Here is a 57,671-nt window from a genome sequence, read left to right on the forward strand (position 1 = left end):
GCCTTTTGTTGACCTTTGCTGATCAGGGCTGTCAAATAACTCTCATCTTTTTCGCTTAGTTTTATATGTTCTTTTTTCATGATAAAACTAAATGACTAAAAGACGTAAAAACTTAGAAAACGGTGTATTAGGTACACGATTAAAATCCTTTAAGTTTCTTGAAAGCAGCGTCGCATTATTGACCAGCACGATAGCTGCAATTTTTAAATCCATTGTGCCAATCCTTATGCGAGATTTTTGTAGCCGTTGAAATTCCTCAGCCGCTTTGTTGTCAAACTCTAAAACCGGTATGGTTCGGTAATTTTCGATGTGACGATTGAGACGGTGATAGGCTTCGACCTCGTGATTAAGTGAACGAGCCTTGGCGAGATACACCATCCATCCCCGCATTTGTTCTTCAAAGGTAATAATGGTTGTCACCACTTCGTCAAAGTTAATTTCGCTGAGACGGTGTTGCAAACGGTGAGATTCAGAGGAACTGCCACGTTCTAATAAACTGATATGGTCTGTATCTAAGATAATCATCTTAGTCTTTTCGCAACTTTGTGGATTTGGGTTTTTGTGATTTTCGATATTGACGTCCCATTTTCATCGCTTCGTCATAGATCGGGTCATCAGCAAAGGTTCCGGCTATTTTTTCCCACCAGGGCTGAGCAGGTCTTTCAATCGTTTCGATTTTATTTTTTAAACGGGTCAATTCGGCTTCCAAAATAGCGACTCTGCTTTCTAATTTTGAACTAGCCATGCAGCTTTATCCTTTCGTACCTATTTCCTACTGATGCTCCCAATATATCTCTTGATACTTACTGTGGCAACGCCAAGAAAATCTACAGCACTTGCTTCGATGAGGTTATTTAGCAACACATTTAATCGCTTGGCAGAATCCGTAACGTCGCTTTAGCTCAAACGAAGTTCATTTAAAAATTTTCACCCGTTAAATTTTTTGTGATTCATTTTTTCAAGTTTCCTCGCGTTAAGGGACAGATGAAAAATTTGGGCGCAAAACAAACCGAGTTTTTCATCCTGAGTTTATTCATACGAGGGAGAAAATGACAACGGCAAATCAGCAAGCATCAACACCGGAAATCCCGGCGGAAGCTTATCTCGTACAAGTCGCATTCAGCGCACTGATGACGCAGGCGCTCTACGTTGCGGCAAAACTTGGAATCGCCGACCTGCTCGCGGAAAAGCCACAAACCGTGAGCCAACTGGCAGAAGCGACGAAAACCCACGAGCGCGCGCTTTATCGCGTGTTACGCTCGCTTGCGGGCATCGGCGTTTTTCAAGAAACCGACCCGAAAGTTTTTGCGCTTACGCCTTATGCCGAACCGCTTCGTTCAGACGCGCCGACCTCATTTCGTAACGGCGCCATTTTTATGGGCGAAAACTGGCACTGGCAGGTTTGGGGTGAATTGTTGCAAAGCGTCAAGACCGGTAAAACCGCGTGGGGATATGTTCACGGCGCGGAAGTGTTTGATTATTTTGCGACCCACACAACCCAATCGGAAATTTTCAATAGCGCCATGACCGATATGTCCGTCGGCACAGCCCCCGTGGTTGTCGGGTCATATGATTTTTCGGGCTTCAATACTTTGGTTGATATTGCCGGCGGGCACGGTTATTTGCTCGCGCAAATTTTAAAAGCCAACCCTGAACTGCAAGGCGTGCTTTTTGACGTGCCGTCGGTGATTGCCGGAGCGCCCGCATTACTTGAACGCGAAGGCGTCGGTGAGCGCGTTGAAACCGTAGCGGGCAATTTCTTTGAATCGGTTCCGGCAAATGCTGATGCTTATATTATGAAACACATCATTCACGATTGGGATGATGAGCAGGCTATTGCGATTTTGCGAAACATTCGCAAAGGCATTCGGCGCGACGGCAAAATCTTAGTCGTTGAAACTGTGGTTCCCGCAGGTAACGACCCGCATTACAGCAAACTCCTTGACCTTGAAATGCTGGTTTCACCGGGCGGCGTCGAACGCGCCGCCGAAGCGTATCGTGAACTGTTTGCCGCCGCGGGTTTCCGCCTGACGCGCATTGTTGAAACCCCGTCGCCTTACAGCATCATTGAAGGCGCGCCGGAATAGGCGCGAAAGCTGCGTTCAGTAAATTTTTATAGTCCCCGTGTAGCCGGCGCTTTGCGATTGAGAAATTCTCAGGAAAAGGAAAACTTGCGACTTGCCTTAAATCGTTTCTGAGCCTTTCGCTTGCAAAGCGCCGCATTTTTACTGAAGCGATGATGAATTATCGCTGATAATTTCTTTGACTCGACCGATAGCGCCGCTCTCCAGCCGCACCTTGATGCCGTGCGGGTGAAAAGCCGATTTGGTGAGAATGTCTTTGACAATCCCGCGTGTGGTTTTGCCGCTTCGTTGATCTTGTTTGAGCACAATATCAACTTCGATTCCCGCTTTGATGTGCTTTTTATCTTTTCCACTCATTACAGCTTTGTGTCTCTCTTTAGCAAATGAATTATTTTACTTCTTTAAATCGCTCGACCAGCCAGAGCCATTCGGGCTTTTCATTTGTGGCAGTCTCACCCATACGAAGCAGGTAGAGTTCAACCGCTTCGCCTTGCTTAACGCTTTCCTGAAATTTCGGCAGCAGGTTTTTGTTGATCACCAACCAATGCTCCGTACTGCCTTCAACAAATAACATTTCTGTATCATAAGGCACGATGTAATGGTCTGGGCTACCGGCATGTAAATTCGCCCAACGGCGAATCAATTCTCTGGCGGATGGCGCGATGGGGCGCGTCGAACCGGTGAAATTCACTTTGACTTTGAAAGGCAATAGACTGGCTTTGGGTTCAATCGTGTTGATTTCTTTTAATGTCGAAAGGCGATAATCAGCGTCGGTTCGCGGGCGTTTAACCTGAGTTTCGGAATTTGCAAAACCAGCGATTGGATGGTTACTCAACAAACCGGCAATGAGCAAAAATAAAAGAGAAATTTTGTATTTCAAACTTTTGCCTCCTCTAAAACCCGATGGTCAAACTACTGTTCAGATTGAACCCATCGCCATTATTTCATAGCCGGACTGATGCGGCAAAGCAGGGTTCTTGGATTGATGAGATGAATGAAACACCCTGCATTACAATCACCGGAATTCAACAAGCAACGCCTGCTTGCTGCGGTCAATCTCAGAGTGGGATAATCGAAAACAATGTTTAATCAAGAGGTCAGCATGTTTCGTTTTTGCGTTTTGTTTTTGCTGCTAACGTTTGGCGGTTTTGCATTGCAAGCCAATGCCCAGAATATTCAAACCAAAGCCCGGGAAATTCGCGCGGCAATGGAGGCGCGGGATTTTGACCGCGCTGAATCTTTAACCAGAGAGCTTCGTGCCGCGAACCCGCAAGCTTTCGCGGCAAATAATTACGATTATCTGCTCGGCAGGCTCGCCGAACGCAAAGGCAGTTATGCAGAAGCCCAAGCGCACTACATGGCGGTTTTAAATCGCGGGTCGATTCTTGCGCCCTACGCGCTCTGGCATCTGGCGACACTGGCGCGCGCGACGGGAGATTTTGCCACCGAACGCCAACACCTGACGCGCCTGACGGTCTCTTTTCCATCAAGCGTCGCGGCGCGCAAAGCCCGTGACCGCATGGTCAATAGCCTGCGCGACAGCGGCGAGTTTCGCGCCACGATTCCGCTTTTGCGTCCGCTTGCCTCAACCAGTGGGGTTGCCGGTCGCAAAGCTTTGGCACAACTCGGCGAAGCCTATTTGAAAACCGGTGATGCTCAAACGGCGCGAACCTATTTCGACCAACTGACCAACACCCGCGACGATTATGCGCTGGCGGCTTGCGAAGGGCTTGACCAGATTGACGCCAATGCGCCCAATGAATTTGAGGCGCTCAGACGGGCGCGAATATATCTCACCAATCGTCACTGGGCGGAAGCGCGAAAACATTTGCTCTATATCGTCAATAATTTCCCGCAAAGCCAGAATCGCGCCGAGGCGCTTTATCAAATCGGGTTCGCTTTTTATCGCGAAGACAATTATCCCGATGCCATCAAATGGTTCGAGCAAGCCTACCAAGAATTCCCGCAAAAGAAGGAAGGTTCCGAGGGCTACTATTTTGTCGCCACCGCTTTGCAGAAAGCCCAACGTTACGATGAAGCGGCGCGGCGCTACATTGACTTTATTTCAGCCTATCCCGACAGCGACCGCATCGAAGGCGCGTATCGCAACATCGTCGATAGTTTCCGCTACGCGGGCAAATACGAAGAAGCGATTCAATGGACGCGCAAGATGGGCGAAGTTTATGCCAATAAACCGCTGCAAACCGTTGCCGTGTACAACGAAGCGCGCATTGAAATGGCGCGCGGGCGTTGGGAGGTGGCGCTCACCCTGCTCACCAGATTGCAAGCCCTGCCTGCCGTGCCGAAAGTTGCCGGAGGTAATATTTCAGGCGAAACCAATTTTCTTCGCGTTCTGGCAATCGAACAACTGGGAAGGCTCGCGGAAGCCGCGCGGTTGTATTTAGCGATTCCTGACGACCGCGATAACTATTTCGGGCAACGCGCAACGGCGAGACTCAAAATGCTTGCTGCCACGAAAGAAGGTCGTTCAATCATTGGGGCGTTATTAAATGATTACCGCGCGCAAGCGAAATCGGCGCTTGCCGCCGGTCGTTACCTCGAAGCGAAAAACGCCGCGTCGCAGGCGCTTCGTCTCACGGGTGATGAAAACACGGTGCGCGATTTGTTGACCGTGTTGCGCGCCAGTTATAACAATCTCGCTTCATACAATTCGGTTTGGAAATATCGCTTGATTCCGGTCGGTCGAAGCATTTTGAGTGCAGGCGAGCGCGGCGACGCCACCAACGCCGGACTTGCAGCCGAGCTTTTGTTTTTCGGTTTGTATGATGAGGGCGTGACGGAACTCAGGCTCGGCGGCTTCAGCGCCATGCAAAAGAGCGCAATGACCGATGCCAGTTCAACCTTAGCCGATGCCAACGCGCCGCTTGCGCCGCCGGTGAACGGGGCAATGAAATCGGTTGTGGCGGCATCGTCAACTGCGTCACAAGTGAGCGGCGATTATTCCTTTTCGATGGCGGTCTACAGCAATCGCGGCGACCAGTCGAATTACGCCATCGGTTACGCCGAGCCGCTTTTCGGTTCGGTTCCCAAAGATTATCGCGTTGAACTCATGCCGCGGGATTTGATTGAATTGATGTACCCCGCGCCCTACAAAGATGCCTTCAATGCTTATGCGCCGAAATTGAATGTTGACCCGCGCTTGATTCTGGGACTTGCAAGACAAGAGAGCCGATTCAATCCGGCGGTAAAAAGCCATGCGGCGGCGCGCGGTCTGTTGCAGTTTATCGCCGAGACTGCCGAGAAACTCGCAAACGAAGAAAAGCTGAACGGGTTTGAACTTGATGATGTGTATGAACCGGAAATCGCTGTGCGACTCGCAGCGCGGTACGTTTACGATTTGCAAACCCTCTTTCCGAATAATTCGCAGGCGATTGCCGCTTCGTATAACTCCGGCGAACAAGGCGTTGAGCGTTGGATTTTCCGCGCCAAAAGCAGTGATGTTGACCGTTTGTTTGCCGAAATCGCTTTGCCGGAAACCAAAGATTATGTCGCCAAAGTTTTGTGTAACTACCGCGCTTATGAACAACTCTTCACTAAAGAACTAAAACCGAGAAAATAGTGATGAGTAATGAGTAGCGAAAGCATCAAGCATAGTCAATTGTGTTGCGATACTTTCATCACTTACTTCTCACGTAACAAGACCTCCTCACTATTCTACCCATCACTCATCACTCATCACTAAAAAAGACCTGCCTGAAAAATATTTCCTCATAATTTTTCCCGAACTCTAACTTTTTCGATGTTGTATGACTCTATAAAAGTATAAGGCTTTTGCAGGCGCAAAAGTTTTATGGAGAGATGAATGGCAAAGGCAGTCACAGAACCGCCTGATGAAATGCTCGTGGTTGCAGCGATTTTAGGTGACCTCGATGCATTCGATGAACTGGTGCTCAGGTATCGTGCAGCTACGGTGCGCGTCGCACAAGCCATCGTCGGACGCGAATATGCCGAAGATGTCGCGCAGGATGCGCTACTTTTAGCGTTTAAAGCTTTGCCTTCGATTGAAGACCCGACGAAATTTGCCGCCTGGCTTTCGGCAATTACCAGGCATCGGGCGCTGCGAATGGGCAAACGCGAAAGCGCCCATCAAAAGGGGCGTGTGGTTATTGACGAAGTGCTGCTTGAAGAGGTCGAAGCCCTGTCGCGCCCGTTCGTGCAGGAGGGGTCTACGGAACTGGCGCGGGCGCTTGAACAGGTTGCCGACGATTATGCGCTGGTGTTGCGTATGCGGTTTCTGGATGAGATGCCGCTCAAACGCATCGCCGCTTTTTTAGGGGTGGCGGTTTCGACTGTGAAATGGCGCGTTCATCAGGGAAAAAAACTTTTGCGTGAAGAGCTACAAAAATTAAGAGGTGACCAATGGAAAGAGAAAAAGAAATCGCAAAATTGACTCAGGTGCTGAGACGCATTGCGCGCTCATCGCAATACGCCGCCTGGAATCGCAACGACGAAGCGACGCGCTTTTGCGTCAAACAATATAACGCAGTGCTCACCAGACTCACGGAACTTGAACCGCAGGTCGCTTATGCGTTTACCCGGCTTGCGGAAGGCGCGTCGGCAGAAGTTGTGCGTATCGCCGCGCGCGAACTGTCGGCGTATTTTGAAGCGGAAAGCGAACCACAGCAAAGCGAATGGGCTTATCAAGGTTGCTGGCGTCCGCGTGGGGCGACAACCAGAATGCACCGTCGCTGTTAGGGTTTTTGATTGGTTGTTGACCGCGAAAAATTCGACCCTGAAAAATATGGTTAAGAAGCGGTCTGAAAAACCGCGATAGATTTTAAACGGAAATCAGCAGCCGGAAGTCAGGATGCAGAAAATTGAACGGGACGCAAAACGAAGACGGATGCTTGTCGCCGCAAAGCTTCACAAGTGTCAATCATCGTTCGCAAATCAATTCATTCTGCTCGCCTGACTTCTGACTCCTGATTTCCAAAACAGAGGTGAAAAAATGGAAAGAGAACAAGAAATTATTAAACTGGTCAATGTCTTGCGCAGAACCTCGCGCATGGCTTTGCAGTCGGAATGGACGGGCAGTGCCGCCGACACGGCAGCGTTTTGCGTTGAGCAATATAACCGTGTGCTGGCGCGCCTCAAAGAACTCGATGGCAGCAACACGGTCATCTTTGAACCGCTTCCGGTGGGAAGCTCTTTAACGGTAGCGGCGATGGCTTGCCGACAACTGGCGGCTTACTACGAAGACGAAGTGCCACGCGGGAATTGGGAAGCCAAATGGGCGAAAGATTTCACCTTCTTTGACCCCAGACCCTTCAAAGAATTCTGGGAAAAGTCTGCGCGTGAAATCGAAGATTTCGGTGAATACATTCGCGAAAGCTTTGACGAATGGGCACGCCAGCGCAAAGCCAAACAGGGCGAAAAACCGCAGGAGTGAAATAGTAAGCAGTAGGCAGTAAGCAGTAGGCAGTTCAGACAACAAATCTTTTGTTTGAATAAGCTCTTTATAGAACCTAAAAATAACGGTGCGCTTTAAATGCGAGTAAGCAACTGCCTACTGCCTACTGCCTACTGCCTACTATCTTTGACAATCCCCGCCTCCCGCCAGCATACTTCTCCTTAACTTTCAATCCCTTCTTTAGAGGCTTAACCAATGTCAGCAAATATTTTGGATGGCACAAGCGTCGCCAAAGCAATTAAACAAGAGGTCGCAGATGAAGTCGCTCAATACGCCGCAAAAGGCTTGCGACCGGGGCTTGCGGTGGTGATTGTGGGCAACGACCCGGCTTCGCAGATTTACGTTTCCACTAAAGCCAAGACCTGTGAGCAACTCGGCATTTATTCCGAAAAAATTGAATTGCCGGAAGCGACAACCACCGAAGAACTGCTTGGACTGGTTAATGAATTGAATGCGCGTGATGAAATTGACGGCATCCTCGTGCAGACCCCGTTGCCAAAACAGATTGATAGCAATTTCATTTTGAATTCTATTGATCCGGCAAAAGATGTTGATGGCTTTCATCCGGTCAATGTCGGCAGGCTGGCGCTCAACGAAGAGGGGTTCAGAGCTTGTACGCCTGCCGGAATCATCGAAATGTTAGACCGCTACCAAATCAATTTAAGCGGCGCGCGGTGCGTGGTGTTGGGTCGCAGCCGCACCGTCGGACTTCCCATGTCGCTGCTGTTGTTGCACAGAAACGCGACGGTGACGATTTGCCATTCGCGCACCAAAGATTTGGCTGGTGTAGCGCGTCAGGCAGACATTTTGATTGCCGCCATCGGACGCATGGCGATGGTGGATGCGACATTTATTAAACCCGGTGCTGTCGTCGTTGATGTCGGCACGAACCAGGTCACGACCAGCGAAGACTTTGAACGATTATATGGCGATAATCCGAAAAAACGCGCCGCATTCGAGAAGAACGGTTCGGTTCTGGTTGGCGATGTCAATCCGCGTGATGCAATGGAAGCGGCAAGTTATTTTACTCCTGTGCCCGGCGGCGTCGGTCCTTTGACGATTGCCATGCTGATGAAAAACACCTTGAAAGCCCTGCAACTCCGACGCGGTAAGTAAATTTTTTGAGTGCGCAATTTCGTTTGCAATAACCGACATTCATAGTATGATTGGCAGCACATTTTGGGCTTAACAAATATTTTTGAGGAAAAAATAATTTTGGAAATCCGATTTTCGATTTAATCCGTACTATCGTGGAAGCCTGTGTATGGTTACAAATCTGCAAACAAGTCAGCAGCCAGTGGAAGCGAAAGAACCGGACTGGGTGGCTGTAATTTCGCGAATCGCCCACGGCGACCAGCAAGCGATGACCGCGCTCTATAACGGTACGAGCAAACTTGTCTTTGGACTGGTCTTGCGCATCCTGAACGATAGAGGCATGGCGGAAGAGGTTTTGCTGGATGTTTACGCGCAAGTCTGGCGGCAAGCCAATCGCTATGACACATCGCGTGGCGCGCCGCTGGGGTGGATAACCACGATTGCGCGAAGCCGTGCCATTGATCGCCTGCGTTCCGAGCGTCACAACCTGGCGGAATTTGAGTTGAACGAAGCGACAACTCGCGAACCCTCGGTTCATGCAAGTCCTGACCTGGCGAGCGAAGCCTCCGAAAAACGTCGGTTTGTTCGCCGGGCGCTTGATGCCTTGCCGATTGAGCAAAGGGAAGTCATCGAGCTTTCTTATTTCGCAGGGCTGACGCAGAGCGAAATTGCCATAAAATTAAACCAGCCGCTCGGTACGGTAAAAACAAGAACCAGGCTTGGGATGATTAAGTTGAGAGAAGTGCTCAAGCCATTGATGGAAACAACATGAAGCATAACGTAGATGAAGAACTTGAGCTGAAGGCGGCGCTCCATGCACTCGGCACCATGACGCAAAACGAAGCCAAGGCTTATGAAGAGGCGGTGTCCCAACTAGCGTCCGAAGAAACTGCCGGCATTGACTCTCTTGCAGAGTTTGATTCAGTGGTTCACCTGCTTGGTTTTGCAGCCGAGGAAGCCGAACCTTCGCCTGTAGTCTGGGATAAATTGTCAGCGATGATGACCGAAGAGCCAAAAGTTTCGGAAACCCTCGCTGATGAGCCGATAAGTAATATGCTGGCGAATTCGGAAGTCGCGCTTGATGAGATTAAACATGCCGCTGCATCGCCCGCATTACTCACCATTCGCAAAGATGAAGGGGAATGGTTGACGGTTTCCGAAGGCGTATTCGTCAAACCGATTTTTCAAAATCCCGACAGAGGAACTTCAACCTATCTCATCAAAATGTCGCCCGGCACCAATATCGAACGCCATCGCCATAGCGGCTTTGAAGAATGCATGATGATTGAAGGCGATTTTCATGTGGATGGCAAAGTTCTAGGACCCGGCGATTATCATTGCGCCAGCCCCGGAAGCATTCACGATAGACCCTATACGGAAACCGGCACGCTTTTCCTGGTCGTCGCCAGCGCCCGCTATGAATCGTTGGAAAATTAAATTTGTGGGCGTGGACTGAATTCCCTTGTACGCCGCGCCCAATGCAACACGCATTCACGCAATTCAACTGCACTCATTAATCATCAATCATCCCGCCTTCACCTTGACGCCGAACACTTGCGCTATAGAATTAAAACCACACCCCGTTTTCGACAAGCAATCGTTTCAGGAGTTCTAAGATGGAAGAATACCTTGATCGTTTTGAACAGCATTTAAAATACGAACGCAATGTCTCGGCGCATACCTTGCGAAATTATATGAGCGATATGCAGCAGTTTTATGAATACCTCTGCCCGATTCAAAAAGATGGTCGGCGCAGAGAAGTGCCGATTCAAGAGATTGACCACATCACCATACGCGAATATCTGGCGACCTTTTATAAAGACAATCATAAAAAAACCTCGATTGCGCGAAAGCTCGCCACGCTTCGCACCTTTTTCAAATTTCTTTGTCGCGAACAAATTCTCGAAATGAATCCCGCCAAACTGGTGTCGAGTCCGCGACTCGAAAAGAAAATTCCCAAGGTGCTTTCCATCGAAGAGATGATTCGTTTCATCGAATCGCCCGATACCGAAACCGTTCTGGGCAAACGCGACCGCGCCATTTTGGAATTGCTTTACGGCGCAGGCATTCGCGTGTCGGAACTTTGTGGACTCAATATCGAAGATGTGGATTTCAAAAATCAATCCATACGGGTGCGCGGCAAAGGGCGCAAAGAACGCATCGTGCCGTTCGGTTCAAAAGCCAAAGAAGCGTTGGAAATTTATATGGAAGTGCGCGGCGAGTTACTGCTCGAAGCGCCCGTCGATAATCGCGACCCGGAGATTTTGTTTTATAACTATCAAGGCACACGCATCACCACGCGCTCGGTCGGGCGCATGCTCGATAAGTATTTAAAAGAATGCGCTATGTCGCTGGAAATCAGCCCGCATTCGCTCAGGCATTCATTCGCTACGCATTTATTATCAGCGGGCGCAGACCTGCGCGCGATTCAGGAACTTCTGGGACATGCGCGACTTTCGACGACACAGATTTATACACAGGTTTCGATGGAAAAACTGATGCAGGAATATGACAAGGCACATCCAAAAGCGTGAAGCAGGTTTTTATCTTGATGTAATTTGAATGATTTTAACGAAGGCGATTGAGTTTTATTTCAAGGTTGGTTTCCCGGCGGATATAGCGGATTGAGCGGATGAGGACGGATAATTTGCCGGCAGGTCGTCACTTTCTATCAAACTTTTACGAACCCATCATTGCCTTGAAGCTTCACAGATACCGGCAATTAGTCGCGCCATCATTTGCACTTTGTCAAAACACGCATCGCAGGCGAAATAATGCTCCTGAAAGGCGCGGCGTTCTTCAGGTGAGAGTTGATGGCGCGCGTACCGCTCGATTATTTCGTTGTCGTCTATTTCCCGATGATTCATGCTTGTAACATAGTGTCGGTTGCTGCCGGTTTGTATCAACTGCCGGTCAATTTTTTGTAAATCTCAGTAAATTTTTTGAGCGTCCGCGATTTGATTAAGCGCAGGCGGTCTTCCTGGATGCCCAGGGCGCGCGCGATTTCTGCTTTCGACTTTTCTTCAAAATAATACATTCGCAAAAACTGGCGCTCGCGCGGTTTCAAAGCTTTCGTGGCTTCTTCTACTGAACGGCGCACATCGCGATCAACAAAAGCCGATTCCAGTGACCCGGCATCGGGGATTTCGTATTCGGCGTCGGTCAGCGCCTGAGTTTTTGCGCCGACGCGATTTTGTTCACGAATAATGTTTAACGCGATGCCGATGATGAATGAGGCGAGGGATTCGGGTTTGCGAAGTTTGCCTTCGCGTAGTGCCTGAATGACCCGCAGAAAAGTTTCGGCGCGAATGTCTTCGGCATCATCGCGGGAATGCAACTCGCTGAGCGCCAGAAAATAGATGCGTGAGGAATATTTTTCGTAAAGCGCCGTTTCCGCCGCCGTATCGCGCTCAAGAATGCGCAACACCAGTTCGGCATCCGTTGTAATGGCAACTTCCCCTTGCCTGGACTCAGAGCGTTTACGTCGGGGAATATCAGCGGGCAACGAACCCGCATAGTTGGGAAAAAGAAAATTTTTTTGATACATTTCGCATCCGCCTCGCACTATGTTTACAAAGTCAGGTTGTTTGACTGACTTGAGTGCCTGGAAGATTGAATTTTTTTTGAGTTTGATTAGGAGGCTAAATGAAACGGTTTTTTATAGTGACAATGATGTTGGTATTGCTGGCTGAGGTTTGTCCGCTTTTCGCTCAGGATAAAGATAAGGATGGCGGTTCACCGCCGGAAGCCGCAGTCGGTTTGAATCTGGTCGCCTTTGGTGAATTATTCAAAGGCGCGGAAAATCTCCAGGCTTTTGAAAAAGCCGTGAATGACCCTGCGGTCGGCGTCAACAATTTGGATTTGGATGAAAACGGCGAAGTCGATTTTTTAAGAGTGCAGGAAGAGGTCGCAGACGATACCCATGTCGTGGTCGTGCAGGCGACCCTTGGAAAAGATGAAGTGCAGGATGTGGCAGCGATTGAAGTGGAAAAGGTCAGCGACAACCAGTACAACTTTCAAATCCACGGCGACGAAGAACTTTATGGAGAGGATTATTATATTGTGCCGGTCGAGGTCGAGGTTTACCGCTGGCCGATTATCAATGTGATGTACAGACCGGCTTATCGCCCCTATCGCTCGACCTTCTATTTCGGTGTTTACCCGACCTGGTACAGACCGTTTCGCCCCGTAACCTTTGGAGTTTATCGCACACGCACGGTGCGATTCACCGTAAGACCAACCTTTTCGCTGACCCGAACCACCAGAGTGCGAACCGTCAGTAAAGTGCGTTATACGCCCGCTCGTTCGACGAAGGTGAAAAGAAAAACGACCATCACCCATACGCGAGGCAAGACGACCGTCACGCGCAGCACCACAGTCAAAACCCGAAAACGTAAACCCTAATCTCAAGCGTGAAAAACCTGCCTTGGAATAAGCCCTTGGTGATATAAGTCTGTTTGTCCATTTGGCAACAGACTTATATCACCGAATCCCATAACCAATTTTTAGCAATCACTGTTTAGTTAATCTGAAAAATAAAAACGGAGGGAGAATAAATGTTCAAGAAAATAGCTGTCTGTTTATTGATGGGACTCGCGCTGGCTTTTGCCGGCTGCAAGAAGGATGCCGAAATTAACGCCACCTTAACGGAACTCGATTCTTTTACCAAAGAACTGGTTCAGAAAGTTGAAACTGCGCAGGGCGCACCGGAAGGCATCGATGCGGCGCAACAATTTCTGGATTCCAAAAAGAGTGACCTCAAGAAAAGACTTGATGAACTGAAAAGTCTGCGCGGTTTTCAAATGAGCGACGCGACTAAAAAGACTTTAACCGAAAGCTTCACCAAAAACGCCACACAGGTGATGTCTTTGCAAATCAAATATGTGAGCCGCAGCGTCAAAGACTCGAATTACAAAGCCAAACTCGAAAAATTAATCAACGATTATCGCACCCTGCTGACGGCTTGAGGTTATTGAAAGATTGAGGAGCGGTCACCTGCCGCTCCTCAATCTTTCATCCTCATGGGGCAACTAATAAATCACTGCCTACGGTTTCGGCGTGAGCGTGAATTTCATACCTGCCTGTTCAAGTATCATGCTCTTGGGCTTTGCGCCATCCATTTCAAACTGCGCGTAAATTTCAACTGGCGCGCCGTCAACCACAACTTTGAAGCGGTTGGCGGCAACCGGCACAAAGGTCGCAATCGGTTGACCGGGAATGATGCCTTTGAGTTTCCCGCCAACCATCTCAAGGCTGATTTCCAGAGGCGGCGCTTTCAGTGCATATTTGCCGACATACTTTTGCAAATCGGCTTCGCTTAAATTGAGGCTTGCGACATCTTCGGCTTTTTCGGTGCGTTTGAACTCGGCAAGGTTTTCGATGCTCAAGGATTCGACTTTACCTGCGGCATTCAGTTTAAACGTCACCAGACTCTTGCCGATGGATTTGTCGCGCCAGATTGAACGGAATGTATCATAGTGCCAGTGTTCGAGGTCGCCTTTAAATGCCGCGCCGTAGGTTGCCACCAACTTGCCGTTTTCCTCCGTCACTTTGGCTTCGCCGTACATCTCATCAGTGTAGGTGCCGACGTAATTTTTCAACGCCAATGAAGGTTGGGTATTTTTAACGCGGGCTTCCTCTTTTTTCTTCTCGGCGGTTTCGCTCTGCGCCAGTACGGCTTTGATGGATTTCAAAATCTCTGCGCTGTGGTCATGTTTGGCGCCAATCTGCGGTAAAAAATAATCGAAAATCGTATAAGCGAGCGCCGCCGTTATCATCGTGCCGTTCATATTGGTGAGGATGACGACGCCGAGTTTTTCTTCGGGAACCATCGCCACGAAGGCGCTCATGCCGTCGATGTTGCCGCCGTGATGAACGATTTTACGGGCTTTGTAATCGTTCATAAACCACCCTAATCCATAAGCCGTAAAATGCGCTTCGGGAGAAATGATTTCCCAGACGCCTTCGCGACGAATGAGGGTTTGCGGCATGTGCAACTCTTTGAGATTGCCGGAAGTGATAACCGTTTGACCGCTCGCTTTGCCTTCGTTGAGATGCAGGCGCACCCACTGCGCCATATCAGCCACATTGGAATTGATCGAACCCGCAGGCGCGATGTTATCAATGTTGCGCCAGGGGATGGCTGTCACTTTACCGTCAATTTTCGTGTGCGGCGTGGAAACATCACTCATCTCAGCCAAATCTCTGATGCTGGTGTTTGACGAAGTCATGCCGAGCGGCTTGAAAATTCTCTGTTTGATGACCTCATCCCAACTCATTTTGGTGACGCCGGCGACCGCTTGCCCGGCGGCGAGATACATGATGTTTTGATAGCCGAATTGACTGCGAAAACTCCATGAAGGTTTGAGATGGCGAACTCTTTGCAAAATTTCGTCGCGACTATAGGCGCTGCCGTACCACATCAAATCGCCGCGCTCTAACCCAGAGCGATGACAGAGCAAATCGCGCATGGTGATTTCGCGTGAGGCATAGGGGTCGAAGAGTTGAAAGCCCGGCAGATATTTGGTCGCGCCATCATCCCATTTCATTTTGCCTTCGTCCACCAGCATCGCGACTGCCGCGGCGGTAAACGCTTTCGATGCGGAACCGATGGCAAACATGGTCTTTTCAGTTACCGGTGCCGGTTCACCGATTTTTTTTACCCCATAGCCTTTGGCGAAAATCACTTTGTCATCTTTGACGACGGCAATCGCCACGCCGGGCACTTCCCAATCCACCAAAGCCTTTTTGACATAATCATCAAAACTTGCGGGAATGGCATTCTGCTGCCCGTAAACCAACTGCGCGCTCAACAATATGAGCAGTAAAATAAAGCTAGCCGCTTTTCGTGTCCTCATCCTAAACCTCCCCTTGTGGAAAATAGAATCGCTTGCCTCAGTCGCTTCTCCTCTACGACCGAGCGCCGCAGAGTGTTGCATCAATTGTTGCGTGTTGTCAAGAAAGTTGCACCGTTCGTTGCAGGGAGCGCGAAATCGGCTTGCCAGTTCGCTACCTCAACCTTTACTTTGTTCAGGCAAAAAATATTGAAAAGAGATGGGGAAACCTTATGAAAGCGGCTTTCGGTTTGTCGCCTGTAATGAATGAACTCGCGGTTGACGATTATCGCATCGCGGAAATTGACCGGGTGCTCACGCCTGCGCTTGCCATCTATCCTGAAATCGTTGATGCCAATATCGCTGCAACCATTCGTTTGCTTGGCGGCGATGCGTCGCGCTGGCGTCCGCATGTGAAAACCGCAAAACTGCAATTTGTCATGCAGCGGTTTGTCGCCGCAGGGGTAATGAATTTCAAATGCGCCACGGCGCTTGAACTCGCAACCGTTTGTGAAATCGGCGCTGCGGATGTCTTGCTCGCTTACCCCGTGGTGGGCGCAAATGCGCGCCGGGTGCGCGAAATTGCCGAACGATTTTCTGCAACGCGCATCGCCGCGCTCATTGAAACGGCGGCGCAGATCGAGGTGTGGAAAGCCGGTTCTATCGGACTGTTTATCGATGTCAACGGCGGCATGAATCGCACAGGGATCGAACAAGACCGGGTTGATGAAATTGTAAACCTGGCAAAAGCGATTCAAGACGCGGGTTGCGAATTTCGCGGGCTGCATTATTACGATGGGCACATGGCGGGTAAGGTTGATTTACGGGAACGCGAAGGCGCGGCGCACGCAGGTTATGACCGGTTGATGAATCTGGTAGCGGCGCTTGAAGCGATGAATATTCAAGTCAGTGAAGTGATCACCGCAGGCACCCCTGCGTTTCCTTGTTCGCTATCTTATGCGCCGTTTAGAGAAGCCCGATTCACTCATCGCATTTCGCCGGGAACCGTGGTCTATAACGACACCACGAGTCTCGCGCAATTGCCTGCGGATTACGGTTATCGCCCGGCGGCTATTGTGGTTTCAACCGTTGTGTCGCATCCGACAGCCACGCGATTAACCTGCGATGCCGGGCATAAAACCGTTTCGGCGGACGCAGGCATTCCCAATTGTTTTGTCATCGGTCACGCGGATTTAATCCCGCAACACCCAAGCGAAGAACATCTGCCGATTGAATGCGCGTCAAATAAACCGGAAATCGGCGAAACGCTTTACCTGGTTCCGAAACATGTCTGCCCGACAGTGAATAATTTCGACCACGCCTTGATTATTGAAAAAGGCAAGATTGTCGGCGTTGAGCGCGTCACGGCGCGCGGTCGCGAAGCGCCTTTTGCCATTTGATTGCGGGTTTGAAGGTGGCAGCTAAAGCGCAAGCAAACATCAATTGCTTGCGCTTTAGTTTTTGAGCAGATTCAAAACTACTGGTTAGAGGCTTTCGGCTTACCTTCGATTTTCGCTTTCAACCGTTCTTTTGCTTCGGGCGGTGACGGCATGGATTCGGCGGTTTGCCATCTTGATTTTGCCAGGTCAAGCTTGCCCTGTTTTTCGTAGAGGTCGCCGAGGTGTTCCTGAATGGCATAGGAATCCGGGCGAATGGCTATTGCGCGGCGCAAATATTTTTCCGCTTCATCGAGTTTTCCCAGTTTAAAATAAGCCCAGCCCAGGCTATCGAGATAAGAACCGTTATTGGGTTCTGCATCGACGGCGCGTTGAATCATTTTCAAAGCTTCATCAAGATTTTTGCTTTGTTCAACCATTCGATAGCCGACATTATTGAGAACCAGTGAATTATTCGGCTCCAGTGCCAGCGCCATTTTGTCGTAGGTTTCGGCATCTGCAAATTTGCCGCGCGCCCCGAAAAAGCTGCTGACCGCAAGCAGCAGCCGAAGGTTTTTGGGAGCAAGCGAAGCGGCTTTGCGATACGCTGTCTCAGCCTCTTCGATTTTTTTATTGTTAAACAAAAACCCGCCCAAATTCATGTAGAGGTCGGGTTGATTGGGATTTTTTTGAATCGCTTCTCTAAGCGTCTTTTCGGCATCGTCCGGGCGTCCCATTTGTGAGTAAGCAAGAGCCAGCAATGCCGGCGCACAGACTAAATCGGGTTTTAATTGAATAGCTTTGTTTAACGATTCGATAGCCTCATCAAAACGTTGGGATTCGATATAGGCTCTGCCCATTGGACAATAGACCTCGACATAAGAAGGATTCAATTCTCCAGCCTTTTTGAAGGCTTCAATGGCTTGGGGAAACTGGCGCGAGTTGAAATGGCAGGTTCCTTTTCCATAATAAACTTGATAGAGAAAAGCGTAAGGAAGTTTGCTCTCGATAATTTTATCGTAAGCCGCTATGGCTTCCGCAAAACGTCCTTGCCCGGCATAAGAAGCCGCAATATATTGTTGCGCTTTCAAATCGTTCGGGTTGAGTTTCACCAGGCGGAAAAGCGTTTCTCGCGCCTCATTATGACGTTGCAAACGCAGATAGACCCACCCCAGATGAAGCAAGGCTTCAGCATCTTCCGGTGTTTTATCTAAAATTTGTTTGAAGGCATCAGCGCTCTCTGCATATCGCTGTTTGCTCTCAAGGGCGATGCCAAGAGGCTTCAGCATCGTCAACGAACCGGGAACCGCTTCGAGACCTCGCTTATAAGTGGCTATTTCCAAATCGTAATTTCGCCCCTTTCGATAAATTGAACCCAGACTGAGATACGTGGCTTCATGGTCGGGCTTGAGTTCGATGGTTTTATGATAAGCGGCTATCGCCTTGTCGTACTCCGCTTCACTTCTGTACGCCTCGCCCAAGGCAAAATGCGCTTCGTATGAATTGGGATTGGCTTGCGCCAGACGCTCGGCTTTTTCAATCTCATCGCCGCTGGTGTCGGGAGCAGGATCGGGCAAATTAAAATTAAAGGTGATGGTGCCGATGACTTTGACGGCTTCGCCTGATAGTTGAGTTGGCGTAAATTCCCAACCTCGCGCGGCAGCGACCGCCGCATCTTTCAAAAGCGGATGCCCGGAAAGGGCGCGCGCGGCGATGACTTTGCCTGCTTCATCCAATGTGACTTCGACAACCACCGCGCCTGCAACCCGCGCCGCTTTTGCGAGCGGCGGATAGGTTGGTTCGATCCGTTTGGTTGCTGACCCCACGAGCACGCCGCCGGATTTACGGATAATTTTCGGCGGTTGTGCGCTATCTTGCCTGGCAGATGTAGTGATTAAAAATAGTGAGCAGATAAGTGAAAATACGAAAAGCAATTTTGCGGCTGAGTTCATAGATTTCATGTTTACGCCTCCAAAACAAAAGCGGGTTGGTTAATGATGCTGTACTCGATTTCGGCACGAGCCGGACGATGCGACTCAATCAATTTTACTGAACTGACTGGGCGCGATTATACGCTATGTGGGTTTTTAATTGCGAACAAATTTTTTAGCGGTTGGCGAATATAATCGGTAAGAATATTACATCAGGATGTTGAGCGGATGCTTTCGGTTAAGGCTTGCTGATTGAGTGAAAAAACTCGTCGGTAAAATTGTCAAAACCTTTTATCACGAGCCCCTGACCCGATGTTTAAGAGTTTCTTACCGGTTTATTTCATACCTAACTTTTCTTTCAGACGTTTTTTCTGGCTTTCCCCCGAAGAACGCATCAATGCCTGATGCCAAGAGCGATTGGCTAATTCCATTTTGCCTTGTTGATAATAGAGATCGCCAAGCGATTCCGATGCGTCTGGCAAAACCGCATTTAGCTTTACGGCTTCAAGTAAATGAGGTTCGGCTTCTTCCAGCTTGCCAACCTTCATATAAGCCTGACCGAGAAGCAGATTTGCGCGAAAATCATTGCCATCCTTGAGCGCCACTGACAGATTGGCAATACACTCTTCATAACGTTCAAGATGAAAATAGCACTCGCCGATTTCCACCAGTCCGACAAAGTGATTGGTATCCATCTCCAGAAATTTTTTATAAGCCTCGGTGGCCGCATCGTACTTTTTCTGATCCATCAAGGTTTTCGCGAGTTTATGGGCAATCTCCGTAGAATTGGGAAGCATTTCAAATGCTTTTTGGTAAGTGGTAAGTTCCTGGTCATCGAGTTTCAATCCGGCGAATAAAGAAGCTAGCTTCAGATATGCCGCTTCATTCGCTGGGTCAAGTTCTATCACTTTTTTATAAGCTTCAATGGCTTCATCAGGCAAAGCATTGGCTTCATAAGCCTTGCCTAAGTCGCTATAGGCTTCGCCTGAATCAGGATTTTCCAAAACCGTCTGCCTGGCTTTGGCTAAATCTGCTGCCGCACCCGGCAAGTTAAATTTGAAGGTGATAGTGCCGATGACTTTGCTGATTTCGCCGGATATCACAGTTGGTTTGAATTGCCATTGTTGCGCGGCAGCGACCGCCGCATCTTTCAACATTGGATGCCCCGATAGGGCGCGCGCGGCGATGACTTTGCCTGCTTCATCGATTGTCACTTCGACAACCACTGCGCCTGAAACCCGCGCCGCTTTTGCAAGCGGCGGGTAAGCGGGTTCGACCCGTTTGATTGGCATAGGATTGACGATGCCGCCGGAGCCTACGATTTTCGGTGCTTGCGCAGGGTCTTGTTGTGCGCGGGCGATGGTCGAAAATACCAAACTAAAAACCGCCAATATAAAAAACCATTTTGTCGCTGGATTTACAGATTCCATGTTCACAACTCCAAATTGAAAGCAGACCGGCTTAACGATACGGTAAGCGATTGGCACAAAGCGCATAACCAAAGCTCAGGGCGTGCCTGTTTTCCTGAATTGACAGAGCGCGATTATACGCTATGCGAGTTTTGCATAGCGAATCAAATGTTTTATGGATGGCGAAAATGATTGATGGGAATAGTTTGAGGAAATCGTAAAGTCCAAACCACGCTGATTTATTAACTGATGTTACGCAGTGAAAATCTTAGCTTTTAATTTGACAACCGAAAAACTTCTGTAAAATGGCTGTTAATACCGCATAAAACTTGCTGCAAGGCTGCCCAAATAGCTTTCTTGCTGCAATTTGAGCGAGTTTTGCAGAATTATTCAAAACCGCCATTTTATTGGCTTTTTCTGCGTCAAGCGAAACTCAACATTTTTTGCTGCGTAACATCAGTTATTAATGAGTGAGCGATTGGAGCGACCATCAATGGTGAGCCAACGCAATTACAAATTCAGAAAGGCTGCTACAGGCGAAGCTTGTTCTGGGTCAATGACAAGACTTCGCCTGAGCAGGTTTGAACCTGAAATAAAATTTTCGGTTTTTTCTCAAGGTTTTTCGCTATTTCGAGAGAATTTCTTTGAAGAGTTCGAGCGCGCGTTCGTCATCAACCTGACCGAGCCAAAACAATGCCTGTTTGCGGACTTCGGGTTTCGGATGGGTCTTCGCGAGTTTGACGAGCATCGGCACCGATTCATCTTTTTTGCGCTGGCTGATGGCAAAAACTGCCTGTTTTTGCACCTCTGTATCTTCGTCTGTGCGTTCAACCGTTTGTCCTAAAACTTCGAGCGAGCGTTGCCCGGCTTTTTGTCCAAGCCAAAAGATTGCCTGTTTGCGGGTTTCGCGGTCGGTCTCTTTTTCGGCAATCTGAATCAGGAAATCGACAGCCGCATCGCTGTTTTTATTATTGACGAATGCCCCGAAAATCACCTGTTTTTTCACTTCGCGGTTGCTGACTTGTGAATAGAGATTTTGCAAAGCGGTGAGCGCCTGCGCGTCCTGACTGACGCCGATAGCAAAAGCCGCCTGTTTGCGAATCTCTGTGCTCTCCTGGTCATTGCGCACCAGTTCGCTGAGAAACATGGTTTCGCCTTCGGTTTGTCCGAGCCAGAAGACCGCCGATTTGCGTATGCGTTCGGCTGTGGAATTGCGCACGATGCTTTCAAGCATCTGTCCGATACGGCTGTCATCGTGAATCGCCAACGCCATTGTGGCGCGTTCGCCGACCTTTTCGGTCGCGTCGCGGTCAATCAATTCTTTCAGCCGAGCGAAACTTTCATCATTGGTGGCGCGTCCGAGCCAATAAACCGGGTAGCCATTAAAGTCGTGCTGGCGTTCAAGGTTATAGACCTCGACGCGGGTAATCTTGTCGCTTTCGTCTTCGCGCAGGAAAAAGATGCCGAGGTTGCGCGTCTCATATTTTTCCGTAGATGAACGTTCGCCTTTTTTGCCTTGCCACTCCACATCAACCGTAATGCCCGGTTTGACGTTGAATTGATAACCTGTCCAATATTTTCCGCTGCGGGCGCTGGCGCGTCCGAGCCTCACTGCCGCATCCATTTTCGCTTTCAAACTGCCGCCTTCGACCGGAATGAAATTTTGATTGGCGACCTGCGCCGCAGCCGGTTCAGCGGGCATTTCCATAGGCGTGCTCACAGCAAAATCGAAAATCAGCAGTGCCATCAGCATGAAAGAAGTAATCATCATATCTTGAGGTGTCCTTTCTGAATTTATTTGAGAATGTCTTCGATAAACTTGCGGGCTTCGGGGTCGCGACTTTGACCTAGCCACATCACCGCGCGTTTTCGCAGTTCAACCGAAGGGCTGGTTTTGGCAATTTCAATTAGTTTTTGAACGGCGCGTTTGTTCTGTGATTGCGACAGCGCAAAAAGAATTTGCTCTTTCACTTCATCGCTTTTTTCCGTGTCATACAGTTGAATGATGCTATCGACTGCCCCGTCGCCGCCGCGTTGCAGAAACCAGAAGACCGCCATTTTGCGAATTTCGGTGTTGGTTTCGTTGCGGACAATCTCCTGCAATTTCGCCTGACTGCGCGCCCCGCCATGCATCGCAAAAGCGGTGAGGATTTGTTTCTTGATTTCAACATCGGCTTCCGCATTGTAGAGCGTCAATAACTCATCAAAAGCCGCATCACCGCCGCCTATGCCGAGATGCACAATCGCGGTTTTGCGAATTTCGGGCGAGGTGTTGGAGCGCGCAATCTCTAACAGCAAAGCGCGGGCTTTCGGGTTGCGACTTTGCGACACCGCAACGATTGCCGCATTCATCAACTCGTTGTCTGTACCTTGCGTGAGGGTTTCTTTAAGAAAATCAAAGGCGCGGTCATCGCCGGTCATCCCCAACCACATAATCGCCGTGCTGCGTAACTCTTTATCCTGCTGGTTGCGAATCACATTCAGCAGCAGGTCTGTAGCGCGCGCGCCGCCGCGTTGCGCCAGCAGAGTGAGCGCCATGCGTTTTAAATTCTTGCTGGCTTTTGAATCCGGTTTGAGCAACTCTTCGATAGTCGGCATGGCGCGCTCAGGGTTAGACATAATCAGGCTTTGCAGCGCAATGATTTTCAATTCTTCGTCCTGCTGGTCATTAATGGCGCGATCAATGGTCGTTTGATTGCCAAGTTGCGGAGCGATTTCCAGGCGCAGGGCTTCGGCATCATCTTTCCAGTTGGATTTTGGGTGCTCTTTAATCAAGCGTTCAAGGGTGCGGTCGGCATCGGCGAATCTGCCCTGTTTTTTCAAAGCGAAGGCTTGCCAGTAGAGCGCCGCATCGACGCTTTTATGTCGCGGGTAGGCGTTGACGAAGGCAATAAAATTTTCGGCGGCTTCTTCCCACTTTTCGTCTTCAATCAATTCGCGTCCCACGCGCAAAGATTTCGCCGCAGGGTCGCTCGCGTTGCCATCCTGCTCGGCGGAAAATTTATTGAGCAGGTTGTTGGTAAAGCGTTCAGGTGAACGATTGTTTTGGGCAGTGGTTATCAAGGTCGAACCGATTAATACAGTGAGCACAACAGCGAAAACGATGCTCGCTGAGGTGACCGTAAGTTTTGAATGGTTTTGTAAACGAACTCGAAAAATCATTTTGCGTTTCCTTTTCTTGAAACTTCAATTGAAGTCGGCTTTTGCCATTACCGTGCGCGTTGAATAAAGCTGCAACGTGGGGATGATCTCTTTCTTTTGCATGCGTTCACGAATGGCGCGAAGGTCACTGGCGACAGGCGAATCGGAGAGATTGGCTATATCAATCAGCACCGGCTCCAGGTCATCGAGCACCTGTCGAACGGGGAGATTCCCCCGCGCTTCGGCTTCGCGTCTGAGCAAGACATTTTGATAGAGCAGGGCGCGCGAACGCTCGGTTTCATCGGCAAGCATCGCCTTTGAATCGCTATCTGCGAGATTGAGATTGCGAAACGCGCGCAATAACAGTTGCGCTTTTTCAAAATGTCTGGCGGTCTCTTCATCGGCTAGAGAAATCACCGGCAAAGTCGGCAAGGCATTTACATTTGCAGCGATAAATTCGTCCTGAACCGGTTTTTCGATTTTGGGTGCCGATTGGGTATTGTGCTGAGCAACCTGTGGCGCATTTGGTTGATGAATCGCTGGCTTTTTCGGCTGCTGATTTTGCGCCAGTTTTTGTTCACGCCGGTCTTGGTTTTTAGAGGATGAACCGGGGTTGTCTTTTGGATTAGGGTTTTCCTGCGGTAGCGTCAGGGTCTGTGCGCTAACTGCGATTTGCAGTGTGGATGGCTGCAACGGTTGTTTGAGATACGCCCACAACAACAGGGTTATCACAATTAATGCGGCGACGGACATCGCCCACGCAGGTCGTAAAACGCTCACGCGCATCGCTTCAACCAGGCGTTGCCATAATCGCGGCTTCTCATCTGTTGCAAGTCGTGCCTGCAAACGCGCTTCATAACCCGACCAATACGTTTCATCGGGCAACATTAAATCTGCGGCTTGGTCGAAAACCGCGAGCGCCGCTTTGAATGAAAGATATTGTGCGTGGCAAGCCTCGCAGCTTTCGATTTCAGACAGCGCCTGAAGTTTTGCCGGTTCGTTTAACTCAGCAAAAATTAAATCGGTTAAACAGGCTTCGATTTTTTGACAATCGTGCATCACGTTTTTCCTATGTCGTTTTACTGGCGACAAGTGTCGTCGCCTCTTTGGCTTCGATTTGAATGCCTAATCGCTCACGAATTTTCTGCACGGCGCGAAACAGCGATTTTTTCACCGTGCCGGTTGAAACATTGCAGACCTGGGCAATCTCTTCGCCCGACATGCCTTCGCGGTGTTTCAGCAAAAAGATGAGCCGTTGTTGTGCGGTGAGTTCTCCAAGCGCCGCGCTCACGCGCTCAACCATCTGGCGTTGCATCAACACCGCTTCAACATCGGGCGTTTGTGCATCCGCCAATCGCTCGATTTCATCTGTGGTCAACGGTTGGTTATCGGTTAAGCCGTTTTCAACTGTCATGGTTTTTGCTTCCCGTTGATGATTCAAAAAGGTGTTGACGGCAATGCGCCGCAACCAGGTATAAAAACTCGCATCGCCGCGAAAGTTACCGATAGCGCGAAAGGCTTTCAACCAGACTTCCTGCGACAAATCTTCGGCATCGTGAGCGTCGCGCGCGTAGTAAAGCGCCAAGGCGTACAACCGGCGCTCATAATGTCGCGCCAATTCGCAAAAGGCTTCCCGGTCGCCGGTCTTGGCGCGCTTTATCAATGCCGCTTCGCTCAAATCCTTTTTACCTTTTCCTTTGGTCACAACTATAGACACGCTTAACGAAATTCGGTTGGCAGTAAGTGAGAAAAAATTTGTTTTTGTTGCAAAAGCGTGCAAATCAGAAGCGTTCGATGTTTACCGGCAAAGTCAATCGCTCACCAACAAAAGGTCAATCTTAACCCCGGATGAAACGGATGAAGCGAATTGGTTGAACAAATTTTAATCCGGCAAATCCACTTTATCGGTTCAATCCGAGGTTAAACTTTTGCCTTCATGAGCATACATTTGATCATTTTGGTGAAAACTGTATGGCAGTGCATTCGCAGAGGTTTTGACTGCGAATCGGCAGGTCGAAAATCCCGCTTGAATAGCAGAAGAGAGAGGTTCACCTCCCCCTTCTGCATGATTTTATTCAACCATCAGGGTAACGGTTGCCGTGCGGGTTCTGCCCGATTCATCTTTACCGGTAAATGTCAGGCTATGCGGGCCGAGTTCCGCCCAGCCTTTAATTTTGAATTTCCAGGCTACTGTCGGGTCGGTCCCGGTAATCGGTTCCGGAAATTTCGGCACGATGCCTTCTGCAACAAGGTCAGGCGGCGTCACCGTCACATTTCCGCTGAAACCGCCTGTGCGGTTGATATTAACTCTGATTTTAACCTTGGTGCCGCGCACCCCGGTTACCGTGGGCGAGTCAAAAGCGAGAGAAAAATCAATGCCGGGGACGATGGTCAGCGTGACGTTAACGGTCTTGACCATCTCGCCTTCGATGCCTTTGATGGTGATGACATAATCGCCCGGCGGCGTGTCTGTCGTGGTGTTGACCATCAACGTTGAACTCGCGCCTGCGCCAATGCTGGCAGGCGTAAAGCTTGTGGTGATGCCAACGCCCGGCGGACTAATCGTAGCACTCAGGTTGACTGCTGTTGCCGGAGGGTTGGTGAGGGCTGCGACGTTGACGTTGAAATTAGCCGATGAACCTGCGGTAACCGTTTGTTGAGTGGTATCGGCAAGCATCGAAAAATCTCCTTCGATAGCGCCGCGCGTGTAGCACGCCAGCATAAACGCATCCGTGTAGTCGCGGTCTGTACAATATCCCGTGGCGATGATGTTGCCATCGGGGTTGAACGTTGCGCCGAACGCTGCCGACGGATAGCCTGAATAATAGGTAGTGGTGGTTTTGCCGCCAGCGCCAAATCCTGTATCCAAACTGCCATTCGGATTGAAACGCGCGACAGCAAAATATTTGGTGAAAAGCGATACGCGCGCGCTTCCCAGGGCAATGGCTTTGCCATCGGGTTGCAGCAATAAGGCATAAGCCAAATCGGCGCGATAGGCGAAATCGGCAGTTGCTTTACCATTGATTCCGAAACTGTTATCCAGACTGCCATCCGGGTTATAGCGAATGAGCGCAAAGTCCGCACTGTCGCGGTCGCTATTCCTTAGCGCGGTGCCTGCGGCGACAATCTTGCCGCTTGGCAGAATATCTGCGGCGAAAGCGCCATCCACATTGCCGAAGAAATCCGTCACCACCAATCCTGAATTGCCAAAAGTGGTATCCAGGCTGCCATCGGCGTTGAATCTTGCGAGAGCAAAATCCATACTCGGATCATCGGGTTGATAAAAATCCTGCCAGAGCACAGGGTTGCTGCCGACTGCGCCGGAAACAATGATTTTTTCATCCGCTTGCAGGCGAAAGGCGCGCGCCGCCGCATTGATGTAAGAAAAATCTGTCGCGGTTTTTCCATTGGTGCCAAAGCTGGTGTCAAGACTGCCATCGGCATTGAAACGGGCAAGACCAATCGCTTCATTGCCGTCCGGTTTGCTGATGGTTCCACCGGCTACGATTTTGCCATTCGCGAGTAGCAATGCAGTGAATGCTGAACCCGTTGCCTCGCCTAATGGAACGCCGCCAAAATCAATCAGCGACTTGCCATCAGAACCAAAGCCTGAATCAATGCTGCCATCGCTGTTAAACCGCGCCAGAGCGAAATGAGAGACCGCTCCCATCGCATTACTGAGTCCTGCAAGGACGAGTTTGCCATCCGGTTGAATGGCAATACCAAAAGCGATGAAGTGTTCATCAATGACGATTCCATTGTTGCCAAAATCCAAATCCGGACTTCCATTGGCAAGATAGCGCGCAAGCACCAGTGTGGAGGGACTTGTCATATCGCTGGTATCAATAAATCCGGCAATCACGATTTTGCCATCCGGCTGAATGGCGACGGTCTGTGCGAGCAGGTCTTGATTGGCAACATAGGTAACTGCTATTCCACCGCTTCCGAATCCCTGATCGAGATCACCCGGAGCCGATGCCAGAACGCGCGTCGGGTAAGGACGATTGCAAAATAAAAATAGCGCGACAACGGCGATACTCAAAATGAATCTGCGGTTGTAGGTGTGTCGGGCAAGAAAGCGGGTTAAATGTATTTTCTGTTTCATCATACACCTCCTTTTCCCAAGCCTTTTTCCGGTCTTATAGGTGGCTTGGGCATCGCATGGGTTAAGGGCGCTTTTACTGCTTTGCTTCTGTTTGAATCCATTAGTGATTGAGCAGGGTAGGAAACCGACCTTAACGAATGCGGGTTCTCATTGATTAATTGAATGCGGAACGTCACCCCCTTGCGGGCTTCAAATCAAATGAACCGATACAGGCGATTTGAAGAAATTGGGTTTCACTATGTGGAGACTGACTTGGTGATGGATACAACTTTCCTGATGCTTATAACGATAGACGCAATGAACGTGCCACTTGAAAACCGCTACGAAAATGGCAAAAACTCGAAATTACTGAATAAACTCATCGGAAATTGCCAGGCGTTGGACAGGATGGGGGAAATCACTCTGGCGCAGTGGGCAAATTCCGCAAGCTAATCCGGTGAAAACCTCATACCCGATTTAATTTCTGTTGTGGGCAAAGGTGCTGGCAAGCTTTTCAACAACCGTCGAATCATCTTGTACAACCGCTTGTCCCTTCAAAATCTGAACGCCATTTGACTTGCGCTTTCGCAGTGAATGGCGCGCAAATTATGCAAACGGTAAAAACGAAAAGCGCGAGAAGGGCACCTCTCGCGCTTTCTACTTTTACCCCGAAAAAATGATTTGGCTTATTTTGGGTTGCCGGTTGTGGCTGAATGTCCGACGGCGTTTTGCTGTTCTTTATGCGAGTAGTAATTGTACACATAATCTTTCAAATCACCGTGTCCGAAGCCGTAACCGAAATCGAATTGCTTCATTTCTTCATATGCCTGGTCAGCCGTCCAGCCATCGTGTTCGATGCGATAGACAGCCGTGACCAGCCCTGTGCGATGACGCCCCCCTTTGCAATGCACATAAATCGGTTGATTGGCAGGGTCGTTGGCAAGGCTCAGAAATTTTTGCACATCAGCATCATTGGGTGAATCACTGTCGCTCATCCCGATGCGGATAAATTTTAATCCGGCGGCTTCGGCTTTCTGTTGCGCCTCCTGGTCGCCTTTACGTTCCAGATTGATGATGGTTTTCACACCCATCGCTGCCAATGATTGGTAATCTTGGTCAGCCGGGCGAGCGCCGCGAAAATAGTTGTTATTGATTTGTCCGAAATTTTTGAGCTTGAGCGTTGGTTTGAACTCAACGGATTTAGGTAATGAAGTGGATTTATCATTTTGTGCAATGGCGCTCACGACCAGAGCCAAAACAGAAATCACAGTAATTGTCGATACCTTTACAGTTCTTCTAAACACGCGCATGAAACTTTTATCTCCCTTAGAATCTCTTATTTTTTCGGGGGTGACGCTCAAGTATGATAACTGTCTTTTGAAAATCGATGCAATAAAAATTTTTTGCGGCTGTTACAAAGGATGAATTTCTGCCGGATGACTGGACAGCTTTGGTTGTTCGCCGCGCAAACCTGAGGGTGCCGTTTGAGTGGCGAATTGTCCGCACCGCTCAAGCGCATTTTGCAGTTGGTCAATTTTTACGGGCTTATTGATGTAATCGTCCATCCCGGCGCGCAAACAAACCTCTTTATCATCTTCCATCGCATCGGCGGTCAAAGCAATGATGCGGGGCTGTTGTTCTTTCATCCATTGTTCGCGAATCTGTTTGGTGGCTTCCAAGCCATCCATCTCCGGCATATGCACATCCATCAACACCACATCATAGGGCTGGCGGCGCAAGGCTTCTATCACCTCTTTGCCGGTGCTGACGGCATCCGCCCGATAGCCTAATCTTTCCAGCATGCGGATGGCAACCTTTTGATTCACCATATTATCTTCGGCAAGCAGAATGCGCAGCGGAATTCTTTCACCCAGGGTGCGATCAATGGTTGGCGATTCGATGACTTTCGCTGTCCGGGTAAATTGTTTCGCAAGCGTATCGACTAAAATATCGTAGAGTTGTGAAGGTTTGATGGGTTTGGTTAACAGTGCGGAAAACAGTGTGTGACCGGCTTTGTCGGACTTTCGCGGGTAATAACCGGAAGACAGCAAGACCAGTGGAAATGTCTGCGAACTGAATTGCTTGCGAATTTCCCAAGCCAGCGTCTCGCCATCCATTTCAGGCATATGCATATCGAGAATAGCGAGGTCGAAAGTTGCGCCCGAAGCGAGCAACTGTAATGCCTCTTTTGCAGACGCAACCGCCGTGGGATTCATGCCCCAGGATTGCGATTGTTGCAGTAATATTTTGCGATTGGTGAAATTGTCATCTACGACCAACAACCGTTTGCCGTCAAGCTGCGCCAGCATTCCCGGCGGATGAATGTGACGATGGCGTCTGGCAGCTTCGGCTTTAATCGTAAAGTAAAACGTTGAACCCCTGCCGACCGCGCTTTCGACCCACATTCTGCCGCCCATGATTTCGCAGAGTCGTTTACTGATGGCAAGCCCCAACCCTGTACCGCCATATTGGCGCGTGGTTGAAGCATCCACCTGACTGAACGAACGGAATAACTTATCCATTTTATCGTGGGGAATGCCGATGCCTGTGTCTTTAATCATCACAATAATTTCATAACGGTTTTCGGCAGTTTTTTCGGCGGAAATGGTCGCCACAATTTCGCCTGAATGGGTAAATTTCACGGCGTTATTCAATAGATTGACGAAAATTTGTCTAAGTCTGGTGACATCGCCGATGATGGCTTCGGGAACTTGTGGTTCAAGCACATAGGCGAGGTCTAACTCTTTTTCCGCAGCTTTTTGACTAATCAGGTCGAAAGCCTCTTCAATGCAATCGCTCAAAAAGAAAGGTTGGTTTTCGAGTTCGAGTTGTCCCGCTTCGATTTTTGAAAAGCTGAGGATGTCGTTAATGACCGTCATTAAGGAATCGCCGCCCGTGCGGATGGTTTCAACAAATTCGCGTTGTTCACTGGTCAAGGGGGTATCCAGCAACAATCCGGTCATACCAATTACCGCATTCATTGGGGTGCGGATTTCGTGACTCATATTGGCAAGAAATTCGCTCTTGGCGCGGGTCGCGGCTTCGGCAGCCTCTTTGGCTTTCTGCATCTCTTCCTGAGCGTGGATGCGTTCGGCTACCTCTTTTTCAAGTTCAAAATTAATATCTATCAGTTGGACAGTGCGTTCCGACACCCGATATTCGAGATTGATATTGAGATTTTCAATTTCCGCATTTCGCCGGGAAATATCCCACATCTCGCTGACACTTTTTTTAATTGCAATAAACAGAAAAATATCTTCAAACAGCACCCATCCGGCGTGCTCCATCCAACGCCATTCATGGGTGCCGGTCACGCCGTAAACCGATTGCGGGAAATAATGACCGCGTAAAATATGGTCAAAAGCAATCACCATGGTTGCCGGAATCAACACCCGCCAGTCCCTGTAAAAAGATAAAAATGCCAGCGAACCGAAAATGTGGAAATGGGTTTCGATGCGTCCGCCTGAGATATATATGAGTAACGCCGCCATCAACATTTGGGTAATCGCAATGACATAGCGCGTCAATCCTTTGCCGGGTTGGAAAATTGCCAGCGCAATAGGCACGAGACTGAGCAGCCCGCCGCCAATCACTGCTGCCCAGATGCTCAGTTGAATCTGACCCAGCGCAGCTATCCAGGTTTTCGGCGAAATAAGGCAAGCGGCAATGATTGCCGCAACCCACTGAAGCGCCATCAATACAGCAAACATTCGATCCGTACGTTTGAATATTGCCTGCTGAGCTTCATTAAATATTTCAGTCGCTCGCGTAGTAATGGTGAGGTTATTTAAATGTTGTTCTATTGATCGCATGATTTCCCTTTTTACTTGGTTCGATAAAGCACAACCAAAACCCAGCGTCCTGTCGTATCCCGTTTTTTCATTGGTAATGAGCGAGACCCGCGCTTGATACCTGATAGGATTGCCAACCTTGCCACGCGAACCGGTAGGGCAAGCAGGCAATTCTGTAATCCAACAACCTGCGATTAGCCATTGAATTTTTCAAACGAGAATGTTGCAAAGGAAGCGTAAAGCCGGAGGGAATTAATTACAGTTCATCCTCTCACAAGGTTTTAGACTTAACAATAGTTTTAACAAATGGGGTGGAATGACTTCACTTTTATTTTTTCGCGACTTCCTGCGATGTGCTACCTTTGCTTGTCTGGCGTAAGGTTTATAGATGACCAGAGGAACTAAAATGGAAAATCAACAACCCCTTAAAGAACGCGCGCAAAATTTTTTCTCTAACTTGCAGGATGAAATTTGCCAGGCGCTTGAAAGTTTGGACGGCAAAGCCGGGTTTCGTGAAGACCTGTGGCAACGCGAAGGCGGCGGCGGTGGACGCACACGGGTACTGGAACAGGGCGCAGTATTTGAAAAAGCCGGAGTGAATTTTTCCGCCGTGCACGGCAATTTTCCCGAAGCCTTCGCGGCGACGATGCCGGTCGGCAGCGGGACGCAGTTTTTTGCCACCGGCATATCGTTGGTTTTGCATCCTTACAATCCATTCGCGCCGACGGTTCACGCAAACTTCCGTTACCTTGAACGAGGCTCTGGTGGCTGGTTTGGCGGCGGCGCGGATTTAACGCCCGCCTATCCTTACCGCGAAGACGTCATCCATTTTCACCAGACCTTGAAAGCTGCCTGCGACCCGTTTGACGCGACTTATTACCCGCGATTTAAAAAATGGTGCGACGATTATTTCACCATTAAATACCGTCAGGAGATGCGCGGCGTCGGCGGCATCTTTTTCGATTACCTGACGCCCGAACAGGAAAACCGCGACCGTGAATTTTTATTCGCCTTTCAACAAGCCGTGGGTCGCGCTTTTTTGCCCGCCTACTTGCCCATCGTCGAACGGCGCAAAGATGAAGCCTACAGCGAACGCGAACGCCACTTTCAACTGATTCGGCGCGGGCGTTATGTGGAGTTCAATCTGGTTTATGACCGGGGCACGAAATTCGGACTGGAGACCGGCGGGCGCATCGAATCGATTTTAATGTCGCTTCCGGCAGAAGCGCGCTGGGTTTACGATTACCAACCCGAACCCGCGAGCCGCGAAGCCGAAGCCTTAAAATATTTTCAACCGCACGATTGGCTGACCACCTGACCTTTAAAGGGTTTTAACTGCAATCTAAGAAAAACAACGGAACAAACGAAAAAATAAAATCCGGTTTCCGTTTGTTCCGTCATTTCAAGCAACTTTAAGTTGTTGTTAGATTGCTTGCGAAGGGCGACACACGTCATTTGCCCTGACTTGGGGTTTTGCGATTTTTTTCATCATTGGCGCGTTTGATGATGTATGCCTGAATCCATTTGATTTGCTCGATGCTTAATTCATCCCGGTAATCGGGCATGCCTCGCGTCGCCAAACCGTTTTGCACAATGCCGACGAATGATTGATGACGCGATTTGCTGAGATAACGCAAATCGCGAATCGCGCCGCCGCCGACTGCCGCAAGCCCGTGACAGAAAACGCAATAGGTGTGATAGAGGTCGCGCCCTTTTTGCACCGCTTCTACGGAAGCGGTCGCCGCCGGAATATCGGGCATCGGCTCTTCATCGGCAAGCGGCGGAAGCGTGGCTTTGCCGCCAACCTTAAACACCAACACACGCGCAATCGAACGGGTCTTCGCGGCTCTGGCTATGTCGCCGCCTACGAGTCCCAACGCCCCGCCCCATCCCACGGAAATCGCCAGGTATTGTTCGCCATCAACCATATAGGTCATAGGCGGGGCAATCACGCCGGTTTGCGCCGCCGCTTGCCACAACGCTTCGCCCTTGTCCGCCGAATAAGCGACAACGCGACCATCAGCAGTGCCGGTGAAGACGAGATTCCCGGCGGTCGTCAGCACGCCGCCGTTCCAGGGGTTGTCGAAATCAACCTTCCAAACCTCTTTCTGTTTTACAGGGTCCCAGGCGGAAAGCTTGCCACTGGTCGAAGCTAAAATCGCGCTCACCGAAAAACCGTCTTCGGGAATGCCCAGCGCAATCAATCCCAACCCGTTATTGAAACCGCGTTTGCGCGCTTTGAAATTCGGGTCGTTGACATAAACGAACGGCACTTCCTGCGCCGGGATGTAAACCAATCCGGTCTGCGGGCTGTAAGCCATCGGTTGCCAGTTGTGCCCACCGTAAGGACTCGGAAACGTCAGTTGCGGTTGCTTTACATAATCGGCGCTATCTGAAAGAATCGGACGACCGGTAGTCTTATCAATGCCTGTCGCCCAGGTTACTTTCACATACGCTTCGGCAGATATGAGTTTGCCGGTGGCGCGGTCAAGCACGTAAAAGAAACCGTTTTTCGGCGCTTGCATCAACACTTTTCGAGTCGCGCCATTGATATTCAAATCGGCAAGAATCAGGTGTTGAGTTGCGGTGTAATCCCATTTGTCGCCCGGCGTGGTTTGATAATGCCAGACGTATTCGCCGGTATCTGCATTCAATGCGACGATGGATGAAAGGAATAAATTATCGCCACCTTCGGGGCTGCGATAATGTTGATTCCAGGGTGCGCCGTTGCCAACACCTATGTAGAGCAGATTCAAATCCGGGTCATAAGCCATCGAATCCCAAACCGTGCCGCCGCCGCCATATTCCCAATACTTGTTGCCCGTCCAGGTTTTCGCAGCCATCTCCAGGGTCTTCGATTCGTAAGATTTTTTCGGGTCGCCCGGCACTGTGAAAAATCGCCAAGCCTGTTTTCCGGTCTTCGCGTCGTAAGCCGTCACATAACCGCGCACGCCGAATTCCGCGCCGCCGTTGCCGATAAAGATTTTGCCGTGGGCGATGCGTGGCGCGCCGGTGATGGTGTATTTGCGCGAACGGTCAATCACCGTATCAACTTTCCAAGCGACTTTGCCGGTTGCGGCATCAAGCGCGACCAGGTAACCGTCAAGGGTTGCGACATAAACTTTACCTTCGAGCACCGCGACGCCGCGATTGACCGCATCACAACAAGCGCGTTCGGCATAATCGCGCGCCACTTGCGGGTCGTATTTCCACAGCAGTTTCCCGCTTTTGGCATCGAGCGCATAAACGAAGCTATACGCGCCGGTGGTGTACATCACGCCGTCAACGACAATCGGTGTGGCTTCCGTGCCGCGGTCAACATCGAGTTTAAAAGCCCAGGCGAGATTGAGGTCTTTGACATTTTTATCGTTGATTTGTTTGAGCGGGCTGAAACGTTGTTCGTTAAATGTCCGTCCGTGCGCCAGCCAGTTGCCCTCTTCGCCAGCGCCTTTTTCGGCGGCAAGAATGCGTTTTTCGCTGTTTGCCCCTTTGCGCGATTTCGCCGTCACGGGTCTGGTTTTTTGGGTGACCGCAAACACCGATTGCAGGTCAAGGTTTTGCCCAACAATCCAGACAGACATTAATGTCAATGCGACAAATCTTTTGAGACTGAGATGGCTCATCATCGGTTTACCCTTCTTTCGCCTGGTCTTTTCGAGGAATTTTATTGAAAGCGCGGTCATTCTAGCACTCGCATTTTCACCGCTCAACTACGTCGTAATAAAAATCTGAATCCTTTTCAATTTTCGTACTTGACTTTGTGCGAACAAACAAAATACTCTCGCACATGGAAAAGCTCTCGTTTCCTTCAATCTCATTTTCAAATTAAGGAGTCATTGCCTGATGAGTACAAGAATGTACACGCTCCCTGTCGAGCAGACGCAGTGGCAAGTTGAGACCAACGGTGTTGAAACGGTCTTCAACTGGGAATATGACGAAGGTCGTGACCGTTTGCTCAACCTTTACGAAAAAGGCAAAACCAGACAGTGGAATGCCAATGAACGAATCGATTGGTCGCACGAAATTGATTTGGAAAATCCGCTGGGATTTCCTGATTATTTCGTTTCGATTTATGGTTCGCCGACCTGGAACAAACTTGATGACAAAGGCAAAGCCGAAGTCCGTCATCATCTGGAAGCCTGGCGCTTCTCGCAATTCTTGCATGGCGAACAGGGCGCGTTGATTTGCACAGCAAAAATTGTGCAGACGGTTCCCGACATTGACGCGAAATTTTATGCGGCGACGCAAGTGATTGATGAAGCCCGTCACGTTGAAGTCTATTCGCGTTTCCTGCGCGAAAAAATTCAACTGGCGTATCCCATCAATGTGCATTTGAAAACCCTCATCGAACAAGGCATCACCGACACGCGCTGGGATTTCACTTATCTTGCCATGCAGGTCATCATCGAAGGCTTGGCGCTTGCCGCCTTCGGCACGATTCGCGACCTGGCAACCGACCCGCTCGGCAAAGCGATTAACGCTTACGTGATGGAAGACGAAGCGCGTCACGTCGCCTTCGGACGCCTGGCGCTCAGAGATTATTATCCGCAACTCACCGAAAAAGAACGCGACGAGCGCGAAGAGTTCGCTGTCGAAGCCTGTTATTTGATGCGCGATAGATTTTTGGGCGAAGAAATCTGGCAACGACTCGGATTTGATTTGCAAGAGTTGATGAACTTTTTGGAAAACGCCGAAATCATGTTGCAATTTCGCAAGCGTCTGTTTACGCGCATCGTGCCGACGATTAAAGACATTGGGCTTTGGGGACCGCGCATTAAAAAAGCCTTCGTCGATATGGGCATCATCGAGTTTGCCGAAGTCGATGTCGAAAAGCTCTCCACCGAAGATGAAAACGTCGCCGCCGAATTAGACCGTTTGCGCCGCGACGCTTATGTAAATGCTGTGGTTGGCGAAGGCGCTTCGCAAGGAGATTGATGGCAGCGGGCAGTAAGCAGTAGGCAGTAGGCAGCAGTGGCAAATCAGGCTAATGACTGTTTATTGCCTATTCTGTTTTTAGGAGAAATGTGCTGAAGAAAATATTAATTGCTCTGGTTATGGTTATCATTGTTGGCTTGCTGGTGCTGTTTTTCGTGGTGCCTGCGCGGGTTGACAAAAGCATGAATGTGACGCTCAATCCGCCACCTTATCCGGCTTCGGAGCGCGCCCAGGAACTCCATAAAAAATTGCTTGTCGCCGACCTGCACGCCGATTCGCTGCTCTGGAATCGCGATTTACTGGAACGCGCTACTTATGGGCATGTAGATGTGCCGCGCCTCATCGAAGGCAATGTCGCCATTCAAGCTTTTACTATCGTCACCAAAACCCCGCGCAATATGAATATCGAAGCCAATGACGATTCGACCGATAACATCACCTTGCTGGCGATTGCCCAGCGTTGGCCCTTTGCGGCAATCAACAGTTTGACGGCGCGCGCGCTCTATCAATCCAAACGCCTGCATGATTTCGCCGCCCGTTCCAACGGCAAATTCACCATCATTAAGACCGCGAATGATTTGCATAACTACCTCGAACGTCGAAAAAACGATGCAGCAATCACCGCAGGCTATCTCGGCATCGAAGGCGCGCACGCTCTGGATGGCGATTTGAATAACCTTGATAAGCTCTTTGACGCAGGCATACGCATGATGGCTCCGACCCATTTTTTCGATAACGACATAGCCGGTTCCGCGCACGGCGTCAAAAAAGAAGGACTCACCGAAAAAGGCAAAGAGATGATTCGCCGCCTGGAAGCCAAACACATGATTGTTGACATCGCCCACGCTTCGCCGCGCACGATTGACGATGTGCTGGCAATGGCGACGCGCCCGGTGTTTGTTTCGCACACCGGGGTTAAAGGCACTTGCGACAACACACGCAATCTGAGCGACGACCAGTTGAAAGCGATTGCCAAAACCGGCGGCGTGGTCGGCATCGGTTATTGGGACACGGCGACTTGTGGCAACGACGCCAAAGCGATTGCCCGAGCGATTCGCTACACGGCGAACCTGATAGGCGTTGACCACATCGCTTTAGGTTCCGATTATGACGGGGCGATTCCCGCGCCCTTTGATACCACGGGGTTGGTGCAAATCACTGATGCCTTGTTGCAGGAAGGTTTCAACGAAGAAGAGATAGGGAAAATTATGGGCGGCAATGTCATTCGCTTGTTGAAAGAATTATTGCCGCAATGAACAGGATTAAAAACGTCCCTTTGGTGTTGCAATTCTTGGGACTGTAAATTTTGCGCTTAACCGATAAGTAAAAATTATTTTTTCAATGAGAATGTGCGCTTGGCTTTTTCGATTTCGCTTTGCAGTGTTTTTTCATCAGGCAACAGCATCAGGTATTCACGAGCGACGACTTTGTTGGGCAAATCTTCGAGCGCATAACGCGCTAAAGCTTCACCTTTGTGCGAACAGAGAATCAAGCCAATCGGCGGATTTTCATCTTCGAGCATCCAATGCGCTTTGGCGTAGTTGGTATAGAGGTGCATTTGTCCGATGTCTGCGTGGGTGAGTTTGCCGAGTTTCAAATCAATCAGGATTAAACAGCGCAAACGCCTGTGATAGAAAACCAAATCCACACGAAACCATTCATCATCAATCCGTAAACGTTTTTGTCTGCCGACGAAAGTGAAATCTGCGCCAAGTTCCAGAAGAAAATTCTCTAAGTGTTTGATGATTAACTCTTCGAGTTCAAGTTCGGAGTATTCATCCTTTAAATTCAAAAACTCCAAAACCAACGGGTCGCGGATTTCTTCATCGGGCGACACCGCATCTTCGGGTTTTGGCGATGCACCTTTTTTAAGCATTGCGGCTTTGTTTTTAGAGAGCAGCGCACGCTCATAAAACAGCGAGTTGATTTGCCGGTCAAGTTGGCGCACCGACCAACCGCCGCGCAGGGCTTCATCTTCGTAAAATTTCCGCGCGTCGGCTGTTTTGACAGCAAGGAGTTTGACATAGTGCGACCACGAAAGCGGCAACTGTTTCGCGATTTCCGCAAGATGAGATTTGCCAGACAGCGTCTGGCAAATCTCTTGGTGAGCCAAGTAAAACAGCCTCATCTGTTGTAGGTTTTGTCTTGAAAATCCGCGTCCGAATCGTGCAGTCAAATCTTTGGCAAGGCGTTTGAGCAATGCTTCACCGTATTCGGCGCGACCTTTGCCACCCTGTTCGATTTCGACGATGCGCCTGCCGATTTCCCAGTAGGTCGCGGTCATGATGGAATTAACAGCACGCGCGGTCGCCCGCCGCGAAGCTTCCAGTAAAGCGACAAATTCATTAAGCGTGGCGTCGTAGGTCATCGCCGATTTCGTTTTGATTAAACTTTTATTTTGACGTGGTTCTTTCATCGTCATACTCCCTGGCGTTCAGGCAAGAGCATCTGCATTGAGCAGGTATAGTAAACCGGCTAAAAAATGCCGTGAATCGCAGAATCGAATGATTTTCGGTTTTAAAAAATTGCCCCTGGCTTCGGGTGATTTATTTTCGCGATCAGATTGCCAGTAGTCAACAGCAATCGCAGCCGCAGTCACAACCGTCGCAGCAGTTACACCCATCACAACAATCGCAATGGCAGCCATCAGAACAGTCGCAACAGTCGCAGCAATCACAGCAATCACAACTGTCGCAACAACCGCTGTCGGAATTATCGCCGCTACCACCGCGTCGTTTTCTGCCAACTTGATTTGCGGAAGCCAACGGTTGATTAAAATTCGGAGGCGGGATTTGTCCGCCGCTATTGGGCATCGCAAATTGAATCGGCTTGCTAATCAAAGCCGCAATTGCATTGAGCGCCGCGCCGATAAACATCAAATTCAAACCGAGGCTCAGGCATTCACCGAAAGAATTCGCCGTGGTCGCCTGTTGCGGATTGACAAAAGCAATCGGTAACACCAGCAGAAAAATGAGCGGCGCAAGCCATCGCCCGAACTTTCTCGCGTGTTCAGCTCGGTAACGTCTGGCAAGCGTTTGACTGAAATCAACTGCCTGACGAAAACGTGTTTTGAAACTGAGTTTGGTCGGACAAATTGCCGACGCGGTTTTGCAAATGGGTTGAATAACCGGCAACGCGCCGATTTTGCCTGATAGGTTATGGCGCAAACGATTGATGAGCATTTCAGCAAACGTTGCGCTCATTGGCAGGGCGCGAATTTTATCTTCGAGTTGGAAAGCCAGTTGATGACATTCGCGTTTAACCTCTGCGCAAAGGTCATCGGGCATTTTTATCGTTGAAGGGTCGTTGACGATTCGATAAGCAGCGCGAATGGCATTGAAATCGCCTTTGCGTAAATCTTTTTCATAATCTTCAAAAGCATCGAGCAGGTAAATGAGTTTTCCGAAAACATAACCCATCTGCTCAAGCAACTCTTCGGCGTCGAGGTTACCTGTGAGCCGCGCTCCCTCTCGGCAAAACATGGCTGTGGCAAGCGCCGTCGGCGCGGCTAAATCATCAAGTATTTCACCCGCCGATTGATTGCTGCGAAGGGCGTTGATTTCGCGCGATTGCTGCGAAAGTAAAATGTTTTGCAGTTCATCGAAAGGGAATTGCCAGGCAATGAGTTGCGCCCGCGCTTTACGAAAATCCCCGGCAAAAATTTTACCCGCCGATTTCCACAGAAAATGTTTGGAATCGTTGATGTGGTCGGTGATTTTGAACTGCGCGAGAATGACGGTTGCCGTCGCGGCGATTTGCAAAGCGAGCGGCAGCCGGTCTTGGGCGGTTGGCAATGCCAGACAATTAAATGATTGATAAGCGCGTTGCCACTCGCGCAAATTTTCATCCGGCGCGGCGATTGCCGAAAGCATCTCTGCTAAGAAAACCGTGTCGTGATTGAGCAGGATTCGCGATTTCTGCCCGTAAAGACTGCCCAGCGTTTTGCAGGTGCCGCAATAGTGCAAACGGCGATGCAATTTGAGTTCTACGGGCTGCGTGCAGGTGCGCGCTTTCATCAATCCGAACATTGCATTTTTCCGTGTCGAGAAATTAGCAGGCTAAAACTTTGCCTCGCCCGGTTATGAGCGAGGCAAAGTTTGACATAGCCACACTTTTGCAGCAAGCCGCTATTTGATAACTGCGACTTCAAAATGCATACCGTCTTTGCGATTTTTGAAATGTCCACCCCAATAAAATCCGTGCGCGTTGGCGATTTGTACGAGTTCGCGCACACTGCCTTTTTCGCCGACCAGTTTCGGCACCGCGCCGAGCGAATTAAACGCCGCATTAATATCAAACGCCGAACCGAAAGCGTGGTTGCTCAGTGTGGTTACACTGCCGCGTTGAAACCTCGGAACGAAACTGCCTTCCCAACTGAGCACACGATCAAGCAGGTTGGCGGTTTCCCAGGCTGCCCATAAATCGGCGAATTGTTTGGCGGCGAGTTTGTGAAAGCGCACCTTGCCTGATGATGGTGCGCCTTTGACACCCGCGAGTTGGGGAATCTGGACTTTCACAATGTTGGTGTTTTCCCAGTTGTCGGTAATCACGATGTTCTCTCTATTGCCGGGAACCGGCTGGTGTTTAAAGGCGAATTTACCGAATACCGCCTGTCGCGCCGCTGTGCCGACGAGCGGTGAAAAGTTTGGCAAGGGTGGAAAGCTGGCGCTTACATTGCCGTTGACGGTTGGGTCTTCGACAATGCCAAAGCCTAAAAGCAAGGCTTTACCGAGTGTTTGATTGCCCACAAATCCATCGCCCGGAAGTTTATTTTTGGTTTGAAAATCAATGGTTGCCGCGGCGGTTTTCTTGCCAAATTTGCCATCTGCCGCGCCCGGATCAAATTTTTGTCCGATTAAAAATAATTGCCAACGTTTAACGTCAGCGCCCTGCGTGTTCAATTTTAAAACTCTCATAAGGCTTCTCCTTTTTTAACGTTGAATGGTTCGGGCTACACGTTTGCCAATAGTTCGTTCAATCAGTTATGCGAAAAAGGCAGAAACCTTACAGGCTTGAATTGCTGGGCATTTCTATCCGGCAAAGTCAGGGATATAAACGTCTGGCAGTACAATGCAAAAAAAACGATCCGGCTTTACGCCACTATGCATGAAGTTGCGAAAGCCGGACGCGCCATTTATGATTGCCGCCTGAGCAAATTCTTCATCTTTACTTTGATAATCGGGAGACCCTATGCAAAAGCTTACACGAAGGGAATGGAACAAACTTGCGCTTTCAGGGCTTGTAGTAACGGCTTTGCCCGTAAAGAGGTTTGCGAAAACTAAAATGATTGATTCGCGGGTGAAAGGCGTGTTGCTTGGCGCGCAGAGTTACAGTTTTCGCGACCGTCCGGTTGATAAAGTTGTCGAAGCGATGGCAGCCGTCGGGCTTGGCAGTTGTGAACTCTGGGATGGCGGTCACGTCAGCCCTGCAACGTTTGCTGATTCCCAGTTGCCGCGCCGCGATGCGCTTCGCCAGTGGCGAATCAAGACGGGAGTAGGTCGTTGCAAAGAGATTCGCCAACTCTTTAACAACGCGGGCGTCGATATTTATGCCTTCAATTACAGTTTCCGCGATGATTTTACCGACGAAGAGTTGGATAAAGGCTTTCAAATGGCGCAGGCATTAGGGGCGCGCTGCATCACCGCAAGCGGCACCGTCAGTGTCGCCAAACGGGTTGATGGGTATGCCAAAAAATACAAGATGCGCGTCGGCTTTCACAATCATTCAAACATCAAAGAGAACGAATACGCCACTGCCGAAGATTTCGCCAAAGCCATGCAGGGAACTTCCGAATACATCTGCGTCAATCTCGACATCGGACATTTCACCGCGGCAAATTTCGATGCGGTGGATTATTTGAGCAAGAATTATCAACGCATCGTCACCCTGCACATCAAAGACCGCAAGCGCAATCAGGGCGCAAACCTGCCCTTCGGCGAAGGCGATACGCCAATCAAGCAAGTGCTGGCTTTTTTGCGCGATAAAAAATTAAAAATCCCGGCAAATATCGAATATGAATACAAGGGCAGCGATACCCTTGAAGAGATGAAAAACTGCTTTGCCTATTGCAAACAGGCATTGCTTGCCTGAATCCGCGTCGGGAATTGTCAGGTTGAAGCCGAGTAACGCTTAAAAGATTTATTAAAAATTAACTCACGGGCTTGGATTGTCTGTTTCAAAATCGTGGGCGGGTTGTTAGAATGAGGTACGTTCTTTGGAATACATGGCATTAAGCTAGAATCAGGAGCGGCACACTCCACCCAATCTGGACGTTGCCTCAGGTAATTGCAAGCCGGGTAAAATTTGCACTTCGGGTTTTAGCTTAATGCCATTGTTGTATCAGGATAGAAATTTTTTAGGAGAAAGAATGTTAGAAGTAAAAGTTACGGATTTCACGCCAATCACGTCGGACAGAGTTGAACCGGATAAAAAAACTGTGCCGGTATTTCCTTTGGATGGACCAGACAAAATCTCAATAAAAATCATTCCCTTTACCCTGCTTCATGTTGCCTGCATCGGGGTGTTTTTTACCGGCGTAAGCTGGTGGGCAGTTTTACTGATGGTGGCAACCTACATGTTGCGTATGTGGGGAGTGACTGCCGGTTATCATCGCTATTTTGCGCATCGCAGTTATAAAACCAGTCGCGCTTTTCAATTCGTTCTGGCGTGGATTGGTTGTTCGGCTTTGCAAAAGGGGCCGCTGTGGTGGGCGGCGCATCATCGTCGTCATCATAAATATTCCGACCAGGAAGGCGATATTCATTCGCCCATTCAGGAAGGTTTCTGGCAATCACACATCGGCTGGATTATCAGCGAAAAATACAAAGCCACGGATTTCGATGCCATCAAAGATTTCGCCAAATACCCGGAACTGCGCTGGCTCGATAATTATCACTGGATTCCCGGCATCACGCTGGCGGTCATCTGTTTTCTGTTGCTTGGCTGGCAAGGCTTGTTCTGGGGCTTTTTTGTGAGCACCATCGTTTTATATCACTGTACCTTTTCGATTAACTCGCTGGCGCATGTCTGGGGCACCCGCCGATATAAAACTACCGATGCCAGTCGCAATAATTTCTTACTGGCATTGATTACCGGCGGTGAAGGCTGGCACAACAACCACCATCACTACATGGCTTCGGTCAAACAAGGCTTTTTCTGGTGGGAAATTGATTTCAGCTACTACGTGTTGAAAGTTTTATCATGGGTTAAGGTCGTCAAGGATTTGCGGTTGCCGCCCGCGCACTTGCTCATCAAACATATTAAACCGCAAGAAGCGGCATTTTCGGAACGCACCTAGGGTTTAAAGTTGTTCCATTCAAATTGAAAAGAGCGTACGGAACAAACGGAAATAACGAAACCGACGGAAAAATTAATGACGTTGAGCTAATCAGCAAATTTATCTGTTTTCGTTTGTTCCGTACTCTTTCAAAGGCGTTGAACTTTAAGCCTTTGGATAAAAAGCGCAACTTTAAAACCGGTCTTTCAATTTGCGCTGGCGGCTTTGTTGCCAATCGCTTCACGCGCCAGCATCGCCGCGCCGGTAATGCCCGCATCGTCGCCAAGCTGGGCTTTTACCACTTTCACATTTTGCATGCTGAACTCGAAAGCATTGCGGCGAATCTCTTTTTCAATGCGGCGAATAAAATCTTCTCCTAATGCCTCGACCACGCCGCCGCCGAAAACAATCACTTCGGGACTCAAGACATTCACCAGAGAGCCGATACCCGCGCCAATGTATTCGGCAGCGCGATTGACGATTTTTTTTACCACTTTGTCGCCTGCGTCATAGCACTCCTTAATGTCGCCGCTGGTGATGACCCCTTCTTTATTCATCTTTTTTGACATCAGCGATTTTTTGCCGTTCTTCATGGCGCGTTTAATATCGCGGGCAATCGACGGGCGACTGGCGAGCGCCTCCATACAACCGCGATTGCCGCAACCGCATCGGGGACCGCCCATACGAATGACGATGTGTCCGATTTCGGCAGCGTTTTTGTTAAAGCCATTATACAGTTTGCCATCAATGATGAGTCCGCCGCCGATGCCTGTGCCGACAAACACCCCTAAAACGAATCTGGCTTGTTGCGCCGCGCCTTTGCGAAATTCACCATACGTTCCCGCGTCCACATCGTTGTTCAACACCACAGGGCAATTGTTGAACTGTTCGGCGAGCCGCGGCGCTAAGGGGAAATCTCTGAAGGGCAAGTTAGCGGTTTCGATAATGTGACCGGTGTCGGGGTCAAGGGGGCCCGGCGAACCGATGCCAATCGCCGCGATTTGCGCGAATTCAATGCGGGCGTTGGTTATCGCTTGACGCGCCACCATCACGATGCGTTCCAGGACTTCGTCTTGTCCGCGCCAGGCTTCGGTTTTATCGCGATGGCGTCCGGCGATTTTGCCTTCGTCATCAAATACCGCTGCTTCAATTTTTGTTCCGCCTAAATCGATTCCCAAAACGTATGAACTCATTATTTCCTCTTTGTAGATTTGTCGTCGCGCGTAACTATAAAAAGGCAAACGTAAAAAGGCAAATCAGCGCCGTTGGTGCCACTGACCGAGCGCGCTAAGAGAGGCTTGCTTTGCAGTGCGGTGACTCGCCGCCACGTTTACGTAAGTGCCTGAGCGCATCCGAGCACGCAATTGGTTTGCTGCAAAATAAAAGCGGTAACCAGTTATCGCACGCCAAATAGAAGCGGCTTACCTTAACCCCTTAACACTTCATCAAGAAGTTATTTGCGTCAGGCGTGAAAGCTGATTCGCCCTTCTCATTGTGCGTCTATTGACAACTATTTATTAAGCCTGACTCAACGCCTGCTGCAAATGTTCGACGGTCGAGTTGCCGCCCGAACAAACCACGCCGACTTTTTTGCCTGCTAAGCGGTCGCGCAATTTGTAGGCAGCGGCAAGCGACGAAGCGCCCGCGCCTTCGGCAAGCGAATGGGCGCGTTCAATCATCCAGTACATCGCCTGTAAAATTTCCGCATCGCTCACCAACACGAAATCATCAAGCATCTGCCACAAAATCTGTTGCGGGAAATTGAACCCCATGGCGGTCGCCAGCCCTTCGGCAAATGTCTGGTTCGGGCGTTCGACAATCTGTTTGGCTCGCCACGATTCATACGCCGCAGGCGCGGCATCCGATTGCACAGCGATGACGCGAATGTTTGCACTGACGGCTTTTGCGGCAATGCAACAACCGGCAGCGCCGCTTCCGCCGCCGACCGGGACGATAATCACATCGAGCGTGGGCTTGGCTTCGAGCATCTCCAGGGCTTCGGTTGCCACCCCCGCAATCAACAGCGGTTCATCGCCCGAATGCACGTAACGATAGCCATGTTTTTCGGCTAAGGCTTCGCAATGCTTGCGCGCATCGTCAAATTTTTCGCCGTGAAAAATGACTTCCGCGCCGCGCCCGCGCATCGATGCGACCTTGCCGGGATTGGCATTTTCGGGAACCACGATGCGCGCCGCGACATTAAACAACTGCGCCGCATAGGCGACCGATTGTCCGTGATTGCCTGTGGATGCAGCAATCACCCCGCGGGCTTTTTCTTCGGCGCTTAACTGCGAAATCAGATTGATGCCGCCGCGCACTTTGAAAGCGCAAACCGGCTGGCAGTTTTCGTGTTTGATGAATACCTCGGTGCCAATCAATTCATTGATTGCCGGATAAGAATTCATCGGCGTCGGTTGCAGATAAGGTTTGATTCTTTGTTTTGCTAATAACACATCTTGAAGAGTTGGTATTTTCATAGTTCGTAGTCCGTAGTCCGTAGTCCGTAGTCATTAGCCCGTAGTTGATTCACGCCATCGTTGCGTCGCATCAATAGGCAAAATGTTACGGACTACGGACTAAAAAATAATCCGCTGACAACGTTGAAACATCATCAGCGGATTATTCAAACATACGGCTTGCGCTTTAACAAACGCCATGCCGATATTTATTGGACGGTCACATCATCAACACGGAATGAGGTGATGAGTGAACCGTCGGTTGTGGCGCGGAATTGAATGCGCACGGTTTGCCCTGCCCACGATGCCAGACTGTAGGGACCTCGCAAGACATAGACACCTGCTGTGCCCTTATTCAAATTGCTGAAGGTCGCAAGCGTGCCAAGCAAAGTTCCCGATGTACTTCGCACTTCGATAAACAAGCGGTCGAATTGCGTCGTCGTGGTGGTTTCGCTCGACGTGACATTCAACCAGAAGCTCAGGTTCTTCGAGCAACCGGCAGGAATGGTGATTGCTTGATACTCGGTGTGCGTGGCGCGGTTGACGCCGCCGAGAATGCTGTAGGCGATACCGCTATGTGGATATGCGCCGGTACTGCGCACTGCGCCGCTTAACACCCAGGGCGTGGTGCCGCTTTCAAATCCGCCGTTGACGATTAACTCACCCGTACAACCGCCGCCCGATGGATTCACCGTTAGTGTAACCGGAACCGACAAAGGCGTATTGGTCGCGCCGGTCGCGCTTATGGTGATTGCGCCGTTGTAGGTGCCCGCCGCAAGCCCCGTGATGTTGACCGAAACGGTTGCGGTTGACGGAGCGGTGCCCGAGGTTGGGCTGACGCTCAACCACGTCTGGTTGCTTGAGGCTGTCCAGTTCAAGGTGCCGCCGCCGGTGTTGGTGATGCTCAAGGATTGGTTTGCGGGATTTGCGCCGCCAGCGGTTGCCGTAAAGCTCAGACTTGACGGGCTGACGCCAATCGTCGGTGAAGGCGAACCGCCGGTTGTGGCGTTGTAAATCACCAAAGCGAAATCCTGGTCGGTGGTGTCGGCATTGCCCGGAACGCCATCACCTGCGATGTTGGTGGCGCGCACGGTGACGGTGAAATTACCCGATGTGCCTGCCGGTAAAAATACCGACTCGACATTGTTTTTGCCATCAGCCGTGCCGCCGCTTACAGAGTTTGCGCCGGAAAAGACGTTGCCTTTGTAGGTCGTCGCGCCGACCGTTACTTCGAGGTCGAGATTGTTGACCCACGGCGCGCCTGTGGTCGGTCCCGCTGCATCTGTCCACGCGAGGGTAATGCGAAGCGGTTGCGAAGTTGAAACTACAGAGCCTGTGATTTGATAAGTATTGCCGGTTGCGCCAAGCACCTGCGTCTGGTCAACCAGTATGCGTTGCGAACTGTCAAAAGAACGCCCTAAATCCATGCGTCCCATCCCTTGACTGTTTGACGGCAAGTTGCCGCCCGCGCCTGTGCCGGTCATATATGCCGCCGAGTTCATCAACGCGGCTTTGACCATCGCCGGGCTTGGAGCCGCGAGTCCTTTGTTGAGGAAGTCCTGATAGACGAGGGTTGCGCCGCCTGCAACTGCGGGGCAGGAATGCGAGGTGCCGCTTGACCATCCGTAAAGCGTTTGTCCTGTGGGCCAATACTGGTTGCAGACGCTGCTGCCGTTATAGTTGGATTGCGGAACGCCCGCTTCGATGTGAGTGCCGGGCGCGACGATGTCGGGTTTGACGCGACCGTCGCCGCCGGTTGAATTGACTGGCCCGCGTGAAGAGAAACTGATGATGTCGTTGGCGGAATCTGCGCCGGTGTTGCCAATGCCGCAACCATCAGTTCCGGTTTGCCGGACATTTTCGCTTGCGCCTACGGTGATGACGTTTTTCGCGGTAGCAGGGGAACTGACGGTGTTGGCGCCTGACCCGTCGTTACCGGCTGCAAAAACCACTGTGAGTTGCTGGTTTCCGGTGGTTCCGCTTTGCGCGTCGCGAACGATGCGGTCGTACTCTTGCGAGTTGGCATCGTAATCGGCGACCGGTCCGCCGGTTTGGGTTTGAAATCCCCAGGAGTTGCTCGATATGCGCGCGCTCTGTCCATAAGCGGTGTTTTCCCAGGTTGTCGGGCTTGAGGTGCCGCCTCCGAAAATTGCCGTCGAACCGACTCTCGCAAACGGCGCGATGCCTAAGCCGTAGTCGTAGCCATTGGCATCTTCGACGGCTGAACCGGTGCCGCTATTGATGCCGCCAATAATGTGGGCATTCAAAAATCCATGTCCGCCCTGTGCGCCGGTTTGACTGGTGGGGTTATTGGTGAAAGCGACTCGCGAGGTGGCAAGGTCAGGATGCCCTGTGAGCGAGGTTGCATCATCAACCACGTTGACGGCAAAAGTGGTGAATTGCGAACTGGTGAAACCTTTGCCCGCAAGCCAGCTTAAATAACCGGGCGCGCTTGGCAGGTTGCCCGTGAGGTTTCCGGCAACGATTTGCCCCTGGGCTTCGTCGAGTCTGCGAATCTGCCCGCGCTCTTCGATGCCGAATACGTTATCGAGTCTGGCAATGGCTTCAATCTGGTCAGCGGTGATGGTCAATGCGACATTGTGATAATTCATCACCTGACGCGAACCGACAAATTCTCTGGCAAGATTGGCAAGAGTTTTGACGGTGCTTTCGGCGTCTGTGCCATCAATCACTTGAACGGTGACTGGAACCTCTTTGTCGGAGGCGCTCATTGCCGCGCGCAGTGATGGCGAGACGCGATAAGCCGGTTCATAATCGCCGACAAATTGCACATAACCGTTCTGCGATTTGTAAAACGGTAAGCTGGCGGCGGCATTGAAATCGGCACGCACCACATAAGCGTTGTTGCTCATGTAGCTGACGATTTCCGCGCCGGTTCCTTTAAGCGTTTCAAGCCAGGCGTCCTGTACGGGACCGGCAAATTGAATCAGGTAAAGACCGCTATCGGCATTGATGCCGCGTGCCATAGCCTCTGCCATTTTGGTTTGTCGCAAGTTGGCAGGCAATTGTTTGTAGGTGGTTTCAGGGTTTGTGGTATCAAGTACAAAACCATTTAAAGCAATTAAGTTTTGTTCATCGCTGGTGGTTGTCAGTTGTTGCAATGCATCGCGTCCGCCAACTGCCTGTTCATTGACGACGACGAGTTTGAAACTGCCGTAATTAATCTCGTCGGTGATCGCATTTCTTGCGAGTAATTCGTTGTAAATTTGGGTTTCCTCTGCGCCGATGATGACTTTATGAAACGCGCCTGTGTTCATATAGCCTTGCGCCATGACATCTGCGACCGAGGATAAATTTTGGCTGGGTTCTTGTTGCATCAATGCTGTGGTGCCGCTTAAAAAAAGCGCCCCGACAACGATGATGACAAACAGCGTTGTACGCTTCATCGAATTCCTCCTAAATCGATATTGAGTTTTTCAGAAAAACTATTTTGTGTGTTCAGGGATTTGAACGCTCTGTTGATGGAACAGAGTTGCAATTACGCTTGCCGTATGAGAGTGAGGCTACGCGAGCATAACAGCAAGCGCGCATTTTACCTCAACCTATCAGGGTTTGCACAAGGAATTCTGATTAACGTCAGAAAATTTTATCAATAACTTTTAGTTGACCAGCGCGAAGCTCTGTGAATAAAATCTCGGCTTTGTCAGTTCCAACTGACCGAGGTCGAAATCATTATCAAGGAGATTGAAAAATCAGCTATGAGAATGCGGAATAAAGAGATCAATCAAAGACGACATCGCAAAGAGAAACGGCGTAAATTGCGCGCCAAACTCGGAGCCGCAAGCGATGAGGCGACACGCCACGCCATTCAAGAAAAGATTCGCAAAACCTATCCGAAAAATACGCCCGCTGAATAGTAATTCGGACGACGTCAATCCTGAAAATATAAACACCTTGAGCAAAGAAAAAGGGTAAGCCCATTAGGACTTACCCTTTTCTTTTCAGGGGGCGGACAAAACCTTAACACTCGGAATAGCCGCAGGCATAGCAGGTGTGGCAGCCTTCGCTGCGCACGAAGGTCGAATCGCCGCAACTCGGACACAAATCGCCGTTTGCGCCCGCCATTGCCTGCTCAATTTTTTCTGTCGGGTCATCTAAAAGCGATTCCACGCCCATCACCGAACCTTGCCCGGCTTCTTCCGTGCCGGTGGCAACGCCCAGATAATTTTCCGCCAGCGCCTGACCCACGGCGTCCGGCAGCGACAGCACCCGACGTTTGCCAAAGCCATAAGAGCGCGCGCCGCCAATGCCGGTGATCTGTTTGACGATTTCGCGAACCCGTTCATCGGGCGACACCGGCGATTCGATGCGCAGGACGAGCGACATCAGTCTCCCCAGAGCTTCCGCCATCGCTTTGATATCGGAACCCGCTTTGCCGATTTCCAGAAAGACCTCAAACGGCTGACTTTCGTCATCGTCGTTCATGGTGATATGCGCCGTGCCCGAAGGCGTCGCTTTGCTCACCGTGCAACCGCGACGTTTGTAAGGACGCGGGCGAATCTTGGGCTTGGCAGCGTGATCGATTTGCGTAACCATTTTGATTTCGGGTTGCGTTTCAACGGTTGCAGGGGTTGCGGGCGACTCTGCGACTTCAGCGGATTTTGCTTTCTCTTCTTCTTTCTTGAGATTTAAAACCTGCACGTCGCGTGAACCATCGCGATAAATCGTGCCGCCTTTGCAGCCGAGTTTATAGAGCAATTCGTAAATTTCGCGAGTCTGGTCAACCGTGTAGTTGTTTGGCAGGTTGCAGGTCTTCGAGATAGACGAATCCACCCAGCGTTGAATGGCTGCCTGCACTTTGACATGCTCTTCGGGCGCCAGGTCCATCGCGGTGACGAAATAATCCGGCAACGCTTCATTCGGGTGCGCCGTCTGCCATTCTTCTAAAACTTTGACGCGCTCTTCATGACTGCCGAGTCGCGATTTGCGGAAATAGCTCCAGAAATAGAAAGGTTCGATCCCCGTCGAAGTCCCGACCATGGTGCCGATGGTATTGTGTGCGACGATGCCATTAGCGACATAGGTGTTGGTATCCGGCACGCTCAAATCAAAGGTGAACGATTCGCTCAATTGAATGTTTGCCGCAACATCGAAGAATAAACTGCCAGCAAGCAAATACGCCGAAGGCAAGTTGCCAAGCGCGGGATTGGCGCTTGCCAGACTGCGCCATTTTTCCTGCGTCATGCCGCTCTTAATGGCGCTGGCAATCTCCTGACGAATGGTTGTCGGCAAGCCTGCGGATTCGTCATAAAGTTTTTTGAGCAAGGCGGCAGGAATCGAATCTGCGCGGCTGCCTCTATCTTCACAAGCATCCAAAAGCGCCTGTTTACGTTGACTGACGAACCCAACGCTATCACGGAAGCGCAGAACTTCGCTGCTGTTGAGCACGCGAACTTCGTGACGCAGGCTTGCGCCGTAACGACCTGCTTCCGGCTCAAGGCTTCTGCGTGTCGAGACAATGCCAAGTCCGAGCAAGGCAATTTGCACCTCGCGCGCCAGACGTTCCGAAGCGCTTACGAAAGAGATGACGCCATTTGAGATGCTGCCATCGCTTTCAAACAACCCGCGCAGAAATGCCGAGACTGTTGCTGCGCCGCCCGCAAGCACGGCTTCGGGAATGTGCGCGTCCAAAGCATTGGCTTTCGCCAAGCCATTGGCGCGCAGCCATCTGGGAATAAAATAGGACGCCGCCCACACCAACAGGCAATTGCGTTCGGTGTCTTCAACCTTGGCGTCGAGATTGAAAGTTCTGCCAATGAGTTCCTGCAATCTGCCGACCACATCGGTGTCACGCGCATCAACGGCGATGCCCAATCCGCGCCGCTCTTTTAAATAGCCGTCGCCGATGTAAAAGCCTAGCAGTTCGGCAAGCTCTGCGGTCAGCATTTCAGGCAAACGCAACGTTGAACGACGCTTCCTGGTTGAAACCGCTGCAAGCGTTGGCACCTCAGCGCGCCCTAACCCGCCGCGCGCCATTACCAGAACATCGCCCGGTTGCACTTCGCCCATCTGTTTCCATTCGTAGTTGCCCTCGCAGTCAATTACCCGAACCCGATGTTGCAAAGTTGCCGCAAGGTTGAACCCTCTTGCCGTCGCGATTTCAACAACCTCCTGATAGCCGTTCACATAAAACTTATTGACCGCTTTCGCGCCGGTATCGGAATGCGTGGTCAAGGCAATATCTTGCCATTGTTCGCCGTCCGCGTCGCCAAGCGTAGCGATGGGGCGCAATCCGCCATCTGCAAAAACCAGCGTGTCAGGAGTCACGCAACCATTGGGCGCTTGCGTCAGCAGCGTCACATTGCGCATACCTTTTTCGCGCACCATCTGGCGAATGTCTTCGGGCATGCGCTGCATATAACCGGACTGCAAAAACTTCTCGGCATCAAACATCGGGAACGCGCCTTTTTCGGCGGCAATGTCAGCCGATGCTTTATAAGAATTGCTGGCGATGAAACGATAGAGCCGTTCGATGAATTCCGTCGATTCGTCCGAACCATAACGAATGCCCAGGCGAATGAGCATCTCGGCAAGCCCCATCGTATTTAAGCCGACGCGACGTTCGGCATTTTGTTGTTTGTAATTTTCATCAAAGAAATAGGGCGTCGCGTCAATGACGTTATCAAGGAAGCGCACCGCGTAACGCACCGCTTTACCGAGGTCGTCCCATTGCACTTCGCCATCCTGAACGAATTTCGATAAATTAATCGCGCCGAGATTGCAGACCCCGAACCCTGGCAAAGGTTGCTCGCCGCACGGGTTGGTGCATCCCAGATAACCTGAATCGTAATACCACGAATTTGAATCTTTGTTGGCGCGTTCGATGAAAAAGACGCCGGGTTCTGCCGATGCCCAGGCGGATTGAATAATGGTGTCCCAAATTTCACGGGCTTTGACGGTTTTATAGGTGATGACATTTCTGCCCATCGCCTGCCATTTATCGAGATTGCCGTCCCAGACCTCTTCATAATCGTCATAAGAGGTATCGGGGAAAACCAAATCCCAATCGGCATCGGCATGAACCGCATCCATGAATTTATCGGTAATCCCGACCGAGATATTGGCATTGTTGATTTTGCCCATGTCGCGTTTGGCATTGATGAATTCAAACACATCCGGGTGCCAGCAATTCAAAATCAACATCAACGCGCCCCTGCGACTATTATGCGTAACCATGCCGTTGGCAAGATAGGTGTGGTTGTCATCAACTTCGATGTCAAGCGTAAGCTGCCGCCCGGCTTTTTGCACTGCCTTAACATAGACAAACCAAGTGTCGTTTATCGGCGGCGCATTTTCGGCAAACGCTTGGTGCCTATGATAAAGATTGGCATAAGCCGACAGCGTCAGATTGCGGTCGCCGCGCGTGTAGCGCTGAAGTTTTCGTCTGAGCGCCTGGTCGGTCGCCTTAATCCGCTTGCCGGCTGCCTGATGGTCAATTTGCGGCAACGCCTTTGCTGCGAGCACCGGCTCAAGCCAATAATTTGCCTCGGGCAGTTTATAGCTGGTCTCTCTATTGGTGTCTGGAGCGAAGCTTAAACAGGTGGCAAAACGTGAACGCGCATCACAACCGATATTCGCCTGCCAACTTTCCAATCCTTTGAACGAATTGATTCTCAATCGCCACAGCGGTTTGTCGCCGTAATGATTTGCGCCCATTGGCTGAGGCTCAATTTTTACCGGGCATCCTAAACCGATTAACAGCGTCGCTACCTCATCAATCAAGCGTTTGGAGGTTGAGGTCAACATCGGATAGTGATGCGAGACGCTGCCATCAGCTTCAAATAGACCGCGTAAATAGGCGCTGACGACTGATGGCGGACTTTGACGGATGAGGCGCGGTACGCTGACTTCTGCGCTTTTGGCTTTATTGAATCCGTTGCTGGTCAAAAATTCTTTGACGGCGCGATTGCTGATGACATAAATCAACGACGCATCATTTTCTTTCTGTTGAACGCGAACTTGCGCGCCCTTGAATAGCCGCTCGATGAGCATAGGCATTTCATCAATCAAATAGCTGTCGTGCGATACGGCGACGCCTAAACGCCAATCTCCTTTACGTTGCGTCATAAAGCCGTCGCCCGCGAAATAACCTAAAAAGAAGGCGAGTTCTTCATCCAGCGTTTCCGGGAATTCAACCGGGTCTTGATTGTGATGGTGATATTCGGGTTTGCGTAATCTTTGCAGGGTTCCCTGATGTTGTCCGAGTGTAACCATCATCGCATCGCCGGGTTTGAGTTCATCAACCCGCCGCCACACAGCGCCACTATCGGTCATTACTTTGACTTTATGATTTGGCGTTCCGGTAAGTGAAAGCCCGGCGTCCGTTTTGATGGTTAAAACATCCGCTATGCCATTATTGAATGCCTGACGTGATAGACGTTCACCTTCGTCGGTCATCATAATGAGGTCGTGTTCACGCCAACCTTGCTCTTGATGGGTGACAATTTCATCAAGCCGCAACAACCCTTTTTCAGTAAAGACCAACGACTCCGGCGTGAGACAACCCCCCTGTTCGATCAGTCCGGTAACGAATGAATAGAGTCCGCCCCACGAAACCGAACCCGACGAACGACCGTTGACGCCTTTCACATAAGAATGGCGCGGGCGCAAACTGCTGACATTGATGCCGACGCCGCCGCCACGCGACATGATTTCCATCATCTGCGAGAGCGTTTCAACGATGCCGCGCCGCGAATCCCTCGGGGACGGCACCACATAACAATTGCTTACGACTATCCCTGCCGAAACAAACGAATGGTCTTCCTCGACCTCCAGATCAAGAACCGCTCCTGAATAATCTTCGACGGCAATTTCCGCGATTCGCGCCCAACGAAGCCCATCGTGTTCAAAATAATATTTCAAATCTATTTCGGCTGTCGGCGCTTGCTTACCGAAAAAGTCTTTGAACAAATCGGCGCATTCATTGGCGGTTGCCTGTAGTCTGTATGCCGGTCGTTTGCCCAATCGGTGAGTGTTCTCTTTAATCGAAAAGAAATAACCCAAACGCATCAACAATTGATGTACCTGCGTCGCTAATGTGCGATTGGAAAGCAAAATGCCAAGCTTGTTATCTGAGGTGTATCCATCCGCCGTAAACAACCCTTTCAACAATTCGAGGGTCAACTCATCAGGCATTCGCAGCAGATGACTGGGTATGCGTTTACCATAGCTGTAACTTCCCAGAAAGGCTTTGAAAAATTGCCCTAAAGGCATTGAGTTTGCCCACAGGTCGAGCCAGCGTTCGGTACTGCTCATCTTGATGGCAGTTGGTACGCCGAATTTGTCTTCAATGATGCGAGCAAGGCGTTCGGCATCCTCTCGCTCATCAAGCCCGAAAACGATTTTAATACCCGAAGGAATGTCGGTCTTGGTGCGATGCGTCACGCAACCATCGCCCAACCAACGTCCAAATAAGAAGCATAAGTCGCGGTCAACAATCAATCGGTTATTGAGCGCATATTTAGTTCCGCCTTCTTCCAGATAACCGTGATAATCACTGCGCGCTTGTGGCTTAAACAGTTTGCCGTCACTGACCTGATAGCCTGAAATATATTCCGAGATGATGATTGCTTGAACCGGCGCTTGCTCGGCGTCATAAGCCGCAGCAATAAAATCATTGGGCTTTAATTCTTTGGCAGGAATCCACTCGGCTGGTTGTTGAAGCTTTAATCCATCACGGCTTCTGTGGGTGTTTACCCATTCGGATTTGATGGCAAGTATTTTATGTTCGCCGGTGACGCGAAGGTCATCATAGCCGAGTTTCTTTGCCTTAATGATATACATTGGCTCTGCGGTTTCGCGCTCAAATTTATGCAGAACTTTTCGCAGACGATTGCGATGCGTGACCACATAATCGCCGACATTTACCTCGGCAATCGGTTGGTATCCGTTGGCTGTCAATATCTCTTGCTCAGGCGGCATACAATTATAAAATGTGAGCTGTTGGTCGGTGCCGGCGGCGGTCAGGATGCGACCGGCGGGAACGAATTTCCAACCGTTCAACAGCCAGCGGAAGCGTTCATACCAGGCATCGGCTTGCGCGCCTTCGATGGCGGCAATGCCGCGGGCGACGCGCTCCATCATCTGTTCGGGAGCGGTCTCTATCGGCTTTGAGATATGTTCGGTCAAACGCTCGACGATGGTGCCATCCTTTAATTCGACATGGACTTTGCCGACGCCGCCGCTTGCCAGCGGGTCATATTCGACAATGGTGCCGATTTCCCGCTGCCCGGTTTTGTCATCGACGCAAACAATCACTAAATCGCCAATCGCCAGGGTGCGTTTTTTGGCGTCTTTGACCGCATAACGATCAAGAAAAATCTTTTGCCCGAGTTCGTTGAGGATATTGATGCCCACGCTTTCGCTCGAATGCGCGGTCTCAGCATCCGGCGCGAATCCCTCTTCCACTTTGCCATTGGTTTTTTGAATTTCGCCGATAGTTCCGGTAGCCATGTCTTGAAGCTCTCCTTTAATTGTTCTCTGATGGGGCAGGCAAAGACTAGATTATATTGCTAAAGAGAAGCGAATGCCATCTCCCGAACTAGCCCACAGTTTTGGGGTCGTACTGAACTTTGACCTGCTATGTTGAGTTGTATTTTAAGCTCGCCCTGGCAATCCTGCACTGGGGCCGGGAAGCTTTCATGTAGGAAGGGAGTGGTTTCCTGTAAAACAAAAAACCGCTTCGTTAACCCAGGTTGAACGAAACCTCAACACTGTTCTAACGAACCGATTTTACAACGCCTTTGCGAACCCCTTGATCCATCCACAGATTGCTTGTTTGTCTGCTTGCTTCCCCACAAGCCACAGACAAAAAAAGATCAAAAGCACCCATCGTTTTATTAAATTTTTTATTGGATGAATACCCTTTGACGGGGTCGGAGTTTACTCCATACCTAGTCCCATGTCAATCACAAAATACAACATATTGTGGTTATCCACAGCCCAGACCCAAGCCAAATGATGCGTGAAAAAGGCTTTTAAAAATTAAAAAAATATTTTCAACAGGCACAATCAATTTCAGGAAAAATTTACAAGGTCAGGGAAGGCGTTGAGCCAAAATTTGTCGTGAAAATTTTTGAATCCAATTCAGTTTTTAGGTTTGATTGGCGCGATTTTTTATCAGGGCATGAAGCTCGGCAGGTGTATGAATTCCAGCCTGCAAGCCTTCCGTAAACATGCGGTTGACGATTTCCAGTAGCGCCGAATTGTACGGCGTCGGCAGGTTCAATCGTTTACCCAGTTTGATGATTTCGCCATTGAGGTAGTCGGCTTCGTGGGTTTTGCGACCGAGCATCAGGTCTTGATGCATCGAGGCATAGGTGCGCAAAGGTTCGGGCAACTGCAACGCCTCGTCGAGCGGTTGCCGGGTCTGGCGGATGCGCTCAGTCCACTTGCTGATACGAATCGGCGAGGGTTCAGCTTCGGGCGGTTCAGCGGCAATCCCCGCGGCGGCTAATGTGCGCATGCCTTCTTCTCGCACAGCAATCGTCAACTCGCGCATCTCCGGGTCGGCTGCGCCAAGTTCGACCCAGTAACCGGTGATGGCGTGCGTCGCGTTATTCAAATTGGCAATCAACTTGCCCCACTTCATCGCCATCACATAAGGTGAAGCGAGCGCCTCGAATCCAGATTGCGCTAAATCTTCACAGATTGCCTGCAAAAGTTTATCAACGCGGTCAGGATAAAGCCCGATGGCAATCGAACGCCCGCGCGGCATGGTAATCAGTTGCGGGTCGAGTTGCACGGCGGAAAACAACACCAGCGCCGCGTAAACATTTTCAAAATGCTCGGCGGCAACAGCTTCGTTAC

The 57,671-nt window shown here is 50.3% G+C and carries 44 protein-coding genes (1 of these 44 running past the window's edge); 19 read left to right on the forward strand and 25 right to left on the reverse strand.

Annotated features, from left to right (window positions below):
* Positions 1-87 precede the first annotated feature (87 nt).
* Both AB1757_23360 and AB1757_23365 read right to left on the reverse strand, forming a co-directional pair.
* Positions 88-525 carry a type II toxin-antitoxin system VapC family toxin gene (locus AB1757_23360; GenBank protein MEW6129993.1) on the reverse strand — a complete coding sequence of 146 codons (438 nt, stop codon included), beginning with the start codon at positions 523-525 and terminating at the stop codon, positions 88-90.
* A gap of 1 nt (position 526) precedes the next feature.
* Positions 527-745, reverse strand: coding sequence for a hypothetical protein (locus tag AB1757_23365; GenBank protein ID MEW6129994.1), 219 nt, complete (start codon positions 743-745; stop codon positions 527-529).
* Between the two features lie 304 nt (positions 746-1,049).
* Between AB1757_23365 and AB1757_23370 the strand changes: the two genes are divergently transcribed.
* On the forward strand, positions 1,050-2,087 hold the full coding sequence (locus tag AB1757_23370) for a methyltransferase (GenBank protein ID MEW6129995.1): 1,038 nt from the start codon (positions 1,050-1,052) through the stop codon (positions 2,085-2,087).
* Positions 2,088-2,225: 138 nt separating this feature from the next.
* Here the strand turns inward: AB1757_23370 and AB1757_23375 are convergent, their stop codons facing one another.
* Positions 2,226-2,441: a YwbE family protein gene (locus AB1757_23375; protein MEW6129996.1), complete on the reverse strand. Its 216-nt coding sequence runs from the start codon at positions 2,439-2,441 to the stop codon at positions 2,226-2,228.
* Positions 2,442-2,472: 31 nt separating this feature from the next.
* Positions 2,473-2,964, reverse strand: a complete 492-nt coding sequence (locus AB1757_23380; protein ID MEW6129997.1) for a hypothetical protein — start codon at positions 2,962-2,964, stop codon at positions 2,473-2,475.
* 222 nt (positions 2,965-3,186) lie between these two features.
* Here AB1757_23380 and AB1757_23385 point away from each other — a divergent pair, with 222 nt between their 5' ends.
* The 8 genes from AB1757_23385 to xerC all read left to right on the forward strand — a co-directional run bounded on the left by AB1757_23385 (position 3,187) and on the right by xerC (position 11,144).
* Positions 3,187-5,664, forward strand: a complete 2,478-nt coding sequence (locus tag AB1757_23385; protein MEW6129998.1) for a tetratricopeptide repeat protein — start codon at positions 3,187-3,189, stop codon at positions 5,662-5,664.
* A 243-nt stretch (positions 5,665-5,907) separates the two neighbouring features.
* Positions 5,908-6,495: an RNA polymerase sigma factor gene (locus tag AB1757_23390; protein MEW6129999.1), complete on the forward strand. Its 588-nt coding sequence runs from the start codon at positions 5,908-5,910 to the stop codon at positions 6,493-6,495.
* Positions 6,465-6,800 carry a hypothetical protein gene (locus AB1757_23395; GenBank protein MEW6130000.1) on the forward strand — a complete coding sequence of 112 codons (336 nt, stop codon included), beginning with the start codon at positions 6,465-6,467 and terminating at the stop codon, positions 6,798-6,800. Before AB1757_23390 ends, AB1757_23395 begins: the two co-directional genes overlap by 31 nt.
* A gap of 253 nt (positions 6,801-7,053) precedes the next feature.
* Positions 7,054-7,494, forward strand: coding sequence for a hypothetical protein (locus tag AB1757_23400; GenBank protein MEW6130001.1), 441 nt, complete (start codon positions 7,054-7,056; stop codon positions 7,492-7,494).
* 216 nt (positions 7,495-7,710) lie between these two features.
* A complete protein-coding gene (gene folD / locus AB1757_23405) occupies positions 7,711-8,631 on the forward strand; it encodes a bifunctional methylenetetrahydrofolate dehydrogenase/methenyltetrahydrofolate cyclohydrolase FolD (protein ID MEW6130002.1) in 921 nt (306 codons plus the stop codon).
* A 148-nt stretch (positions 8,632-8,779) separates the two neighbouring features.
* Positions 8,780-9,382 (forward strand): sigma-70 family RNA polymerase sigma factor, encoded by a 603-nt coding sequence (locus tag AB1757_23410; protein MEW6130003.1) that lies wholly within the window; start codon positions 8,780-8,782, stop codon positions 9,380-9,382.
* A complete protein-coding gene (locus AB1757_23415) occupies positions 9,379-10,047 on the forward strand; it encodes a cupin domain-containing protein (protein MEW6130004.1) in 669 nt (222 codons plus the stop codon). Before AB1757_23410 ends, AB1757_23415 begins: the two co-directional genes overlap by 4 nt.
* A gap of 179 nt (positions 10,048-10,226) precedes the next feature.
* Positions 10,227-11,144, forward strand: coding sequence for a tyrosine recombinase XerC (gene xerC / locus AB1757_23420; GenBank protein MEW6130005.1), 918 nt, complete (start codon positions 10,227-10,229; stop codon positions 11,142-11,144).
* Positions 11,145-11,300: 156 nt separating this feature from the next.
* Here the strand turns inward: xerC and AB1757_23425 are convergent, their stop codons facing one another.
* Both AB1757_23425 and AB1757_23430 read right to left on the reverse strand, forming a co-directional pair.
* Positions 11,301-11,477, reverse strand: coding sequence for a zf-HC2 domain-containing protein (locus AB1757_23425; GenBank protein ID MEW6130006.1), 177 nt, complete (start codon positions 11,475-11,477; stop codon positions 11,301-11,303).
* A gap of 35 nt (positions 11,478-11,512) precedes the next feature.
* The gene (locus AB1757_23430; protein MEW6130007.1) at positions 11,513-12,157 is read right to left on the reverse strand and encodes a sigma-70 family RNA polymerase sigma factor; all 645 of its coding nucleotides are present in this window, start codon (positions 12,155-12,157) and stop codon (positions 11,513-11,515) included.
* Positions 12,158-12,255: 98 nt separating this feature from the next.
* Between AB1757_23430 and AB1757_23435 the strand changes: the two genes are divergently transcribed.
* On the forward strand, positions 12,256-13,014 hold the full coding sequence (locus AB1757_23435; protein MEW6130008.1) for a hypothetical protein: 759 nt from the start codon (positions 12,256-12,258) through the stop codon (positions 13,012-13,014).
* Positions 13,015-13,166: 152 nt separating this feature from the next.
* Positions 13,167-13,577 carry a hypothetical protein gene (locus AB1757_23440; protein MEW6130009.1) on the forward strand — a complete coding sequence of 137 codons (411 nt, stop codon included), beginning with the start codon at positions 13,167-13,169 and terminating at the stop codon, positions 13,575-13,577.
* Between the two features lie 78 nt (positions 13,578-13,655).
* Here AB1757_23440 and AB1757_23445 read toward each other — a convergent pair whose 3' ends face one another.
* Entirely contained in the window at positions 13,656-15,467 is a 1,812-nt protein-coding gene (locus AB1757_23445; GenBank protein ID MEW6130010.1) for a serine hydrolase, read from the reverse strand.
* 209 nt (positions 15,468-15,676) lie between these two features.
* Here AB1757_23445 and AB1757_23450 point away from each other — a divergent pair, with 209 nt between their 5' ends.
* Positions 15,677-16,843 (forward strand): D-TA family PLP-dependent enzyme, encoded by a 1,167-nt coding sequence (locus AB1757_23450; GenBank protein MEW6130011.1) that lies wholly within the window; start codon positions 15,677-15,679, stop codon positions 16,841-16,843.
* Positions 16,844-16,920: 77 nt separating this feature from the next.
* On the opposite strand, the gene AB1757_23455 is transcribed toward AB1757_23450, so the two are convergent.
* The 7 genes from AB1757_23455 to AB1757_23485 all read right to left on the reverse strand — a co-directional run bounded on the left by AB1757_23455 (position 16,921) and on the right by AB1757_23485 (position 27,408).
* Positions 16,921-18,780, reverse strand: a complete 1,860-nt coding sequence (locus AB1757_23455; GenBank protein MEW6130012.1) for a TonB family protein — start codon at positions 18,778-18,780, stop codon at positions 16,921-16,923.
* A 305-nt stretch (positions 18,781-19,085) separates the two neighbouring features.
* Entirely contained in the window at positions 19,086-20,180 is a 1,095-nt protein-coding gene (locus AB1757_23460; protein ID MEW6130013.1) for a TonB family protein, read from the reverse strand.
* 604 nt (positions 20,181-20,784) lie between these two features.
* Positions 20,785-21,930: a HEAT repeat domain-containing protein gene (locus AB1757_23465; GenBank protein MEW6130014.1), complete on the reverse strand. Its 1,146-nt coding sequence runs from the start codon at positions 21,928-21,930 to the stop codon at positions 20,785-20,787.
* 23 nt (positions 21,931-21,953) lie between these two features.
* On the reverse strand, positions 21,954-23,321 hold the full coding sequence (locus AB1757_23470) for a HEAT repeat domain-containing protein (protein ID MEW6130015.1): 1,368 nt from the start codon (positions 23,319-23,321) through the stop codon (positions 21,954-21,956).
* Positions 23,322-23,345: 24 nt separating this feature from the next.
* Positions 23,346-24,359: a hypothetical protein gene (locus AB1757_23475; GenBank protein ID MEW6130016.1), complete on the reverse strand. Its 1,014-nt coding sequence runs from the start codon at positions 24,357-24,359 to the stop codon at positions 23,346-23,348.
* Between the two features lie 10 nt (positions 24,360-24,369).
* Entirely contained in the window at positions 24,370-25,005 is a 636-nt protein-coding gene (locus AB1757_23480; protein MEW6130017.1) for a sigma-70 family RNA polymerase sigma factor, read from the reverse strand.
* A gap of 366 nt (positions 25,006-25,371) precedes the next feature.
* Entirely contained in the window at positions 25,372-27,408 is a 2,037-nt protein-coding gene (locus AB1757_23485; protein ID MEW6130018.1) for a hypothetical protein, read from the reverse strand.
* A 255-nt stretch (positions 27,409-27,663) separates the two neighbouring features.
* Between AB1757_23485 and AB1757_23490 the strand changes: the two genes are divergently transcribed.
* Positions 27,664-27,837 (forward strand): hypothetical protein, encoded by a 174-nt coding sequence (locus AB1757_23490; protein ID MEW6130019.1) that lies wholly within the window; start codon positions 27,664-27,666, stop codon positions 27,835-27,837.
* A 233-nt stretch (positions 27,838-28,070) separates the two neighbouring features.
* Here the strand turns inward: AB1757_23490 and AB1757_23495 are convergent, their stop codons facing one another.
* Both AB1757_23495 and AB1757_23500 read right to left on the reverse strand, forming a co-directional pair.
* Positions 28,071-28,652: a dual specificity protein phosphatase family protein gene (locus AB1757_23495; GenBank protein MEW6130020.1), complete on the reverse strand. Its 582-nt coding sequence runs from the start codon at positions 28,650-28,652 to the stop codon at positions 28,071-28,073.
* Between the two features lie 144 nt (positions 28,653-28,796).
* Positions 28,797-31,196, reverse strand: a complete 2,400-nt coding sequence (locus tag AB1757_23500; protein ID MEW6130021.1) for a response regulator — start codon at positions 31,194-31,196, stop codon at positions 28,797-28,799.
* A gap of 385 nt (positions 31,197-31,581) precedes the next feature.
* On the opposite strand from AB1757_23500, the gene hemF reads away from it, so the two are divergent.
* Positions 31,582-32,493, forward strand: a complete 912-nt coding sequence (hemF, locus tag AB1757_23505; protein ID MEW6130022.1) for an oxygen-dependent coproporphyrinogen oxidase — start codon at positions 31,582-31,584, stop codon at positions 32,491-32,493.
* A gap of 133 nt (positions 32,494-32,626) precedes the next feature.
* Here the strand turns inward: hemF and AB1757_23510 are convergent, their stop codons facing one another.
* Entirely contained in the window at positions 32,627-34,756 is a 2,130-nt protein-coding gene (locus AB1757_23510; GenBank protein ID MEW6130023.1) for a PQQ-dependent dehydrogenase, methanol/ethanol family, read from the reverse strand.
* Positions 34,757-35,018: 262 nt separating this feature from the next.
* Between AB1757_23510 and AB1757_23515 the strand changes: the two genes are divergently transcribed.
* Both AB1757_23515 and AB1757_23520 read left to right on the forward strand, forming a co-directional pair.
* Positions 35,019-36,110, forward strand: a complete 1,092-nt coding sequence (locus tag AB1757_23515; GenBank protein MEW6130024.1) for a ferritin-like domain-containing protein — start codon at positions 35,019-35,021, stop codon at positions 36,108-36,110.
* A gap of 92 nt (positions 36,111-36,202) precedes the next feature.
* A complete protein-coding gene (locus AB1757_23520; GenBank protein ID MEW6130025.1) occupies positions 36,203-37,366 on the forward strand; it encodes a dipeptidase in 1,164 nt (387 codons plus the stop codon).
* A 74-nt stretch (positions 37,367-37,440) separates the two neighbouring features.
* Here AB1757_23520 and AB1757_23525 read toward each other — a convergent pair whose 3' ends face one another.
* The 3 genes from AB1757_23525 to AB1757_23535 form a co-directional block, all read right to left on the reverse strand.
* Positions 37,441-38,478 carry a PDDEXK nuclease domain-containing protein gene (locus AB1757_23525; protein ID MEW6130026.1) on the reverse strand — a complete coding sequence of 346 codons (1,038 nt, stop codon included), beginning with the start codon at positions 38,476-38,478 and terminating at the stop codon, positions 37,441-37,443.
* A 205-nt stretch (positions 38,479-38,683) separates the two neighbouring features.
* Positions 38,684-40,138, reverse strand: a complete 1,455-nt coding sequence (locus tag AB1757_23530; protein ID MEW6130027.1) for a DUF5685 family protein — start codon at positions 40,136-40,138, stop codon at positions 38,684-38,686.
* 99 nt (positions 40,139-40,237) lie between these two features.
* Positions 40,238-41,026, reverse strand: a complete 789-nt coding sequence (locus AB1757_23535; protein MEW6130028.1) for a M15 family metallopeptidase — start codon at positions 41,024-41,026, stop codon at positions 40,238-40,240.
* Positions 41,027-41,300: 274 nt separating this feature from the next.
* On the opposite strand from AB1757_23535, the gene AB1757_23540 reads away from it, so the two are divergent.
* Together AB1757_23540 and AB1757_23545 are read left to right on the forward strand one after the other, a co-directional pair.
* The gene (locus AB1757_23540) at positions 41,301-42,200 is read left to right on the forward strand and encodes a sugar phosphate isomerase/epimerase (GenBank protein ID MEW6130029.1); all 900 of its coding nucleotides are present in this window, start codon (positions 41,301-41,303) and stop codon (positions 42,198-42,200) included.
* 277 nt (positions 42,201-42,477) lie between these two features.
* Positions 42,478-43,407, forward strand: coding sequence for an acyl-CoA desaturase (locus tag AB1757_23545; GenBank protein ID MEW6130030.1), 930 nt, complete (start codon positions 42,478-42,480; stop codon positions 43,405-43,407).
* A 185-nt stretch (positions 43,408-43,592) separates the two neighbouring features.
* On the opposite strand, the gene AB1757_23550 is transcribed toward AB1757_23545, so the two are convergent.
* From AB1757_23550 to AB1757_23560, 3 genes are all read right to left on the reverse strand, one after another.
* The gene (locus tag AB1757_23550; GenBank protein ID MEW6130031.1) at positions 43,593-44,579 is read right to left on the reverse strand and encodes an ROK family protein; all 987 of its coding nucleotides are present in this window, start codon (positions 44,577-44,579) and stop codon (positions 43,593-43,595) included.
* A 324-nt stretch (positions 44,580-44,903) separates the two neighbouring features.
* Entirely contained in the window at positions 44,904-45,863 is a 960-nt protein-coding gene (locus tag AB1757_23555; GenBank protein ID MEW6130032.1) for a threonine/serine dehydratase, read from the reverse strand.
* Positions 45,864-46,051: 188 nt separating this feature from the next.
* Positions 46,052-49,249: a S8 family serine peptidase gene (locus tag AB1757_23560; protein ID MEW6130033.1), complete on the reverse strand. Its 3,198-nt coding sequence runs from the start codon at positions 49,247-49,249 to the stop codon at positions 46,052-46,054.
* A gap of 312 nt (positions 49,250-49,561) precedes the next feature.
* Between AB1757_23560 and AB1757_23565 the strand changes: the two genes are divergently transcribed.
* A complete protein-coding gene (locus tag AB1757_23565) occupies positions 49,562-49,720 on the forward strand; it encodes a DUF6800 family protein (GenBank protein MEW6130034.1) in 159 nt (52 codons plus the stop codon).
* 103 nt (positions 49,721-49,823) lie between these two features.
* On the opposite strand, the gene AB1757_23570 is transcribed toward AB1757_23565, so the two are convergent.
* Positions 49,824-56,315, reverse strand: coding sequence for an LAGLIDADG family homing endonuclease (locus tag AB1757_23570; protein MEW6130035.1), 6,492 nt, complete (start codon positions 56,313-56,315; stop codon positions 49,824-49,826).
* 640 nt (positions 56,316-56,955) lie between these two features.
* Positions 56,956-57,671, reverse strand: partial view of a 2-dehydropantoate 2-reductase gene (locus AB1757_23575; protein MEW6130036.1) — the 3' portion only. The gene runs 334 nt beyond the window's last position; 716 of the gene's 1,050 nt are visible here — the last part of the coding sequence; its start codon lies beyond the right edge, outside the window; its stop codon occupies positions 56,956-56,958.

The organism is Acidobacteriota bacterium, assembly GCA_040754075.1.
Taxonomy (GTDB): domain Bacteria; phylum Acidobacteriota; class Blastocatellia; order UBA7656; family UBA7656; genus JBFMDH01.

Bases quoted from the DNA above. Each gene is read 5' to 3' on its own strand.
- AB1757_23425 (MEW6130006.1), bottom strand. From the start codon at position 11,477: ATGAATCATCGGGAAATAGACGACAACGAAATAATCGAGCGGTACGCG.
- AB1757_23445 (MEW6130010.1), bottom strand. From the start codon at position 15,467: ATGAGGACACGAAAAGCGGCTAGCTTTATTTTACTGCTCATATTGTTG.
- AB1757_23545 (MEW6130030.1), top strand. From the start codon at position 42,478: ATGTTAGAAGTAAAAGTTACGGATTTCACGCCAATCACGTCGGACAGA.
- AB1757_23530 (MEW6130027.1), bottom strand. From the start codon at position 40,138: ATGTTCGGATTGATGAAAGCGCGCACCTGCACGCAGCCCGTAGAACTC.
- AB1757_23365 (MEW6129994.1), bottom strand. From the start codon at position 745: ATGGCTAGTTCAAAATTAGAAAGCAGAGTCGCTATTTTGGAAGCCGAA.
- AB1757_23450 (MEW6130011.1), top strand. From the start codon at position 15,677: ATGAAAGCGGCTTTCGGTTTGTCGCCTGTAATGAATGAACTCGCGGTT.
- xerC (MEW6130005.1), top strand. From the start codon at position 10,227: ATGGAAGAATACCTTGATCGTTTTGAACAGCATTTAAAATACGAACGC.
- AB1757_23515 (MEW6130024.1), top strand. From the start codon at position 35,019: ATGAGTACAAGAATGTACACGCTCCCTGTCGAGCAGACGCAGTGGCAA.
- AB1757_23455 (MEW6130012.1), bottom strand. From the start codon at position 18,780: ATGAAATCTATGAACTCAGCCGCAAAATTGCTTTTCGTATTTTCACTT.
- AB1757_23390 (MEW6129999.1), top strand. From the start codon at position 5,908: ATGGCAAAGGCAGTCACAGAACCGCCTGATGAAATGCTCGTGGTTGCA.
- AB1757_23500 (MEW6130021.1), bottom strand. From the start codon at position 31,196: ATGCGATCAATAGAACAACATTTAAATAACCTCACCATTACTACGCGA.
- AB1757_23395 (MEW6130000.1), top strand. From the start codon at position 6,465: ATGGAAAGAGAAAAAGAAATCGCAAAATTGACTCAGGTGCTGAGACGC.
- AB1757_23360 (MEW6129993.1), bottom strand. From the start codon at position 525: ATGATTATCTTAGATACAGACCATATCAGTTTATTAGAACGTGGCAGT.
- AB1757_23385 (MEW6129998.1), top strand. From the start codon at position 3,187: ATGTTTCGTTTTTGCGTTTTGTTTTTGCTGCTAACGTTTGGCGGTTTT.
- AB1757_23465 (MEW6130014.1), bottom strand. From the start codon at position 21,930: ATGATGATTACTTCTTTCATGCTGATGGCACTGCTGATTTTCGATTTT.
- AB1757_23430 (MEW6130007.1), bottom strand. From the start codon at position 12,157: ATGTATCAAAAAAATTTTCTTTTTCCCAACTATGCGGGTTCGTTGCCC.
- AB1757_23555 (MEW6130032.1), bottom strand. From the start codon at position 45,863: ATGAAAATACCAACTCTTCAAGATGTGTTATTAGCAAAACAAAGAATC.
- AB1757_23400 (MEW6130001.1), top strand. From the start codon at position 7,054: ATGGAAAGAGAACAAGAAATTATTAAACTGGTCAATGTCTTGCGCAGA.
- AB1757_23540 (MEW6130029.1), top strand. From the start codon at position 41,301: ATGCAAAAGCTTACACGAAGGGAATGGAACAAACTTGCGCTTTCAGGG.
- AB1757_23435 (MEW6130008.1), top strand. From the start codon at position 12,256: ATGAAACGGTTTTTTATAGTGACAATGATGTTGGTATTGCTGGCTGAG.
- AB1757_23525 (MEW6130026.1), bottom strand. From the start codon at position 38,478: ATGACCTACGACGCCACGCTTAATGAATTTGTCGCTTTACTGGAAGCT.
- AB1757_23440 (MEW6130009.1), top strand. From the start codon at position 13,167: ATGTTCAAGAAAATAGCTGTCTGTTTATTGATGGGACTCGCGCTGGCT.
- AB1757_23535 (MEW6130028.1), bottom strand. From the start codon at position 41,026: ATGAGAGTTTTAAAATTGAACACGCAGGGCGCTGACGTTAAACGTTGG.
- AB1757_23510 (MEW6130023.1), bottom strand. From the start codon at position 34,756: ATGTCTGTCTGGATTGTTGGGCAAAACCTTGACCTGCAATCGGTGTTT.
- AB1757_23550 (MEW6130031.1), bottom strand. From the start codon at position 44,579: ATGAGTTCATACGTTTTGGGAATCGATTTAGGCGGAACAAAAATTGAA.
- folD (MEW6130002.1), top strand. From the start codon at position 7,711: ATGTCAGCAAATATTTTGGATGGCACAAGCGTCGCCAAAGCAATTAAA.
- AB1757_23410 (MEW6130003.1), top strand. From the start codon at position 8,780: ATGGTTACAAATCTGCAAACAAGTCAGCAGCCAGTGGAAGCGAAAGAA.
- AB1757_23490 (MEW6130019.1), top strand. From the start codon at position 27,664: ATGGATACAACTTTCCTGATGCTTATAACGATAGACGCAATGAACGTG.
- hemF (MEW6130022.1), top strand. From the start codon at position 31,582: ATGGAAAATCAACAACCCCTTAAAGAACGCGCGCAAAATTTTTTCTCT.
- AB1757_23565 (MEW6130034.1), top strand. From the start codon at position 49,562: ATGAGAATGCGGAATAAAGAGATCAATCAAAGACGACATCGCAAAGAG.
- AB1757_23460 (MEW6130013.1), bottom strand. From the start codon at position 20,180: ATGGAATCTGTAAATCCAGCGACAAAATGGTTTTTTATATTGGCGGTT.
- AB1757_23485 (MEW6130018.1), bottom strand. From the start codon at position 27,408: ATGATGAAACAGAAAATACATTTAACCCGCTTTCTTGCCCGACACACC.
- AB1757_23370 (MEW6129995.1), top strand. From the start codon at position 1,050: ATGACAACGGCAAATCAGCAAGCATCAACACCGGAAATCCCGGCGGAA.
- AB1757_23375 (MEW6129996.1), bottom strand. From the start codon at position 2,441: ATGAGTGGAAAAGATAAAAAGCACATCAAAGCGGGAATCGAAGTTGAT.
- AB1757_23470 (MEW6130015.1), bottom strand. From the start codon at position 23,321: ATGATTTTTCGAGTTCGTTTACAAAACCATTCAAAACTTACGGTCACC.
- AB1757_23570 (MEW6130035.1), bottom strand. From the start codon at position 56,315: ATGGCTACCGGAACTATCGGCGAAATTCAAAAAACCAATGGCAAAGTG.
- AB1757_23560 (MEW6130033.1), bottom strand. From the start codon at position 49,249: ATGAAGCGTACAACGCTGTTTGTCATCATCGTTGTCGGGGCGCTTTTT.
- AB1757_23415 (MEW6130004.1), top strand. From the start codon at position 9,379: ATGAAGCATAACGTAGATGAAGAACTTGAGCTGAAGGCGGCGCTCCAT.
- AB1757_23475 (MEW6130016.1), bottom strand. From the start codon at position 24,359: ATGCACGATTGTCAAAAAATCGAAGCCTGTTTAACCGATTTAATTTTT.